A 53,905-nucleotide genomic window follows, 5' to 3' on the forward strand; every position below is an offset into this window, starting at 1 on the left:
GCCCCTGCGCCGCGGTCGACGCCGATGACGGCGGCGAACCCGCCGGCGGCCCCGGCCTGCACGCCGGAGGTCGCGTCCTCCACGACCACGGCCTCCCGGTGGGGCACGCCCAGGCGGTCGGCCGCCGCCCAGAAGGTGTTCGGGGCGGGCTTGCCCGGCAGGCCCTCTTCCCGGGCCACGCGGCCGTCCACGACCACTGGGAAGAAGTGCTCGAGCCCGGCGGTGCGCAGGACCGCCGGGGCGTTGGCCGAGGACGAGACGACGGCCATCGGCACCTCGGCCGCCCGCAGCGCCTCCAGCAGGGCCAGCGACCCGGGGTAGGCCTCGACGCCCTCGTCCAGGGCGGCCAGGAACTCCGTGTTCTTGCGCTCGCCGAGGGCCACGACGGTCTCCTCGTCGACCTCGATGCCGCGGGAGGCCAGCAGGTCGCGCACGCCGTCCAGGCGCGGCTTGCCGTCCACGTGGTCGTAGTAGTCGGCCTCGGTGTAGGGGGCCACGGCCTCGTCGGTGCGTTCGGCGTGCTCGGTGAGGTGGTCGGTGAACAGTCGGTGCCAGGCGCGGCGGTGCACCTCGGCGGTGGGGGTCAGCACTCCGTCCAGGTCGAACAGGACGGCGCCGACGGCATCCTGGGAGGCCAGCGTGAAGGACATGTCCCAGAGCCTAGGGCGGCGGAACGGGGGCCTCGGAACGAGGACGGTGTGGGTCTGGGCACAGGACCGGGGCCGGGGCGGCGGTCCCTGCCGGCCGGGCGGCTACCCTCCGGCCATGCCACGCATCCGGCTCGACCTGGCCTACGACGGTCGCGACTTCCACGGGTGGGCGCGCCAACCCGGCCTCCGCTCCGTGCAGGAGGAGCTCGAGACCGCCCTGTGCACGGTGCTGCGCGTGCCGGAGCTGCCGCTCACGGTGGCCGGCCGCACCGACGCCGGGGTGCACGCCACCGGGTCGGTGTGCCACGGGGACGTCGAGGACGCCGTGTGGGCCCGTGTGCCGGGGCGCTCGGATCGGCCGCCCGAGGAGGCGCTGGTCACCCGCCTGGCCGGGGTGCTGCCCGCTGACCTGGTGGTCCACCGGGCCCGCGTGGTCGGGGCCGACTTCGACGCCCGCTTCGCCGCCCTGCGCCGCCACTACCGGTACCTGCTGTGGGACCGCGTGGAGGACGTCGACCCCCGGCTGCGGGGGATGGTGGTGCGCCACCGCCGGCCGCTGGACGTCGGGGCGATGGACGAGGCCGCCGGCCGTCTGGAGGGTCTGCAGGACTTCGCGGCCTTCTGCAAGCAGCGCGAGGGCGCCACCACCGTCCGCACGCTGGAGCGCTTCTCCTGGTCCCGTCGCGTGGACGGCGTCGTCGAGGGCGTCGTGGTCGCCGACGCCTTCTGCCACTCGATGGTGCGCGCCCTGGTCGGTGGCGTGGTGCCGGTGGGGGAGGGGCGGCGTCCGGTGGAGTGGCCCGCGCAGGTGCTCGCCGGACGGGAGCGCATCGGGGCTGTGCAGGTCATGCCGGCCCACGGGCTCACGCTGGAGCGGGTGGACTACCCGGAGGAGTCGCAGTGGGCGGCCCGGCAGGAGGAGGCTCGCGCCACGCGGGAGCCGCTGGGGGAGTGAGCCGGTGGCCGGCGCCCGGTGGTGGCCCCGGGCCGGGTCAGTCCACCGGCAGCAGCGCCGTCCAGGCCACCACGCGCCGCGCCCCCGGGGTGCCCTGGCCGATGCGGCGGTAGCGCTGCAGCACGGCGTCGAGCTCTGCCCGCAGGGCCGTCGCCTGGTCGCGGCTCACGAGCACCGCGTCGTCCTGCAGGCCGCTCCAGCCGGAGTCGGTTCGCCCGAGGCTGGCCGTGCCACTGTCGGCGGCCTCCTGCCCGACGGCGTCCACGTGGGCGTGGGCGCGCGTGGCGAACAGGTCCACCAGGTCGTGCTCCAGCCAGGTGTCCAGGGCCTCGGCCTCCGGGCCGTCCGCGAGGTGGTGCTGCTCGCTGCCCGGGTCGCTGATCTCCCAGACCCGCCGGCGCCCCGGCCCGGGGCTGTCCTCGATGAGGCCGCCGTCCGCGAGGAGCCGCAGGTGGTAGCTGGTGACCCCGGTGCTGGTGTCCAGCGCCCGGGCGAGGTCGGCCGAGGTGGCGGCGCCGTGGGTGCGCAGGTGGGCCACGATGCGGCTGCGCAGCGGGTGGGCGAGGGCGGAGCGGTCGACGGCCATGTGTGCAGAATACCTCTGCACAATGTCTCTGCACCAACCCTGCCGGCGTCGCCGGCGCGCTCGCTCTCCGCATCATGGTGCGGAGTTCTGGGTTCTGTGCGGCATTTGGGCCGTCCGCTGCGCCCGCGTAAACTGGGTCGCCGGCTCGCAGCCGACTCCGCCGCGTCGTTCGGTCGGAGCGCTGCCCGCGGACCCGGGCGACACCGGTCCCCACCGACGTCGCCCACATGTCATACCTCCCGTGAAGAAAGTGCGATTCATGCGTACCCACACCCCGAAGCAGGCGGAGATCCTGGACGGCCGCGTCTGGCACGTCATCGACGCCACCGACGTGGTGCTCGGTCGCCTGGCGACCCACGCCGCGACGCTGCTGCGCGGCAAGCACAAGGCGAACTTCGCCCCCCACGTCGACACCGGCGACTTCGTCATCATCATCAACGCCGAGAAGGTGGCCCTGACCGGCGCCAAGCTGGCCCAGAAGCGCGCCTACCGCCACTCCGGCTTCCCGGGCGGTCTCCGCTCCGAGACCTACGCCGAGCTGCTCGAGAAGCACCCGACCCGTGCGGTCGAGAAGGCCGTGGCCGGCATGCTGCCCAAGAACCGTCTGGGCCGCGCCCAGATCAGCAAGCTGAAGGTCTACGCCGGCGCCGAGCACCCGCACGCCGCGCAGCAGCCGCAGCCGTTCGAGATCACCCAGGTGGCGCAGTAAGGCCACGGGCCCTGCGCAGAGAAGCGACCAAGGAGAACCCCGTGGCTGAGAACACGACCGAGAACACCGACTTCGAGGGTGACGAGACCCCGATGACCTCCTACACCTCCGAGTCCGCCCCCGTGGCGACCTCCGAGGAGGGCGACGAGCGTCGTCCGATGGCCTCCGGCCCCGGTGCCGGCCTGGGCCGTCGCAAGCAGGCCGTGGCCCGCGTGCGCCTCGTCCCCGGCTCCGGCCAGTGGACCGTGAACGGCTCCTCCCTGGAGGAGTACTTCCCGAACAAGCTGCACCAGCAGGAGGTCAACGACCCGCTGACCCTGCTGGAGCTCGGCGGCCAGTTCGACGTGATGGTGCGCGTCCAGGGCGGCGGCAAGTCCGGCCAGGCCGGTGCCGTGCGCCTGGGTGTGGCCCGTGCGCTGAACGAGATCGACACCGAGCTCAACCGCGCCGCCCTGAAGAAGGCCGGCTTCCTCACGCGTGACCCGCGTGCGACCGAGCGCAAGAAGGCCGGTCTCAAGAAGGCCCGCAAGGCCTCGCAGTTCAGCAAGCGCTGATCCACGCAGCACCGGCTGCACCAGCAGGAGGGCCCTCGCCACGGCGGGGGCCCTCTCGCGTGCCCGGGAGGCGGGGCCGCCGGGGCGCGTGTGAAGGGCGCCACGCGTCGTGGAGGCCGGTCGCGGTGGCCGCGTCGGTACAGTGCCGCCCATGCCTCGACTTTTCGGAACCGATGGCGCTCGCGGGCTCGCGAACGCCGACATCACCCCCGAGCTCGCGCTCGGTCTCTCCCTGTCGGCCGCCCGGGAGGTGCTCGCCGACTCCGGCGACGAGGTGGGGCCCTCGCTGCCCACCTCGACCGCGGCCGAGGACCCGGAGCAGACCCTGCGCCCCCACGCCATCGTGGGTCGCGACCCCCGTGCCAGCGGTGAGCTCCTGAGCGCGGCCACCGTCGCCGGCCTGGCCTCCGCGGGGCTGGACGTGTACGACGCCGGCGTCCTGCCGACCCCGGCCATCGCCTTCCTCACCAAGACCACCCACGCATCGCTCGGCGCGATGCTGTCGGCCTCGCACAACCCCATGCCCGACAACGGCATCAAGTTCTTCGCCGAGGGCGGCTTCAAGCTGCCGGACGCGGTCGAGGACCGCATCGAGGCCGGCATGGGTCAGGAGTGGGACCGTCCGACCGGTGCCCACGTCGGTCGCGTGCTGCCCTACGAGCGCGGTGCGGACGCCTACGTCGAGCACCTGCTGGAGGCCCTGCCGCACCGGCTGGACGGCCTCCACGTCGTCATCGACTCCGCCAACGGCGCCGCCAGCGAGGTCGGCCCCCGTGCCTTCCGCGAGGCGGGTGCCAAGGTGACCGTCATCGGCAACGCGCCGGACGGCCTGAACATCAACGAGGGCTGCGGCTCGACCCACCTGGGCCCGCTGCAGGCCGCCGTGCCGGCCTACGGCGCGGACTTCGGCGTCGCCTTCGACGGGGACGCCGACCGCTGCCTGGCCGTCGACGCGAACGGCGAGGAGGTCACCGGCGACCAGGTGATGGCCATCCTCGCGCTGGCGCTCAAGGACCGTGGCGAGCTGGCCAACGACACCCTCGTGGCCACCGTCATGTCCAACCAGGGCCTGGTGAAGGCCATGGAGGCGGCCGGCATCAGCGTGGTCCGCTCCAAGGTGGGCGACCGCTACGTGCTGGAGGACATGCGCTCCGGCGGCCACGTCCTCGGCGGCGAGCAGTCCGGCCACGTCATCCTGCTGGAGCACGGCACCACCGGTGACGGCATCCTCACCGGTCTGATGCTGGCCGCCCGCGTGGCCGAGACCGGCCGAAGCCTCACCGAGCTGGCCACCTGCATGCAGCTGCTCCCGCAGGAGCTGGTCAACGTGCAGGGCGTCGACAAGGAGCGCCTCGAGGGTGACGAGCAGGTCGCCGCAGCCGTCGCCGAGGTCGAGGGCGAGCTCGGCAGCAGCGGCCGTGTGCTGCTCCGCAAGTCCGGTACCGAGCCGGTGGTCCGCGTGATGGTGGAGGCCCCGACCCAGGACCTCGCCGCCACCAAGGCCGAGCAGCTGGCGGACGTGGTCCGCGGAGCGCTCGCTCTCTGAAGGATCGACGAGGGCCCCGGTCCCGGCGTGCAGCCGGGGACCGGGGCCCTCGCGTCGTCCGGGACCGCGCCGAGCGCGCCGTCGGTTCAGAGACCGAGCTGGTGGACCACCCGCACGGTGCCGTTGGCGAGGTCGTAGGCCGCCCCGACGATCCCGAGGGAGCCGTCGGCCAGGCGCTCGCCGACGAGACGGGAGCGCTCGGGGATCAGGTCGACCGTCGCGGCGACGTGGCGCTCCATGACCCCGCGGGGGTCGGTGACGCCCTCGCGGTGGGCGGTGAGGACGCTCGGCGTCACCTTCTGCACCACGTCCGAGAGGTGGCCCGGGGGGAGGGCGCCGGTGGCGTGCGCCTCGAGGCCCGCGCCGACCGCGCCGCACGAGTCGTGACCGAGCACCACCAGCAGCGGGGTGCCCAGCACGTGCACTCCGAACTCGAGGGTGCCCAGGACGGCGGAGTCGAGCACCTGCCCGGCCGTGCGCGTGACGAACAGGTCGCCGATGCCGCGGTCGAAGATCATCTCGGCGGCCACCCGGGAGTCGGCGCACCCGAAGACCTGCGCGAACGGGGCCTGTCCGTCGGCCAGGGTCGCGCGGCGGGCTGCGTCCTGGTTCGGGTGCTCGGGGGCGTTGGCCACGAAGCGGCCGTTGCCCTCGAGCATCGTCGCCCAGGCCTCTGAGGGGGAGGGGGAGTTGGTGTCCATGGGGGCATCCTCCCACCACGGGCCGGGGATCGGGTCGTGTCATGCACCTATCGGGGGAGCTCGCGGACCTAGAGTGATGCACAACACGTGGACTCCCACCGTCGGCCGACCGGGTCGATCGGGGACGGGTCCCGATGCGGATCCGGTGCCGCGGAGCGGGTCACGCCGGGGTACCGCATCGAGAGGAGAAGGCATGGGACGCCGGACGAGGACGGCGCGGGCGGTGACGGGCGTCGCGCTCGCGGCCATGGTGGTCGCGGGGTGCGGAGGATCGCAGGCCCAGGACGGGCCCCCGGAGCTCACCTGGTACATCAACCCCGACGGTGGCGGCAACAACCCGAAGGGCGGCGGTCAGGCGCAGATCGCGCAGGAGTGCGCCAAGGAGTCCGGCGGGGCCTACACGATCCGCACCGAGCTGCTGCCCAACAGTGCCAGCGACCAGCGCGTGCAGCTGCTGCGCCGCGTCGCGGCGGGGGACCCCGGTGTCGACCTCATGAGCCTGGACCCCGTGTTCCTGGCGGAGTTCGCGAACGCCGGCTACCTGGCCGACGTGCCGCAGGAGCTCGAGAGGGAGTTCACCGAGGACCGGGTGCAGTCGGCGATCGACGCCTCCACCTGGCAGGGCGAGCTCGTGGCGGTGCCCTTCTGGGCCAACACGCAGGTGCTCTGGTACCGCAAGTCCGTCGCCGAGAAGGCCGGGCTGGACATGAGCAAGCCGGTCACCTGGGACCAGGTCATCGAGGCGGCCGACTCGCAGGACCGGACGGTCGGCGTGCAGGCCATGCCCTACGAGGGGTACACGGTCTGGCTCAACGCCCTGATGGCCGGTGCCGGCGGCGAGGTGCTGAAGAACCCGGGGGCCACAGCCGACGAGGTGCAGCTGGACGTCGACAGCGAGGCCGGCCGGGCTGCTGCGGGGGTCGTCAGCAGGATCGCCGAGACCGGTGTCGCCGGTCCCGCGATGGGCACCTCCGACGAGACCGTGGCACTCAACCTCTTCCAGTCGAACGCCAAGTCCGGGTTCATGGTCAACTGGCCGTACGTCTGGGCCGCCTTCCCGGCCAACGGCGTGAAGTTCATCGACGACATCGGCTGGGCCCGCTTCCCGCAGACGACCGAGGGGAAGGAGAGCGCGCCTCCCTTCGGTGGGATCGAGCTGGGCGTGAACGCCGCGAGCGAGCACCCGGAGGAGGCCTACGAGGCCATCCGGTGCATCACCAGCCACGAGAAGCAGACGATGTACATGAAGAACATCGGCAACCCGGCCTCGCGCTCCAAGGTGTTCGACGAGCCGGAGATCAGGAAGCAGTTCCCGATGGCCGGGCTGATCCGGGAGTCCCTCGAGGCCGCGGAGCCGCGCCCCCAGAGCCAGTTCTACGGGGACATCTCCACCGGCCTCCAGCGCTCGTTCAGCCCGCCCGACAAGGTGGACCAGAACACGCCCGCGCAGGCGCAGGAGTTCATCCTCGCCGTGATCAAGGGGGAGAAGCTCCTGTGAGCACCGCATCCGACGTCGTCGCACCGGACCAGGGGGTGGAGGTCGCCGAGGAGCGCCGCGCACCCCGCAAGCGGCCGCTCAGCGACCGTGCCCGCGGTGAGCGCAACCTGGGCTGGCTGCTCAGCGCCCCGGCCTTCCTCATCATGCTCGGGGTCACGCTCTTCCCGATCCTGTACGCGCTGTACAACTCGCTCTTCCGCTTCCGCCTCACCGACCCGGCGGGCAAGTCCTTCATCGGGCTGGGCAACTACACCACCGCGCTGACCGACGGGTACTGGTGGCAGGCCACCGGGGTCACCGCCCTCATCACCGTGTTCACCGTGGTGGTCGAGCTCGTGCTCGGCTTCGGCATCGCGCTGCTCATGCACCGCGTGGTGCTGCCCCGGCGCACGCTGCGCACCATCGTGCTCATCCCGTACTCGATCGTCACGGTCGTCTCGGCCTACGCGTGGCTCTATGCCTTCCGCGTGGACACCGGCTTCGTGAACCACTGGATGAACACGCTGACCCTCGGGGCGTTCGGCGAGAACTTCAACTGGTTCGGCTCCTTCTGGCCGGCGCTGTTCGTGATCTCCCTGTCGGAGATCTGGAAGACCACCCCCTTCATGTCGCTCCTGCTGCTGGCCGGACTGGCGCAGATCGACGGCGCGATGGAGGAGGCCGCCAAGGTGGACGGCGCCGGCTTCTGGCAGCGCCTGTTCAAGGTGGTGCTGCCGAACATGAAGGCGGCCGTCATGGTGGCGTTGCTCTTCCGCACGCTCGACGCCTTCCGCATCTTCGACAACCCGTTCGTGATGACAGGTGGCGCCAACGACACCTCGACCCTGTCGATGGTGGTCTACCGCCAGACGATCGAGCGCATGGACATCGGCCTGGGCTCGGCCCTGTCGGTGCTGCTCTTCCTGTACGTGGTGCTCATCGCCTTCGTCTTCGTCAAGGTCTTCGACGTCAACCTCACGGAAGGGAAGTGAGCGGCCATGGCTGACCAGGCCCCCGACACCAAGGGCAAGTGGCCCCTCTTCCTCGTCTCCCTGCTCGTGATCGCCTACACGGTGGTCCCGCTGCTGTGGATGTTCGCGCTGTCGGTCAAGAGCGACGCGGCCCAGTCCGACCCGGAGCTCAACACCCTGGGCAACTTCTGGCCCACCGGCGAGGGCTTCACCTGGGACAACTACAAGCTGATCCTCACAGGTGACGCCCAACCGCTGTTCGTGCCGGCGCTGGTCAACTCGCTGGTGGTCTGCCTGCTGGCGACGGTCATCTCGGTGGGGCTGGCCACCCTGTGTGCCTACGCCATCAGCCGGCTGGACTTCCCGGGCAAGGGCCTCATCCTCTTCACGGCGCTGACGGTCAGCTTCTTCCCGGTCGTCTCGCTGGTGACGCCGATCTTCAACCTGTGGCGCACCATCGGGCTGTTCGACACGATCCCCGGTCTGGTCATCCCGTACCTGTCGCTGACGCTGCCGCTGGCGATCTGGACGCTGACGGCCTTCTTCCAGCAGATCCCGTGGGAGATGGAGCAGGCGGCGCAGGTCGACGGCGCGACCAGCTGGCAGGCCTTCCGCAAGGTGATCGTCCCGCTGGCCCTGCCGGGGGTGTTCACCACCGGCATCATCGTGTTCTTCACCGCGTGGAACGACTTCGTCTTCGCCGTCTCGCTGACCAGCGAGCGGGCGCAGACCGTCCCCGCCGCGCTGGCCTTCTTCACCGGGGCCAGCCAGTTCGAGCAGCCGACCGGCGCCATCGCCGCGGCCTCGGTCATCGTCACCATCCCGGTGGTCCTGCTGGTGCTGGTGTTCCAGCGCCAGATCGTCGCCGGCCTCACCTCGGGAGCCGTCAAGGGCTGACGCCCGCGACGTCCCACGACTGCTTCCGAACCAAGGAGAGATCCCATGGCCCGCATCACCCTCGAGGGCATCGAGAAGACCTATCCCGACGGCTTCCACGCCGTGAAGGGCGTCGACCTGGACATCGCGGACGGAGAGTTCGTGATCCTGGTGGGCCCGTCCGGCTCGGGAAAGTCCACGCTCCTGCGCATGATCGTGGGGCTGGAGGACATCAGCGAGGGCGAGCTCACCATCGGTGACCGGGTGGTCAACGACCTGGCGCCCAAGGACCGCAATCTCGCCATGGTGTTCCAGAACTACGCGCTGTACCCGCACCTGTCGGTGTTCGAGAACATCGCGTTCCCGCTGCGCCTGGCCAAGGGCTCCATGTCCAAGGACGAGATCTCGCGCCGCGTGCACGAGGCCGCGCAGATGCTGGAGCTCGAGGAGCACCTGGAGCGCAAGCCGGGCAACCTCTCCGGTGGTCAGCGCCAGCGCGTGGCCATGGGGCGCGCGATCGTCCGCAACGCCGATGCCTTCCTGTTCGACGAGCCGCTGTCGAACCTGGACGCCAAGCTGCGTGGCCAGATGCGCACCGAGATCGCGCGCATGCAGCGCCGTCTGGGCACCACGACGGTCTACGTGACCCACGACCAGACCGAGGCGATGACGCTGGGCGACCGCGTGGCCGTGCTCAAGAAGGGCGAGCTGCAGCAGGTCGCCTCCCCGCGCGAGCTCTACGAGCAGCCGGTCAACCTCTTTGTCGCCGGTTTCATCGGCTCGCCGCCCATGAACTTCGTGCCCGCCCGCGTGGACGGCGACGTGCTCGAGCTGCCCTTCACCCGCGTGCCGATGGCGCCGGTGCTGGCCCAGCGGGTGGCTGACCGCGACATCGTCATCTGCGGCATCCGCCCGGAGCACTTCAAGGACTCCGCCGCCCCCGACGCGCCGGTGCAGGGTGCCCGCTTCACCGCGCCGGTGGAGCAGACCGAGTGGCTGGGCAACGAGCAGTACGCCTACATCCCGTTCGAGGCCGAGGAGTCCGTGATGGCGCACCTCGACGAGCTGGAGAAGGAGCTCGACGGCGAGGGCGCCCGCACCCAGCTGGTCGTGAACCTCTCGACCCAGAGTCGGGTCGTCGAGGGCGACGAGGCCGAACTGATCTTCGACCCGCGCCTCATGCACGTCTTCGACCCGGAGACGGGCCGCAACTACACGCGCGACGACCGTGCGGCCGCGCGGATCGCCACCGAGCAGGAGGAGCTCCGCAAGCGGGCCCTGGAGCGGGCGCGCTCCCGCGACTCCGCCCTCAACTGAGCGGGGCGGGGCTCAGGTCAGCTCGCCGCGCGTGGGCCCGCCCGCGCCGGCGCGCTGCACGGTCCAGGCCCCGGTGGCCAGGGCCCGTCGCAGGGCGGGCAGCACCACGTCGTCTCCCCAGGGGGCGCGCTCGGTGCCGCCCAGCACGCCGGCCTCGAGCAGGCCGGAGAGCAGCCCGGCCATGAAGGAGTCCCCGGCGCCCACGGTGTCGACGACCTCGACCGTGGGCGCGGCGAGGTCGGTGCGGTGGAGTGTTCCGTCGTCGCCGGGACGCAGTGCCGTGGCGCCTTCGCCGCCGCGGGTGACCACGAGCAGGCGTGGACCCAGACCCACCAGGAAGGCGGCCGCCTCGGCCCACGTGCGGTCGGGGTAGAACCAGGCGAGGTCCTCGTCGCTGCACTTCACGACGTCGGCCAGCGTGCAGATCTCCTCCACCCGGGCCCGGGTCCCCCGGGTGTCGGCCATGATGCCGGGCCGGGCGTTCGGGTCGTAGGAGACGGTCCAGCGGCCCCGCAGGGCGCGCAGGTGCTCGACGACGGCCGCGCCACCAGGCTCCAGGGCGGTCCCGAGGCTGCCGGTGTGCAGGTGGCCCACCGGCGTCGAGCTGCCCTCGGCACAGGCCGTGGTGTCCGCGGCGTCGTACCGCCACTCGAGGTCGAAGACGTACTCGGCCGCCCCGGTGGGGTCCAGCACGGCGGTGGCCGTGGAGGTGCGGTCGGCCGAGGTGCTGGCCGGCGTCAGGCCCACCCCGGCCCCGCGCACGGCGTCGGCCACGAGGGCCCCGCGCTCGTCGTCACCCAGGTGGGTGGCCAGCAGCACCTCGTGGTCGAGGCGGGCCAGCCCCATCGCGACGTTCGCGGGGGAGCCCCCGACGTGCTCGGTGGGGGACCCGTGGCCGTCGTCCACCAGGTCGACGAGCGCCTCGCCAACCACCAGCACCGCGGGGGTGGGGGTCACAGGACCTCGTGCACCTTCTCCAGACGGTGGTCGCCGAGCACCTCGCGGATGGTGCCGGAGGCCGAGCGCATCACCAGCGAGTGGGTGCGCGCGCCGCCGGCGTGGAAGCGGACGCCGTCCAGGAGCTCCCCGTCGGTGATGCCGGTGGCCACGAAGTAGCAGTCGCCGGTGACGAGCTCCTCGGTGGTGAGCACGCGGCTCAGGTCGTGCCCGGCCTCCTCGGCCTTGGCGCGCTCGGCGTCGTCCTGGGGCCACAGGCGGCCCTGGATGGCGCCGCCCATGCACTTCATGGCGCAGGCCGCGATGATTCCCTCGGGGGTGCCGCCGATGCCCATGAGCATGTCGATGCCGGAGGTGGGGCGGGCGGCCATGATGGCGCCGGCCACGTCGCCGTCGGAGATGAAGCGGATGCGGGCGCCGGCCTCGCGGATCTCGGAGACGAGCTGGTCGTGGCGGGGGCGGTCCAGCACCACGACGGTCAGGTCGTCGACGGCCTTGCCCAGCGCCTCGGCCACGGCGCGCACGTTGTCGCCGGTGGAGGCGGAGATGTCGATGGCGTCCTTGGCCTGCGGGCCGACGGCGATCTTCTCCATGTAGAACACGGCGCTCGGGTCGTACATCGCGCCCCGGTCGGCGACGGCCATCACCGAGACGGCGTTGGGCATGCCCTTGGCGGTCAGCGTGGTGCCGTCGATCGGGTCCACGGCCACATCCACCTCGGTGCCGTGGCCGTCGCCGACGCGCTCGCCGTTGAAGAGCATGGGGGCGTCGTCCTTCTCGCCCTCGCCGATGACGACCACACCGTTCATGGAGACGGTCGAGATCATCTCGCGCATGGCGGAGACGGCGGCGCCGTCGGCGGTGTTCTTCTCGCCGCGGCCCACCCAGCGGGCGCCGGCGATGGACGCCGCCTCCGTCACCCGGACCAGCTCCATGGCCAGGTTCCGGTCGGCGCGCAGAGGGGACGTGGACGTGGTGGTCATGAGCTCTCCTGGGACGTCGTCGCCCACGTGTCGGCGGTGACCCGGGGCTTCGGTGAGCCTAACGCCTCGGCGGTGGGAGAATGCGCCGCATGACCGACCCCGCCGTGCAGCCCGCGCCCCCTCCCCGTCGCCGTGGAATGGGGTCCTGGCGGAGCATGATCTGGTCCTCGCTCATCGTGGTGGGCATCGTCCTGGTCTGGTGGGCCATGGTCGCCATGCCGGACTCCCTGCCCGAGCGGACCGTCGACGCGCAGCAGCAGACCATGACCACGCAGCGCGAGACCGGGCGCGACATCGTCGAGGCCAAGGACCTGCCGGAGGGGTGGAACGCCACCCACGCGCAGCTGAGCGAGGACGGCCGCGACCGCGTCTGGCACGTCACCTACAGCACCCCCGAGGGCAAGCACCTGAGCCTCGACCAGCGCCTCGTCGGGGAGGAGGGGAAGCGCGCCGACATCGCCCCCTGGGTCGAGACCAAGGCCGGCACCTCCGAGAAGGACGGGACCCTCGAGGCAGCCGGCCACCGCTGGGACCTGACCCTGCGCCCGGACCCGGAGCGTCGCGGTGCGGTGCTGACCGACGCCCCGGACGACTCCGCCGTGGTCGTCAGCGGGGACGCCTCCGAGGAGGAGCTGCGCACCCTGGTCGAGTCGTTGGAGTTCGACGGGGCGCCGGCTCAGTCCTCGGCGCCGGCCTCGCCCTCGGCCTGAGCGCCGGCGGGGTCGGCCCCGCCCTGGGCGGAGGACTCCGCGGCGTCGCCCTCGCTGCCACCCTGTCGCGCCTCGACCCGGTCGGTGATCCGCTGCTGGGCGGCGTCCAGCCACGAGGCGCAGTGGTCGGCCAGCGCCTCACCGCGCTCCCACAGCTCCATGGACTCCTCCAGCGGCCGCTCGCCGCGCTCCAGGGTGGCCACGATGCCGACGAGCTCCTCGCGGGCCTGCTCGTAGCTCAGGTCCGCGACCGGGGTGCGGTCGGGGTGGTCGGCGTTCTCGGGCGTGGTGCTCTCCGGGCTGGTCTGGCTCACGGGGTGTTCCTTCCGGTCGGTCGGAGGTGGGGGCGGTCGGTCGGCAGGTGGCCGGGTAGGGGGGCGTGGACGATCGGTGGGGCCGGGCGTCGCGGGAGCAGGTGGTCATCCACCCACCACCCGGGTGGCGAAGTCCCCGTCGGCGACGGTCACCCGCAGCAGCTCGTCGGCCTCGATCTCCTCGCGCGAGGTGACGACGTGCCCCTGGGAGGTGCGGACCACCGCGTACCCGCGCTCCAGGGTGCCCAGCGGACTCAGGGCCCGCAGGTGCCCCCTGGTGGCGGTGACGCGCTGCTCCTCCGAGGCGAGGCGCCGCGCCACCGCTCGCTCGGCGGCCTCTCGTGCCCGCAGCAGCTCGGTGCGGGGCCGGGTCACCATCACCGTGGGGTCGGCCATGACCGGGCGCTCCATGACGGCGGTCAGCCCGCGGCGCTCGCCGGTCAGCCGGGTGAGCAGCGCGCGGCGCAGCCGGTCCCGGCCCTGGGTGACGCCGTTGCGCTCGGCCGCCCCGTCGGGGACCACGAGCTTGGCCGCGTCGGTGGGGGTGGAGGCCCGGACGTCCGCCACCAGGTCCAGCAGCGGGTTGTCGACGTCGTGCCCGATGGCGCTGACGGTCGGGACCGGGCAGGCGGCCACCGCCCGCACCATCGCCTCGTTGCTGAAGGGGAGCAGGTCCTCGAAGCTGCCGCCGCCGCGGGCGACGACGATCACGTCGACCCCGGGGGTGCGCTGCAGCTCCTCGAGCGCCGCGATGACCGCGGTGACGGCCTGGGGTCCCTGCACCGGCACGTTCTGGATGACGAACTCGGTACCCGGCCAGCGGCGACGTGCGTTCTCCACCACGTCCTTCTCCGCGGCCGAGTTGCGACCGCACACGAGCCCCACGCGGCGGGGCAGGAAGGGCAGCGGACGCTTGCGGCCGGCGTCGAAGACCCCCTCGGCGCCCAGCTGCTGCTTGAGCCGTTCCACGCGCGCGAGCAGTTCCCCGACGCCGACGTGGCGGATGGCGCGGCAGAAGAGGCTCAGCGACCCGTTCTTGGGGTAGAAGCGGGGCTTGGCCTGCAGGACCACGCGGGCGCCCTGCTCCAGCGGCGGCCGGACGGCATCGACCACGCCCGTCGGTGCCATGACCCGCATGGAGAGGTCGGCGTCGGTGTCCCGCAGCGTCATCCACACCCACTTGGCACCCTGACGGCGGGAGAGCTCGACCAGCTGCCCCTCCACCCACAGCGGGGACATGCGGTCGACGTAGTCGTCGATCTTCCGCGAGAGGGTGCGCAGCGGCCACGGCTGCTCCGCGGTGGTCTGCGCTGCCTTCTCGGGCAGGGAGGGGATCTCGGTCATGGCGGAGACTCTAGATCCGTCCGGACACGGAGCGGCGCCCCGGGCACACGACCTGTGGACGGGTGCCCGGGGCGCCGGTCGGGGCGATCAGCCGCAGTGGAAGGACGGGATGTCGGCGGTGTACGTCTTCCAGTTGTCGATGATGCTGGCGTGCATCCCGACGCAGCGGCCCCCCATCCCGGTGACGTTCACGCCACCGGCGTAGGTGCTGAAGATGCCGGTGTCCTTGGCACCGGTGTGGTAGTCCCCGGCCGGGTGGACCGAGGCCTCCATGTAGTGGGAACCGGCGGTGTTGTCGTGGACGACCAGGCAGTTGGTGCCGCCGTTGGCCGACGAGTAGTACAGGTTCCAGCGGGCCGTGGGGTGGCTGCCGACGCTGCCCCCGTCGATCCAGGAACCGGAGCACCCGGAGCTCACGTACCCGCCCTGGATGTCCTTGGAGTCGGCCTGGGCGCCGGTCGGAGCAGCGGCCCCGAGACCCAGCGAGCACGCCGCAGCGAGGACACCGGTCATGATCTTGCGCTGACGAAACATGGATTTCCCTCCCATTTCACGGGCCGGGCGTCCGGCCCATCCGTTGTGGGGTCGACTTCCCCTGTCGACCTCCGCCAAGGACGTTAGGAAGGGGCGTGGAGCCATGGGTCCACCCGTGGGTGGATATTCTATCCGGTGGGAGTAGTTCCGCAGGGGGATGGGAGGGGTCTCCTCGCGCGCTCGGGAGGCATGTCCCGTGGCAGGGAAGGGGCACCTTCGCGGCGCCTAGAATGGAGGGGTGGATACACAGACGACCCCTGAGACCAAGCGCGTCCTGCTGGCCGCTCCCCGCGGCTACTGCGCCGGCGTCGACCGGGCCGTGGTGACGGTCGAGAAGGCTCTCGAGCTGTACGGCGCCCCGGTGTACGTCCGCAAGGAGATCGTGCACAACAAGCACGTGGTGGAGACCCTCCGCCGCCGGGGGGCGGTCTTCGTCGAGGAGACCGACGAGGTGCCCGAGGGCGCCACCGTCATCTTCTCCGCGCACGGTGTGGCCCCGATCGTGCACGAGGAGGCGCAGGCGCGGAGCCTGAGGTCGATCGACGCGACCTGCCCGCTGGTCACCAAGGTGCACCGTGAGGCCGTCCGCTTCGCCGACGACGACTACGACATCCTCCTCATCGGCCACGAGGGGCACGAGGAGGTGGTCGGCACCTCCGGTGAGGCGCCCGAGCACGTGATCCTCGTGGACGGCCCCGAGGGGGTGGCGGACGTCGAGGTGCGCGACCCGGAGAAGGTCGTGTGGCTCTCGCAGACCACCCTGAGCGTGGACGAGACGATGGAGACCGTCCGCCTACTGCGCGAGAAGTTCCCCGCGCTGCAGGACCCGCCGAGCGACGACATCTGCTATGCGACCCAGAACCGCCAGTCCGCCGTCAAGCAGATGGCCCCGGACCTGGACCTGATGCTGGTGGTCGGCTCGCGCAACTCCTCGAACTCCCGCCGCCTGGTGGAGGTCGCTCTGGAGCACGGAGCGCGCGACGGCCACCTCGTGGACTACGCCGCCGAGGTCGAGGACGCCTGGTTCGAGGGCGTCGAGACCATCGGCGTCTCCTCGGGTGCCTCGGTGCCGGAGATCCTGGTGCGTGACCTGCTGGACGACCTGGCCACCCGTGGTTACCGGGACGTGGACGTGTTCACCGCGGCCGAGGAGAAGATGCTCTTCCAGCTGCCCGGTGAGCTGCGCCGTGACCTGCGTGCCTCCGGGCTGGACGACAAGTCCACGGAGATCCGGCACGACGCGGGCGCGCTGCCCTGATCGGTCCCCGGGTCATCCCCTTGAGGTCAGCTCCCGCGCGGTGAGGGGCCTCGGGGACGCAGTGACGCCCTCGGTCTCGGGCAGGTCCTCCTGCGTGACGCCCAGCTCGTGGAACCGCCGGGCGCTCACCAGCACCCGCGACTCGAGGCTGCCCACCATCGCGTTGTAGGAGTCGACCGTGCGCGACAGCTGACGACCCATGCCGCGCAGGTGATCGGCCGAGGTCGCGATGCGCCCGTGCAGCTCGCGCCCCAGCGTCAGCACCTCCTCGGCGTTCCGCTCCACCTGCTCGTGCTGCCACACCAGTGCCACCGTGCGCAGCAGTGCCATCGTGGTGCTGGGGGAGGCCAGCAGCACGTTGCGGCGCAGGGCGTCGTCGAAGAGCGCAGGGTCCTTCTGCAGAGCGGCGGCCAGCGTGGCGTCGGTGGGCACGAAGCAGACGACGAACTGGGGGGAGCGGGAGAAGGCCGACCAGTACGCCTTGCCGGCGAGGGTCTCCACGTGCTTGCGCAGGGCCTTGCCGTGTCGGATGAGCAGCTGGGCGCGGTCGGCGTCGTCGGCGTCCTGCGCGGCCAGGAAGGCCGACATCGGTGCCTTGGCGTCCAGCACCACGACACGCTCCCCGGGCAGCCGGACGACCATGTCCGGGCGGACCGGGGCGTCGTGGGCGCTGACCGCCTGCACCTGCTCGTCGAAGTCAACGCGGTTGACCATGCCCGCGTGCTCCACCAGCCGTCGTAGCTGGCTCTCGCCCCAGGCCCCGCGGACCCCGCTGGAGGCGAGCGAGCCCGCGAGCGTCGAGGTCGACTCGTCCAGCCGCTGGGTGGAGGCGATCACCTGCAGCAGACGCTCCCCGACCTCGCCGAACTGCTCGACGCGGTCGCGCTCCAGGGCCGTCACCTGCTGCTCCACCCGTTTGAGCGAGGCCTGCAGCGGCGCCAGGGTGCGGGCCTCCTCGGTCTCCAGCGTCGAACGGCGGCGGGACTCGGTGTGCTCGTGCTCCAGGGCGCCGCGCAGGTGCTCGACCTCGCCCTCGGCGCGCTCGGCCCGCTCCTGCCACGACCGGCTGCGCTCGCGGGCGGTGGCCAGATCGGCTCCCACCCGGGAGCGCGCGAGCAGCCAGCCCAGTGCCACGCCCACCACGAGCGCCAGGAACGCGAGGGTGAGCACCAGCGGCAGGGCGAGACCGGGATCGGCGGCGTTGTCCATGGCGCGCACCCTGCCACCGCCCACCGACAGCCTCGCCCCGAGGTGGTCACGGACGTCACGTCGAAAACGGTTCGAGGCACCACCCGGGGGCCGTGACAATGGGAACCATGCCCAAGCCCCACGACCGCCACCTGGAGAACCCGACCGGTCGTGAGTACGTGCAGCTGGTGGTCGTCCTGGGGGGCCTGATCGCCATCGGGCCGCTCACGATCGACATGTACCTGCCGGCCTTCCCCGCCATCGGCAAGGACCTGCTCGCCACCGAGGCGCAGGTGCAGCTGACCCTCACCGGCATGCTGCTCGGCCTCTCTCTCGGGCAGCTGGTGAGCGGTCCCGCCGCCGACTCCCTCGGGCGCCGGCGCCTGCGCATCGCCGGGCTGGTGCTGCACGCGGTCGCCTCGGTGCTCTGCGCCCTCGCGCCCTCGGTGGGGCTGCTGGCGGCCGCGCGCGTGGTGCAGGGTGTCGCCGGCTCGGCCATCACGGTCACCTCGATGGCCACGGTGCGCGACCTCTTCCGGGGCAGTGCCGCGGCGCGCCTCATGTCGCACCTCATGCTCGTGATGGGCGTGGCCCCGATCCTCGCCCCCACCATCGGCGGTGCGGTGCTGCAGGTGACCACCTGGCGCGGCGTCTTCGTCGTGCTCGGGGCCTTCGCGCTGCTGCAGATGCTGCTGGTCTGGCGCTTCCTGCCAGAGACCCTGCCACGCCACCGGCGGCGCTCGATGGCGCCGCGGGCCACGCTGGCCACCTACCGCTCGCTGCTCGGTGACCGCATGTTCCTCGCCCTGGTGGCCACGGTCGGGCTGATGTTCGCCACCATGTTCAGCTACGTCTCCGGCGCCAGCTTCGTGCTGCAGGAGCACTACGGCTTCTCCGCCCAGCAGTTCGGCATCGCCTTCGGAGTGAACGCGGTCGGGCTCATCATCCTGACGCAGCTCAACCCGGTGCTCATGCGCACCTTCTCGCCCTACCAGCTGCTGCGCGCCGGCGTGGTCATGGCGGTCACCGCGGCGGTGGCCATGCTGGTGCTGGCGCTCACCTGGGGACACCTGCTCGGGGTGCTGGTGCCGTTGGCCGTCATCGTGGCCAGCTGCGGCCTGTGCTTCCCGAACGCGCCGGCGCTCGCGCTGAGCCGCCACGGGGAGGCCGCCGGCTCGGCCGCCGCGCTCATGGGCTGCATCCAGTTCGGCGCCGGTGGCCTCATCTCGCCGCTGACGGGTCTCCTGCCCGGCGACGGGGCCCTGCCCATGGCCACGGTCATGGCCGGCACCACGGTGACGGCGCTGGTGCTGGTGCTCTGGCTCGGCCCGCACGCGCGGGCGGGCGCCCTGGACGACTGACGGCACGTAGACTGCGCGCCCGTGGCACTCACCATCGGAATCGTCGGTCTCCCCAACGTCGGCAAGTCGACCATGTTCAACGCGCTGACCAAGAACAACGTGCTCGCCGCGAACTACCCGTTCGCGACGATCGAGCCGAACGTGGGCGTGGTCCCGCTGCCGGACGAGCGCCTGGGACGGCTGGCCGAGATCTTCGGCTCCGAGCGCATCCTGCCGGCCACCGTGAGCTTCGTGGACATCGCCGGCATCGTGCGCGGTGCCTCCGAGGGGGAGGGGCTGGGCAACAAGTTCCTGGCCAACATCCGTGAGGCCGACGCGATCTGCCAGGTGGTCCGCGCCTTCGAGGACGACGACGTGCACCACGTGGACGGTCGCGTCGACCCGAGCGGCGATCTGGAGACCATCAACACCGAGCTGGTGCTGGCCGACCTGCAGACCCTCGAGAACGCGATCCCGCGCCTCGAGAAGGAGGTCAAGGGCAAGAAGACCGACAAGGAGGTCCTCGACACCGCCCTGGCCGCGCAGAAGGTGCTGGAGGGTGGGGACACCCTGTTCGCCAAGGGTGAGTCCGCCGGCATCGACATGGACGTGGCCGCCCAGCTGGGCCTGCTGACCACCAAGCCGTTCATCTACGTGTTCAACGTGGACGAGAGCCAGGTGACCGACGAGGACTTCCGCAGCCGCATGGCCGAGCTGGTGAAGCCGGCCGACGCGATCTTCCTCAACGCCCAGCTGGAGTCCGAGCTGGCCGAGCTGGACGAGGAGGAGGCCGCCGAGCTGCTGGAGAGCGTCGGCATCGACGAGCCCGGGCTGCACCAGCTGGCGCGCAAGGGCTTCAACACCCTGGGCCTGCAGACCTACCTGACCGCCGGGCCGAAGGAGGCCCGCGCGTGGACGATCCACCAGGGCTGGACCGCCCCGCAGGCCGCCGGTGTGATCCACACGGACTTCGAGAAGGGCTTCATCAAGGCCGAGGTCGTGTCCTTCGAGGACCTGGACTCGCTGGGTTCGATGAACGCGGCCAAGGAGGCCGGCAAGGTCCGCATGGAGGGCAAGGACTACGTCATGAAGGACGGCGACGTGGTCGAGTTCCGTTTCAACGTCTGACGCGGGAGCTGGGCCGCTTCGAGGAACTGCACCCCGACGCGTACCGCGACATCTTCCTCAACTTCACGGCCGTCGCGGTCGTGGTGATGGTGGTGCTGGCCGTCCTGGAGCGTCGCAGGAGGGTGATTAGGTCAGAGGGGGTCTGACGCCCCTCGGGGCCCAGGTGGATGAGCCGGTCCCCGCATCACACGAGGAACCACCGCCAGTAGAGGACCTTGCCGAGGCGGATGACCAAGATGACCGTCAGCCAGGTACTCGGACGCACTCGCCGCAGCGGCGTGACGAGCCACACGCCCAGGACGGTGAGCGCCAGTACCCCCACGGCCGCGGCGAGGGTCCGGGCGAGTGCGAGGTCGTTGCCCACGGCCATGAACACCAGGACGAGCACCGCCACTCCCAGCAGCACCTGCACCAGGTGGAAGAGCGGCGTGGACCAGGGCACCGGCGCCCTCCCGGCCACGGACTCGGGGTCCCGCGCCGCGCCAGGGCCCGCATCCCCCTGTGCACCAGGCTCACCACGAGCGCAACCAGGAGATCACCGTGACCAGGAAGAACAGGGCCACGCCCACCCTGTGGGCGAGGAAGCCCACCGTGCTCTCCTTGATGTTGTCCCCGGTGTAGGTCTGCAGCGCCTCGCCGTCGGGCACCAGCAAGGTGTTCAAGCCGTTGCCGGAGCGCATGATGTGGACGTCACCGTCCACCTTCTCCACCGTGCCGGGGCCCACCACCATGCGGTAGCCGTCGGTCTCCGGGTCGTCCTTCAACGGCAGGATCCGCTCATGTAACGTAGGAACTTGGCGGCGTCGCGGCCTCTGATCCTCCGATCGGGTGCTTGTTTGCGACCGCACGGTGCCACGACGGCCCTGAGGGGGTGCCCGGCGGTACCGCGCCCTTCACCGCGGGGGCCGGGACCGTCGTGGCACGATCGGCCCAGCGAGAGGGAGCGGCCACGCGATGTCGGGTGGGACGGACGAGGGAGAGGCGTTTCTCTTCATTCCTGCGTTGGTGGTGTTGCTCCGCGTCGCCGAGCAGGACAAGGGCACGGCGCTCACGGAGCAGGAGGTGCTCGCGATCCGGGACGAGGCGACCTGCGTCCCGGTGACGGCGTCCATGGCTGCACGCATGGCGGAGGGGCGCGGGTTCGACGACCTGGACCCGGAGGCGTGCTGGGAGCAGTGGCAGGTCCTGCGGCTCCAGTTCGACGCGGAGTGACCTCCGCAGCCAGTTCGTGACCGTACCGTGGCAGGCATCCGACGCCTGGTGCCGGGCCGTGAGTCTCCGCACTCCATGACCAGGGTGGCGTGGTTCGCTCCCGCCGACCGAGTCGGGCCCCGGGGGTGCGAGGGCTACGGTGACCGCATGGGGGAGCACGAGGACCGAGCCACCATCGAGTACCTGGACGGGTGGAGCCGTCGGTTCGCCGAGAGCCTGGCGAGTCGTCTGGCCGGGGCCGAGGCGGAGCTCGCCGGGCAGTCGCTGTACGTGCTGGCGTTGACCACGGCGGACATGAACCTGGGGCCCATGCCGGTGCTCTGCACCGAGGAGCACCTGGCGACCCTGGAGTTCGACAGGAACGACACGGAGCGCTGCCGCCACCATCGTTGGTGGCCTGACGAGTGGGGGTGGGAGCTGGAGCACCCCGAGGAGCTGGGCAACGACCCGGCCTTCGAGCGCGCGACCTGGTGCGGGCGGCGATGGGACGAGATCCACGCCGATCACGGTCAGGACGGGGTGGACTCCTACATGGACCACTGGGAGGACCTCTCCGCGCGTGCACTCGGTTCGCCCGAGGTCCGTGACCGGCTGCACGCACTGGGTGCCGATCCGGTCCTGTACGCCACCCAGACCGGCGGCACGGGAGCGCTGGCCCGGTTCAACCCTCGGCGAGCTGCAGCGTGGCCGGGACGACGAGCTGTTCCGGGACGCCTGGGCGTACTACGCCGAGCAGGACTGACGGAGCGGCCCACACGTCCGGTGATCACCGGTGGGAGCGGCCTCGGACGGCGGCGTGTGGGCTGCCACGATGGGCCCATGGAGATATCACCGTGCGCAGTGAGGTGATCGGCTGCCGTCAGCCCGAGTTGTCCACCCTGTGGGCGTCGGTCAGCTCCGAGGGCACCGACCGGACTGTTGTCCGCCAGCGGGTCACCGAGGTGATGCGACAGCTCGTCGACACCCTGGAGGAGCTCGAGGCCGAGGTGACCCGGGAGGCCGTGCGCCGAGCCCGTGAGCGCGCCCAGGTGATGGCCGAGGCCTCGGGCTTCACGACCGTCGTGCCGTTGGAGGTGGCCGACACGGGACTGCTGGGCGACGGCGACCGCCGGCCGCCCCAGCCGCCGGCTTTCGGAGGAGCCCGCGTGCAGGCAGTCGCGGGTGCCGGTGCCGGCGAGGGTTACGACATCACCCCGCGCGAGGTGGAGGCACGGATCACCGTGGAGGCCCGCTTCCGCGCCGAGTGACGGCAGGCGACGGGGCAGTCGTCTCCCCTCGCGTGCTTCCGACGCCGCTGGCGCCTCCCCGAGGGGCCTAGCGCTTCAGCACCGTCGCGAGGAAGTGCGCCATGGAGGGCCCGTAGCGGACCCACGGCCTGGCCGCCCCTTCGGCGTAGTGCGGCCCGAACCACATCCCCGTGGCTGCGTCGTAGGCGTAGGGGAAGTTCTCGTCCCAACAACCGACGACGATGGCCTCTGGCCAGGTTTCGCGGAGGACGGCGTTCTGTTCGTGCTGGGCGACCATCTCGTCGAGCGTGAACAGGGCCACATCCACCAGGATGTGGGGATCGACCGGGGAGGCGGGGTGGCGGTAACCGTTGGTGTGCCGCAGGACGGTGCGGAGATCGTCGGGGAACGTGCAGCCGAGTCGATCCTCCGCGGCCTCGATGGCCTCGACGGTGGCCCCGGGGTGGAAGGCTGTCGGGTCCAGCAGTTCCAGGGGGTCAGAGGGGACGGGAGCCTCTGGTGGATTGTCCTGGACGGCCTCGTCGCCCTCGAGGAAGGCGTCGGCCTCCGCCACGACCATGGCGAGCAGGTCGGCGAAGGTGCCGTGGCACTCGTCCACCACATCGCCCGAGCCGATGTCCACGTTGAGGTAGACCGGCCCGTCCTCGCCCTGGTGGAGGATCCAGCGCCAGGCGTCCATGCCGGCCACGGCGATGCCGTACTCCTCGACGGTCTCGTAGTCCAAGTCCTCCTCCACGGCGTCGGCGTCGTGGATGCGGAACTGGTGGACTTCGCTGCCGTCGGGGCGGAGGAGGTCGGCGTTGTAGCCACCGAAGCGGCGGAGCACGTCGGCGTAGTCGGGCGGCAGCGGGTGGCCGAACAGCTCCGCGACGCGCGAGAGACCGGCATCGTCACAGCCGGTGACGGGCTCCTCGGGGTCGAGGTACGTGGCGGGGTCGGGCGAGTTCGTGGTCATGGTCGCAGCCTATGGGCGGGACCAGCCGACGATCCTCATGAATCCGACCTGCCCGAGAAACCGCTCCAGCGGGTGGCGCCGTCCGGGCTGGCGCCCTCGGCGGGTGCAGCCGCCGGCGAGCGTGTCGAGCTCGCGCCGCACGCGGAAGGCGTGGTGCAGGGACACCGCCCAGGCCAGCAGGATGCAGAGCGCCGCGGCGAGGAGGGCCCGTTCGGCCGTGGCCGAGGCGGAGCCCCCAGGAGGGGGTGTGGAGGTCGACGACGACGTGCTGCACCGTCGACGGCCACGTGTCGGGCGTCAGGACGCTGGGCAGAGGGGAGGGCAGCACGGCCGGCGCGTCCGTGCCGGGCACGGACGCGGGGCGGGGGATTCACTGCTGAGGGGGACATGTTCGGCAGCGTGCCAGTGACGTGACACCACTCTGACCGAACGAGGAGGAATGCGGAGCCCCTTCAGGGCATACGGAGGCCTACTCCAGACGCAGGCGCGTTTCGTGAGCTTTCTCCATGGTCCTCACCAGAAGGAACCGGCCGTTCGGGGATCGGGGCGGCCGGCCTCAGAACGACTGGGCGAGCGGGCATCAGAACGACCGGGCGAGCTCCCGGACCTGTGAGAGCGCGTCGGCCATGATCTCCTCGGCCCGGTCCGGGTCGTGGTCCATGCCCCCGGCCGCGACCTGGCTGACCTCGCAGCCGATGAAGGAGAAGACGGCCTTGATGTAGGTGGCCGCCGGGTCCTGGAGGCCGAAGTCGCTGCCGCTGGCCTGGAGGTGGACCAGCTTCTTGCCGGGCACCAGGCCCTCGGGTGCCCCGGTCTCGGTGTAGCGGAAGGTCTTGCCCGCGACGATCACCGTGTCGATCCACGCCTTCAGGCGGGTGGGCACCGACAGGTTCCACAGCGGGTTGGCCAGCACCACCAGGTCCGCGTCGAGGAAGTCCTGGGTGTAGGAGTCGAGGAGGGTGAGCTTCGCCTGCTGCGTGGCGGGCAGGTCCTCGAACGCCGTGCCTGCACCCAGGGACCGCCAGGCGGTGAGCAGGTCCACGTCGATCTCGGGGACCACGTCCAGGTACGGGCGCACCTCGTGGACCACGGCATCGTCGTGCGACGCGGTGAGGGCCTCCACGAAGGCGTCGGCCATCTGCATCGAGCGGGAGTGGCGGGAGTCGAGGGGGTGCGCACGGACGACGAGGACCTTCACGGGGGCTCCTGGGCGAGGCTTTTCGGGAGTCGACGAAGACGACTCGACAGTAGGGCCCCCGGGGCCCGGTGTCGATACCGCTGGGCGAACCCGCGCCACTGGCCCCCGCCAGCACGCTCCGCGACGGCAGATGTGTGCCTGCGTTCCAGAACCTGCGCATTCACCGTGCAGGTTCCGGAACGCAGGCACACATCTGCGCCGACGTACGGACGACATGGCCTCCTGGGCGCTCCCGATCCACGAACGGCCGACCTCTGGTGGGGTGTCGGGCCGTTCGCGTGCGACCGGTGGTCGCACGCGAACGCCCGGCGTGCCCCGGGCCTGAACCCCGTCGGGCCCGGGGCACGCCGGTGGTTCGGGCCTCCCTATGGTGGGAGGACCGGAACCGACACAGGGGGACTTCCATGATCGACTTCACCGACAAGGTCGCACTCGTCACGGGTGCCTCGTCCGGCATCGGGCGAGCCATCGCGCTGACCCTCGCCAAGGGTGGCGCCACGGTCGTCAACGCCGACCTCACCGAGCAGCCGCGGGAGGGCGGCAACACGACCGTCGAGCAGATCACCTCCGAGGGCGGCGCGGCCTCCTACGTGGAGCTCGACGTCACGGATCCCACGGCCGTCGAGGCTGCCGTGCAGGAGACCGTCACCCGCCACGGCTCTCTGGACATCCTCGTGAACAACGCGGGCGTGCTGACCAGCGGCTCGATCCTGGACACGGACGACGACACCTGGCGCAAGCAGTTCGCGGTCAACGTGGACGGCACCTTCTTCTGCACCCGGGCGGCGATCAAGCAGATGCTGGCGCAGGGGCGGGGCGGCAAGGTCGTCAACATCAGCTCGATCAGCGGGTTCCGGGGCAACCCCGAGTTCGCGGCGTACTGCGCGTCCAAGGGCGCCATCCTCAACCTGACCCGGCAGGTCGCCATCGACTACGCGCCGCACGGCATCAACGTGAACTCGGTGGCTCCGGGCTTCGTCACCACGGAGATGACGGCCCTGTACGACCAGCCCACCAAGGACGCCCTCACCGGCCAGACCCCGCGTGACACGTGGGCCACCCCGCAGAACATCGCGGACGCGGTGGCCTTCCTCGCCTCCTCCATGGCCGACCACGTGGTGGGAGAGAACCTGCTCGTCGACGGTGGCTGGACCGTCGGCACCCCCGTGCGCGCCTGAACCGGACACGCTGAAGGTGGGGCTGACGCGGCGTCGACGCCGCGTCAGCCCCACCTTCAGCGTGTTGGGCCGGGGCCGGGGCGGATGCTGGCGCGGCTCGTCGGCCGAACCACCCCGCCCCGGTCCGCTCAGACGGTCTCGTCCAGATCCTCGAGCACGTGGTCGGAGGTGTCCGGGAAGAGCGCCTTGTAGGCGACGCCGGCCAGCACGGCACCCACGATCGGGGCCACGATGAACGCCCACACCTGGGAGAGCGCATCGCCGCCGGCGAACCACGCGACGCCCAGCGACCGGGCCGGGTTCACCGAGGTGTTCGAGATCGGGATCGACACCAGGTGGATCAGGGTGAGCGACAGACCGATGGCCAGCGGGGCGAAGCCGATCGGGGCCCGCTCGTCGGTGGCGCCCAGGATGACCAGCAGGAAGATCGCGGTGAGCACGACCTCAGCCAGGAGCACCGCCATCAGCGAGTAGCCGTCGGGGGAGAGGGCGCCGTAGCCGTTGGTGGCGAAGCCGGACTCCGAGGCCGAGAACCCCTTCTTGCCCGACGCGATGGCGTACAGCACGCCACCGGCCGCCGACGCGCCGACGACCTGGGCCACGATGTAGGGCACCACCGCCGCCCACTCGAGGCGGCCCGCCACGGCGGCACCGATGGAGACGGCCGGGTTGAAGTGCCCGCCGGAGACGTGCCCGACGGCGTAGGCCATGCACAGCACGGTCAGACCGAAGGCGAGGGCGACACCGAGGAAGCCGATACCCATGTTCACGTTGGGGTTGTCGGACAGGACGCTGGCGGCGAAGATCGCGCTGCCGCAACCGCCGAAGACGAGGACGAACGCACCGAGGAACTCAGCAGCCAGTCGGCTGCTCATGCGGGGATGCACAGGGACACCTTTCGTGGATGACCGGCCATCGCCGCTGCGGCTAGGCCAAACGGCGAGTGTACCCGGCCCGGGCGCGCCGGGCCATTCTTCGAGGGATCTGCTGCGGGGTGGCAGGACGGGCGTGCTGTCCGTCGCATAGTGCAGCAGACGACCTGACGCACGGGCATGGGACACAGGGGACTCGCGGTCACCAGGAGGCTCACGGTGGCACTCGCGGTGACGGACACCGGGCTGGCGGCGACTGCCACGGTGGCTGTCCCGCAGGGCGCCGTCCGGGCGGCCGAGGACCTGCCCCCGGCCAGCACCTCGGCGGGCGCGGCACCCGCCGGGGCGGAGCCCGCGCAGGACACGGCTGCGGTGCACGAGGGCACCACCTTCCTGGTGAACTCGGCACCGGGAAAGCGCGCGCAGTACGCCGTGGCCCAGCGCATCCGGGCCGCCGGTGGCAGGGTCGTGACCTCGTGGCCGGCCATCGGCGTGACGGTGGGCAAGGCCCCGGACGCTCGGGTGGAGGCGGTCGTGCGGGCTGTGCGACGCGCGCCGGAGGTCGAGTCCGCCGGCCGGTCCGGTCACCTGCAGCCCGACGAGCCGCGGGTGCCTGTGCGGAAGGTGGCTCCCTCGGCCCGGCGGCAGGTGCCGGGGCCGGTCGCGGACCGCTCCCGCTCGGTGGCCGCCAACCGCCTCGCGACCGGCAAGGGCGTCCGCGTCGGCATCGCGGACGCCGGCGTGATGCCCGAGCACGAGGAGTTTGCCGGCCGCTTCGATCACACCCGGTCGGGCTCGTGCACCAACGGCGGCGTCTTCCGACAGGGGCTGGGTCGATGGCGTCCGCCGGCCACCAACGGCGGGGACCCCCACGGCACCGCGGCCGCCAGCGTGGCGCTCGCCGGTGACAACGGGGTCGGGCTGCGCGGCATCGCGCCCGGGCGACGAACTCGACCTCACCCGTCTGCTGGCCCGGCTGGCCGTCCAGGGTGTCGACGACCTCCAGCCCGAGCCACTCCACCCCGCCCACGTCCACCGACGGTGGCCGGGTCCGTGGGTGCCGGGTGCGCCAGAGGTGGTCGGCGTCCTCCAGCACGAAGGCGGAGTAGCGCGAGCGCATGAGCGCCTCGGCGGTGGAAGGCAGCTCCTCGGCCCTCAGGCAGGGGCTGCAGCAGGCGCGCAGGTCGGGGGATCCGCACGGACAGGGGTGGTGGCCATGGCGGCATCGTCGCACCGGGTGGCGTCCCGTCCCCCGGGCGTCAGACGTGCTCGGGAGCCGCGTCCAGGGCCTCGACGAGCGCCTCGCCCACGCCCTTGGCGCTGGTCGGGTTCTGGCCGGTGATCAGCGGCCCGTCCACGACCACCTTCTTGGCCATCGGCACCGGTGCCTTCGAGTAGTTGCCGGCGCGCTGGGAGAGCTCGTCCTGCAGGTTGAACGGCACGGCGTCGCCACGGAAGGCGGCCTTCTCCTCGGCCCAGCTGAACCCGGTGACGCTGCGCCCGGAGAGCAGCGGCGAGCCGTCGGCCCCGGTGGCGTCCAGCAGCCCCACCGGGCCGTGGCAGACGGCGGAGACGGCCTTGCCCTGCCCGGCGAAGTCCGAGACCAGGCGCGTGACGGTGGGGTCCCGGAAGTCGAACATCGTGCCGTGGCCGCCGGCCAGGAAGATCGCGTCGTAGTCGTCGGCCGTCACCTCGGAGGCGGCCCGGGTGGCGTCCAGCTGCCGCATGTACCCGGGGTCGGCGTAGCGCTTCTCCGTGCCGCCCATCCGGAGCACCGGGGGCAGCAGGCTCACCGGGTCGAGCGGGACCTGCCCGCCGCGGACGCTCACCACGTCCATCTGGTGGCCGGCCTCGGCCAGGGCGTCGTGCACGTGGGTCAGCTCGCCGAGCCACAGGCCCGTCCGGTAGCCGACCTTCTCGTAGCGGGCGGCGCTGGTGACCAGCGCGAGGACGCGGGCGTTCTGCATGGTGCGGACCTCCTGCGATCGGGGTGGGCCCGCCGGGTGGGCGCGGCCCGTGCTGTCCTCCATCGTCGCAGCGGCTCCCCGGGGGCGCGACCGCACCGCCGGGATCAGGCGGTGGGTCGGATCGCCGTCACCACGGCGTAGCCGGCGGTGGAGTGCACCCGGCCGTCGGTGTCCGCGTGCTCGGTGAGGTGCTGCTGCAGGGCCTCCAGGAGGGCCTCCCGGCGCTCGCCGCCGGCATCCAGCATCCAGGCGTGGGTGGGGCTCCCGTTGAGGTAGAGGTCCATGCCCTCCTGGACGCTCGTGAAGTTCCACGGCAGGTCTCGGTGCTCCACGTGCACCTCGTCGAACCACGGGGCAAGGCGCTCGCGGACCACCTCGCCGCGCCCACAGGCCATGTGGGGCGGCTCCTGGCTCGCGCCCGCGGAGACCGCCGCGGTCATGCGGTCCCCGAGGCGTCGCGCGACGAGCTCGGCGAGGGGGGGGCGAGAGGCGGTGGGCGGTGGGGGCGTAGTCCGAGGCCGACCAGACGTCCTCGGGGCGGGGCGGTGTGGACATGACCGCACCCTACATGCGAACGGTTCTCATGCAGGGTGCGGTCATGTCCGAGGCGGTCGGGTCACAGGCCGGGAGGCAGCTCCCCGGAGTGGACCACCTTGCCGGCCTTGTCGCTCCAGGTGAACTGGGAGACCGCCCGCCCGGACGCCTCCGCGTTCGCCTCGCCCTCCTTCGGGTAGCGGTAGGTCACCTCGAGGGTGTCGTCGTCCACGCGGCGGACGTCGGGGAAGAAGCCCGGCGCCTTGGCGAGCGTGGTGCCCAGGTACTCACCCTCGTGGAAGAGCATGATCTGGAAGGGCGAGGATGCCGTTCCCCGGATGCCGAGGGTGATCCAGGACAGCCCGGCGCACGGGTGGTATGTGGAGCCGTCGGCCTGGGACCAGACGATGTCCGGGTCGTCCGGGAAGGCCGGCGGCACCTTGTCCACGTTCTGCAGGAAGGCGTCCTGCTCGCTGAGCTGAGCGCACTCCTCGCCGTCGTCGCCGCCGGAGGAGCTGGGGCGGGCCTCCTCGGAGCTGCTCGTGCTCGGCTCGGGGGCGGGCTGCTCTGCCGACGGTGCCGGCTCCTCCGGCTCGGTGGGCTGCTCGGCCTCGTCGCCCTCCTCCGCAGGTGCCTCGTCACCGGACTCCTCCGGCGGCGCGTCCACGGGCTCCTCGGTCGTCCCGTCCGGGGTGATCGGCGCGGTGGCCTCCTGGCCGGGGCCCTCGCCGGCCCCGTCGCTGCCGGTCTCCTCCGTCGTGTCGCCGCCCGCGGCGTCCTCCGCCGGTGTGTCGGCTGCCGGGGTGTCGGCCGCCTCGCTGGCCGGGGCCTCGGCGCTCGGTCCGGCGTCGCCCCCGCCACCTTGGTCCGAGCCTCCGTCGTCCCCGCCGCAGCCGGTCAGCACCAGAGTGGCTGCGAGGCCGGCCCCGGCGATGCGCGCGGTCCAGTCCGTCGTGAGTCGTCGTGTCGTCATCTCGTCCCCCTCGGGTCGATCCTCACCGCACCCCCTGTGCGGCGGGGCCGCTCTCGTGTGGGCGGCCCTCCTCCGACCGTAGGACGCCGCCGGGGGCCGTGGAAGCCCCCGGCGGTAACAACTCCCTCTCAAAGCGATTCGGCGTCGGCCCGTCCTCAGCCCTCCAGGGCCTCGGGGGTCTCCGGCAGCACCTGCCCGCCGTCCACGACGATGCCCTGGCCGGTCACGTAGCGTGCCCCGTCGGAGGCCAGGAAGGCGGCGGTCTCGCCGATGTCCTCCGGCTCGCCGAGGAAGCCCAGCGGCACCGTGCGGGCCATCTGGTCCATGTACTCCTGGCCCATCTCCTCCAGGCCGGGGGTGACGATGTTGCCGGGCAGCACGGCGTTGACGGTGATGCGGTCGCTCGCCAGCTCGATCGCGGCCGACCGGACGAAACCCATCTGTGCCGCCTTGGTGGCGCCGTAGAGCGACCAGCCCGGGAAGCCGGTCAGGTTCCCCGTGATCGAGCTCGTGAGCACCACGCGCCCCCGGCCCGACTCCCGCAGCGCGGGCACCGCGGCCTGCACGACCTGCAGCGTGCCGCGCACGTTGATGTCGAAGATGGTGTCGAAGTCCTGGGCGCCCGCCTCCTCGATGCGCGCCTGCGGGTAGACGCCCGCGTTCGAGACCAGCGTGTCCAGGCCGCTGAGCAGCTCGGCGGCACGGGCGACGACCTCGCGGCAGGAGTCGGCGTCCCGCACGTCCAGGACGAGCGCGCGCATCCCCTCGCCGCGCGCCGTCTCGCACTCCTCCTCGGTGACCCCGGTGACGACGACCTGGGCCCCGTGGCTCTCCAGCGTGCGGGCGATGCCCGCCCCGATGCCCAGCGTCCCGCCGGTGACCAGTGCCTTGCGATCCTGCAGAAGCGCCTCCACGGCAGCCCCTTCCCCTCGGTGATGGTGTCCTTCGACCATAGCCCTCGTGTGGCGGGGCAGGAGGCCGCCCCGACGGGCGCCGGAAGGGCGCGCCCCGAGCTGTGCCCCGGTCCTTGATGTCCCGTTGAGCGGAAGACATCGTCACGTTCCGTGAAGACCCTCCCCCCGGCCCTGACCCCGTTCGTGCGCTCGGATGCCGTCGGGGCGCTGCTGGCCGAGACGCTCGGGCGTCCGGGGGAGGAGAGCTCGCTGGCGGAGCTCGGTCGCCGGACGGGTCTGGCCCCCAGCGTGGTCCACCGGGAGGTCGTGCGGCTGCTGGAGGGGGGCGTCCTCGTCGACCGGCAAGAGGGGCGCAACCGCATGGTGCGGGCCGACCCCGAGCACCCGCTGTTCGCCCCGATGCAGGAGATCATCGCCGCCACCTACGGGCCGGTTCCCGTGCTGCGGGGGCTCCTCGAGGGGATCGAGGGGGTCCGGTCGGCCCACGTGTTCGGCTCCTGGGCCGCGCGCCGCTCGGGGGAGACCGGCCCCTTCCCCAACGACCTCGACCTGCTGGTGGTCGGGGCGGCGCGGCGGCGGGACCTGGCACGGGCCGCCGACGCTGCGGGGCAGGCGCTCGGGCTGGAGGTCAACGTCACCCGACTGACCCCGGAGGAGTGGGAGGCCGACGAGCCCTCGCCCTTCGTCCGCACCGTGCGATCGCGCCCGCTCGTGACACTGCTGCCGGTGGACGACCGTGACTGAGCTGCCCGGCGAACTCGCGCAGCAGTGACTCGGCGTCGCGCGGTGACGTGTTCATCGTCCCCGTCACCTTCTTGGTGCTCCCACTCCGTGGGGGTTGGTCGCTGGGCCGGGTATGACTGATTGCCCCTGATGTGGTCATGATCCGGGGGGTGTCGCGGGGTCTGGTGGCCCGGTGATGACTGCTGATAAGGGCCCGGCCCCGACCTGAACCTCGGAGGTCTCAACGCGGACGTGGGTGCCAGCACGCCGCGACGTGACCCATGTGGCGACCACGGTTCTGAGCACCTCACAGGAGGACCGCCAGTGATCACCACCGACCAGATCGCCGTGGCCCGCGAGGTCGGCGCCCACGTGGCCTACCTGCCCGGGCTGGCGATGCGCCGGATCGCTGACCTGCACCCCGGCAACGCCGAGACCGACGCCCGCGGCGCGTACGTGATCGCCGAAGCCGCCCGCACCACGCCCCACGCACCGCGGACACCGGTGAGGAGGCCCTGGCCGACCCCGTCAGCCGCGCCCACTACGACCGCAACCGAGCCCAAGGCAAGAAGCACAACGCCGCCCTGACCTGCCTGGCCCGACGCCGCTGCGACGTCCTACACACCATGCTCAAGAACGGCACCACCTGCCAAACACCCACCGCCGCCGCTTGACCAATGCCACAGGGACACCCCCGGGGCCAGCAAAGGCAACCGCGTGTTCTCGGTGGCCAAGAGGCGGCACGTGGCGCGGGCAGTGTGGCGAGATCAGCAGACGTCGAAGCTCATGCCGGTGATGAAGATCTGCTGGGCGGTCGTGCCGGTGCTGGACGAGAAGTCGAGGCTGAAGGAGGACAGCGGGTCGGCCATGGTCACCGTCGAGCGGTTGGCCAAGGTGTCGGAGTTGACCGGGCTGGTGCCGGTGGTGCGCAGCGGAGCGGCGGTGGTGCCGTCACCGACCACGGCTCGTCCGTTGGTTGCCGTGGTCGGGGCCGGGCTGAGGACGATCGAGTCCCGGTACCGCGTGCCGTCGTTGTCGATGTCGGCCACCGTGAACTGCAGGTTGGAGACCTCCTGGCTGAAGGAGAAGGTCAGCACCTGACCGCCCGTGCCCTGTTGCTGCAGCTGCAGACCGTCGTGGCGCAGGTCCCCAAGGCCGTTGTAGCCCTTGTTGACATTGCCCGCGGCGGTGAGGTTGTTGGCCAGGAGGGTCTTGCCGCCGTAGGCCCGGGTGGACAGCGACACGGTGACGGTCGAGCCGTCGGAGCCCGTGAAGGTGTAGGCCATCGGGACCGGGTTGTACGAGCTGGGCTGGGTGAACGCACCGGTGTAGGACACGCAGGAGGGACTGGCGGCCACGGCGGGAGCGGCAGCAGTCAGGCTGATGGCAGGTGCGGTCCACAGGGCACCCTTGGCGACGGTGCGGCGGCTGAGGGCGGTGTTCTGGTGCGAGGTGTTCATGGAGGGAGGCCTTTCGGTCTGCGACACGCTGGCGGCGTCAAATGGTCAGTGGGCAGGGGAACTCCCCTGCCCACTGATCATAGCAGGGGAGCTCCTCTGCCCACTGACCATAGGGTGGACCAACTGCGGGCCCACCCGCCCGGGCTGGGCGCTCTGTGAAGAGCAACTTGCAGAGCGTCTTTCCCGCGAACCCGTGGCCGAAGTCACCTCGTCTGCCCGCGGAGCCCGGCATCACCCGGGATCGATGAAGTAGCTCTCGTCCATGCCGGGGTGCGGCTGCACCGGCACCACCTGCAGGCGCACCCGCTCCTCGGCCCAGCGGCGCTCCTCGACGGACTCGCGCGCCTCGTTCAGCAGCTCGCACTGCTCGGCGGTCAGGTAGAACTCCACCTTCTCGCAGGCGTGGTTCAACCGGGCCAGCTTTTCGTAGTCCTCCTCGTCGCGGACCGCCTCGAGGAACTGGTCCACCCGGGTCTGCACGGTCTGCCTGCGGACCCGTCGCATCAGCGTGGGCAGCAGGTCGATGGTGCCGTCCTCGCTGACGATGATGACCATCGACCCCTTGCCCTCACCGGCCAGGTAGCGGATGGCCGAGTTGTAGCGCGCCCCGCGGCTGGCGTCCCCGGTGCCCGTGGCGGCGCCGTCGAGGATGACGCCGACGGCGTGGCAGGCGCCGTAGGGGTCCACCAGCACCGCGCCGTCGATCTTGGTGAGGTTCTTGAACGCGCGCCCGCCCAGCACGGTGGGGGTGATCGTGAACGACTGCGGCAGCAGGCGCTTGCCCTCGTTCGCGGCGTCCGGGTGCACTACCAGCATCGTGCCGTGCTGCTGGCCGGCGCAGACCTGGGCCATGTCCCACAGGACGTCGGCATCGGCGTCCTGGCCGAAGACGCGGCGCACCGTGTCCGAGAAGGTGTCGGGGTTCATCGCCTCGGTGGGCACCGAGGGTTGGCCGTGGTCCATGCGCAGCAGGGCGGTGGACCCGTGCCACAGCTCCCACGCGCCGTTTCCGACGACGTCGATGACGAAGCAGTCCTCGGCGTCCAGGTCCCCGCGGGTCAGGGAGCCGAGGCCGAATGCCGTGCGTCCGTCGGTCAGCAGCCGGAGCCCGCGACCGGACATCTCCAGCATCTTGCGGAAGTGGCTGGGCGCGGTGAGCGCCGTCTCCTGGTCGAACAGGATGTCCTGCGTCACGCCCGGGTGCTCCGGGGCCGCCAGGATGAGCGAACCGAGGCTGGCGCGGCCCTCGTAGGTCTCCGCGGAGACCGCGTCGAGAGCGTCGCGCAGGCCGTGCGGGTACTCCTGCCCGGTGCGGGAGACGACGCTGTTGACGAAGCTGTCGGCGGCCGAGCGCAGGATCGCCCCGGCATCGACCCCCATGAGGGTGGCCGGCACGACGCGGTCGAGCTCCCGGGAAGCGGCGCGCAGCACGTCGGTGATGATCGCCTCGGGGAAGGACTCGTCGATGACCAGTCCGCTGGCCTGGTGGCGGTGCAGGCGCGGCAGTGCCTCCAGGGAGCTCTCGCGGAAGGCGAGCACCGGGAAGACGCGGTAGCTGCCCACCACCACGCTCAGGCCCACCCGCAGGGTCCGGTCGGCGAAGCGGGCACCGTTGGTCAGGGCGTCCGTGACGACCTGTCGGCGGCAGCCCTCCAGGCGAGCCGCGTCGTAGTGCTCCGAGGCCGTGAACTCGTCCTGCTCCATCGGCTCGGGCAGGGCGTCGAACTGCCGCTGGGCGGAGCCGAGCAGGGTCTCCAGGCCGGTGACGTCGAAGGCCCGGCGCGAGGGCTCGATGAGAACCGGCAGCGACTCGTCGGCCTCCGGGAGGCCCACGAGGAAGCCCCGTGCGTCGAGGTCGACCCCTGCCCGGTCGAGTGCCTCGTCGGCGAGCTGCTCCATCGACCACCGGAGGTCGGCCTGTCCGTCCCACATCACGCGCGCAGTCACGGTGCCGATCTTCGCAGCACCCGGCCCCGGTTGCTGGATTCGACGCGTGTGAGGTGGCCCCTGTTAACCTCCCGGCGAGCCCGACCGGCTCCCGGGCGAGGGTGGTCGTACCCGGCGACGCGACAAGACGACCACGCGAGGAGTTCGTCATGGCGTGGATCGTGCTGATCATCTCGGGCCTGTTCGAGGCCGTGTGGGCCACCGCCCTGGGACGCATCACCGGACCGCAGAGTTACGGGGCGATCGCCGCCTTCGTGGGTGGGTCGATGGTGTCGATGTGGGGTCTTTGGTGGGCACTGAAGACGCTGCCGACCGGTACCGGCTACTCGATCTGGGTGGCCGTCGGGGCCGCGACGACCGTGCTGTACGCCGTCAGCACCGGTGAGGAGCCGTTCAGCCTGGCCAAGGCCCTGCTGCTGGTGGGTCTGGTGGGCTGCGTCATCGGCCTCAAGCTCGTCGACGGCTGACGCGCCGGGAGCCGCCCGGCCGTCGTCCACGGTGCCGGCTCACCCGGCGGTGGAGACCAGCGCCGACAGCGTGGCACCCAGCTCGTAGGCCGCCTCCTGCTCCGGCGTGCCGACGTCACCGAGCACCTCCAGCACGGGGGCCGCCCGGCGCCAGGGCAGGGCCCCGGCGATCGACTCCACCGCGCGCACCGCACCGCCGGTGTCGTAGCGGCCGTGGACGTACAGACCCCACGGGATCGCGCCGGAGGGGGCGGTGCCTCCACCCGCCCCGCCGTCGTCGTCCAGCCCGCCGCCGACGTGCAGGAAGGTGCTGTCGAAGAAGTGCTTGAGGGCCCCGGACATGTACCCGAAGTTGGCCGGGGTGCCGAGCACGACGCCCCGGGCGTCCAGCACGTCCTCGGCCGTGGCCTCCAGGGCAGGGCACACCACCACCTCCACCCCCTCGATGGCGTCGTCACCGGCCCCCTCGACCACGGAGCGGGTGAGCGCCTCCACATGGCGGGAGGGGGAGTGGTGGACGATCAGCAGGCGTGCCATGCCGCCCATGATGGCAACCGCCGCCCGGGGCGGTCAGTCCCAGTCGACCTCTGCGGCCACTGCTCGCCACTTCTCGGCGAGGGTGTCGACGTTCTCGTGCGCGTTGAGCCCCGACGGCTGCGGCACCACCCACAGCGGAGCTCCGGCGACGGTGTCCTCCCGGCGGCCCAGGACGGCCTTCCGGTCCTCCCAGGCGTCACGGAAGGCGGTGACGCCCGCGACCGCCACCACGGGCAGTCGGCCGGAGGCCTCGGCCAGCTGCGGCACGAGCTCGGTCAGGCGCTGCCGTCCGGCACGCAGCTCCTCGCGCGTCAGCTCGTCGGCGCGGACGGTCGCGCGGGCGACGAGGTTGGTGATGCCCAGTCCGCGCTCGCGCAGGTGCGCGGCGTCCTCGTCCGTCAGGCCGTGGGCGACGTCCAGCTGGTGGCCGGTCAGCCCGGCGCGGTGCAGCGACGGCCAGAAGCGGTTGCCAGGCCGGGCGAAGGGCGCGTTGACCGCGGCGGTCCACAGCCCCGGGTTGATGCCGACGACCAGCAGGCGCACGCGGTCGTGCAGCAGGTCGTCGACGGTTTCCCCGGCGAACTGCGCGAGCTCGTCCCGGCGCGGCCGGCGGCCACCCAGCGGGGAGGGCCGGCGAGGATGGATCGGTCCGGTCCGTCCCGTCACTCGTCGGTGCCGGCGCGGCGCGAGCCGGTGGCCCCGTTGTCGGACCCGCCGAAGGAGACCCCGGCCTCCTGCAGGTCGGCCCGACGCTCGTGGGCCGGCGGCAGGTGGCTGCCGTGGGAGGTCGACCGGAAGGGCAGCAGGTGCATGACCAGCACGACCACTGCACCCCAGACGAGGCCCAGCAGCATCGCGCAGACGGTGTCGACCAGCCAGGCGGCCACGCCGCCCACGCCGGGCAGGTGGTGGGCGGGCTCGGCCAGGTGGTGCACCAGGGCGTAGGGGGCGTGCCACCCGAGGTCGTCCAGCCCCTTGAGGATGATGTGGCCACCGACCCACAGCATCGCGAGCATGCCGATGAACCCGATGGCCGCGAGCACCGTCGGCATGGCCTTGACCATGCCGCGGCCGAGGCGGGACATGAACGAGCCCTCGTCGTTCTCCCGGGCCAGGTGCAGGCCCGCGTCGTCCATCTTCACGATGAGCGCGACGGCGCCGTAGACCACCACGGTCATGAGCAGCGCGACCACGACGAGGATCAGCGCCCGGTTGAGGATCGGCTGGTCGGTGACCTCGTTGAGTGCGATCACCAGGATCTCGCAGGAGAGCACGAAGTCCGTGGTGACGGCGCTCTTGACGACCGACTCCTCGTCCTCCTCGCTGCGCTCGGACTCGGCCTTGCCCTCCTCGCCGTGGCCGGAGAGCTTCTCCCACACCTTCTCGGCTCCCTCGTAGCAGAGATAGGTGCCGCCGAGCATGAGCAGGACCATGAGGGCCTGCGGGAGGACGACGCTCAGCAGCAGCGCCACCGGCACGATGATCGCCTTGTTGCGCAGCGAGCCCTTGGCGATGCGCCAGATCATCGGCAGCTCGCGGTTGGGCTCGGCCCCGTGCAGGTACTGCGGGGTGACCGCTGCGTCGTCCACGACCACGCCGGCGGTCTTGACGCTGGCGCGCCCGGCGCCGGCGGCAATGTCGTCGGTGCTGGCCGCCGCGAGGCGCGCCATGGCGGCGATGTCGTCGAGCAGGGCAGCGAGTCCGCCGGCCATGGGTCCTCCGAGGAGTGGGGTGCGAGGGCTGCGCCAGCCTACCGGCGGACGACTACCGTGTCGCCGTGCGCGAACCGACGAACACCGCCGTCCCCGACGTTCGCGACGCCGGTGTGCTCGCCGGGTGCATGGGGCTCGGCGGCCCCTGGGACGACTCGCCCGTCACCGACGAGCAGGTCGAGCAGGCCGCGTCGATGGTGGAGGCTGCGCTCGCCGCCGGGGTCACCTGGTTCGACCACGCCGACATCTACACCCGCGGCAAGGCCGAGGCGGTCTTCGGGCAGGTGCTGGCCGCCCGCCCCGACCTGCGGACCCGGCTCGCGGTGCAGACCAAGTGCGGCATCCTGCTGCCCGGTGACGGCCCGCTGGGCTCGGGGGCCGCGCACGGTCGATACGACAGCTCGCCCGACCACGTGCGGCGCTCGGTGGACGCGAGCCTCGAGCGGCTGGGGGCCGACCGGCTGGACTGCCTGCTGGTGCACCGGCCGGACCCCTTCACCCACCCGGCCGAGCTCGCGGCCGTGCTCGACGACCTGGTGCGCCAGGGACTCGTGGCGCAGGTGGGGGTCTCCAACCACGATCCGGCCCAGGTGGCTGCCCTGCAGGCGCACCTCGAGGCACCGCTGGTGGTCGACCAGCTGCAGCTGAGCCTGGCCCACCCGGCCTGGCTGGAGGCCGAGGTGCTCGTGAACACCGCCGAGGGCGCCACCGTCGGTGCCCGCGTCGGAGCCCTCCACGAGCTCGACGCCGCCGGTGTGCGGGTGCAGGCGTGGGGTGCGCTGGCCGGCGGTCGGTACTCCGGCCGGGCGCGGAGTGACGCGACGCCGGCCGAGCAGGAGCAGGACGCCGCGACCTCGGCACTGGTGGCCCGGCTCGCGGCCGAGCACGGCACCACGCCGGAGTCCGTGGTGCTGGCCTGGGTGCAGGCACACCCGGTGGGCATCGCGCCGGTGGTCGGCACCACGAGCCCGCGACGGTGGGAGGCCTGCACGGACGCCGTCGCCGGCCGGGTGCGACTGACCCGTGCCGAGTGGTACGCACTGTGGGTCAGTGCGCGCGGGCACGACCTCCCCTGACGACCGGGCGACCTGCGCCGGACCGGAGCGGGTTCCGGGTGCTGCCGAGGGAGGGGACCCCCTCGCGTGAACTGCTCCCCGGGTGTGCCTAGGGTGTGGCGCGTACCCCACGGGGGCCCGGGCACGGGCTGAGATAGGGCTGACGCCGCCCTGACCGTCCGAACCTGACCGGTTAGCACCGGCGGAGGAAGCGAGGACGACGATGTCGTGCACCTGTGACCACCAGCAGACCCACACGATGACCGGGGAGAACCACCCGCAGCACCGACTGGTCACCCGGAGCGACGGTGAGGTGAGCGTCCCGATGACGGCGATCACCCAGCACGAGTCGCCGGACGGGACCCCGAACGAGGACTTCGTGGTCTACCGGACGATGGGCCCGGGCTCCGACCCGCAGGTGGGTCTGGCCCCGGCCCGCCAGGAGTGGATCGAGGCCCGCGGCGACACCGAGGAGCACGCCGGTCGCGGGCGCAACCTGGCCGACGACGGCCGTGCCGCCGAGCGTCGGGGCGAGGCGTCCGAGGCCTGGCGGGGCCGGGTCCAGCCGCCGCGCCGCGCGGTGGCCGGCCGCACCGTGACCCAGATGCACTACGCCCGTCGCGGCGAGATCACCCCGGAGATGCGCTTCGTGGCGCTGCGCGAGGGCTGCGACGTCGAGCTGGTGCGCTCCGAGGTGGCCGCCGGCCGCGCCATCATCCCGGCGAACGTGAACCACCCGGAGTCGGAGCCGATGATCATCGGCCGGGCCTTCCTCACCAAGGTGAACGCCAACATCGGCAACTCCGCGGTGACCTCCTCCATCGCCGAGGAGGTGGAGAAGATGTCCTGGGCCACCCGCTGGGGCGCGGACACCGTCATGGACCTGTCCACCGGTGACGACATCCACACCACCCGCGAGTGGATCCTGCGCAACTCCCCGGTGCCGATCGGCACCGTGCCGATCTACCAGGCGCTGGAGAAGGTCGCCGGCGTGGCCGAGGACCTCACCTGGGAGGTCTTCCGCGACACCGTCATCGAGCAGGCCGAGCAGGGCGTGGACTACATGACGATCCACGCGGGCGTGAGGCGCGAGTTCGTGCCGCTGACCGCCGGGCGCGTCACCGGCATCGTCTCGCGCGGCGGCTCGATCATGGCCGGCTGGTGCATGGCCCACCGGCAGGAGTCCTTCCTCTACGAGCACTACGACGAGCTGTGCGAGATCTTCGCCGCCCACGACGTCGCCTTCTCCCTGGGTGACGGGCTGCGCCCCGGCTCGCTCGCGGACGCCAACGACGCCGCCCAGCTGGCCGAGCTGCGCACCCTGGGCGAGCTGACGCAGCGCGCCTGGGAGCACGACGTGCAGGTGATGGTGGAGGGCCCCGGCCACGTGCCGCTGCACCTCGTGAAGGAGAACGTGGACCTGGAGCAGGAGTGGTGCCACGGCGCGCCCTTCTACACGCTCGGCCCGCTGGCCACCGACATCGCGCCCGGCTACGACCACATCACCAGCGCCATCGGGGCCGCGCCCATCGCGCAGCACGGCACGGCGATGCTCTGCTACGTGACGCCCAAGGAGCACCTGGGCCTGCCCAACCGCGACGACGTGAAGACCGGCGTCATCACCTACAAGATCGCCGCGCACGCCGCCGACGTGGCCAAGGGGCACCCGCACGCCCGGGACTGGGACGACGCGATGAGCAGGGCGCGCTTCGAGTTCCGCTGGCACGACCAGTTCGCGCTGTCGCTGGACCCGGTGACCGCGCAGGAGTTCCACGACGAGACGCTGCCGGCCGAGCCCGCGAAGAACGCTCAGTTCTGCTCGATGTGCGGGCCGAAGTTCTGCTCCATGCGCATCAGCCGCGACATCAACGAGGAGTTCGGCGACCAGATGGCCGCGGGCCCGGTGCCGGTGGAGATCGGGACCGCCCCGCCCGCCCCGCAGGCCGCGGAGTCGGCCCCTGCCGAGCCGGCCGAGCCGACCCCGGCCGGGCGGTGACGGCCCGGGGCGCCCGGGGCGCCGATCTCCCCGGGTGGCGGATGGGACACTGGGCCGCATGACCACCACCTCCCAGCCCGCCAAGCACCTCAGCCTGCTGCGGACCTTCGCCCTGGCCACCGCGCTCCTCACCGTGGGCCAGGCCGTGCTCGGTCTGCTTCTGCTGTTCACCGACATCGACCTCTACGACGTGCACGGATGGATCGGCTACGCCGCCTTCGTGACCGCCGTCGCCGCCGCCATCGGTGCCTTCCTGTGGAAGAAGGTGAGCGGGAACACCGGCCTGTTCATGCACGCCCTGGGTCTGGCCGTGCTCGCACTGCTGCAGATCGGCCTGGCCGAGATGGGCCTCAAGTGGGTGCACGTGGTGCTCGGCGTGCTGATCCTCGGGGCGGCCCTCGCGCTCGCCTCGCTGGCCCAGCGCAAGCCCGGCGCACCGCTGGAGCAGCGCACCGACGTGCGCGCCTGAGCACGACCACCTGCACGAAGGCGGCGGGCCACACCCTTCAAGGGTGTGGCCCGCCGCCTTCGTCGCCGTGCGGCGCGTGTCCGCACGGTGGATGAGGCATCGGTCAGGCGGTGAAGCCGTCCACGATCTCGTTGAAGGTCTTCGACGGGCGCATCACGGCCGTCGTCTTCGCGTCGTCCGGGTGGTAGTAGCCACCGAGGTCCGCCGCGGAGCCCTGCGCGGCGAGCAGCTCACCGGCGATGGCCTCCTCCTGGGCGCCCAGCTGCTCGGCCAGCGGGGCGAACTTCTTGGCCAGATCGGCGTCGTCCGACTGGGCCGCCAGCTCCTTGGCCCAGTACAGGGCCAGGTAGAAGTGGCCGCCGCGGTTGTCGATCTCGCCGACCTTGCGGCTGGGCGAGCGGCCCTCGTTGAGCAGCGTCTCGGTGGCGCGGCCGAGCGCGTCGGCCAGCACCTGCGCCTTGCGGTTGTCCTCGTGCGAGGCCACGTGGTCCAGGCTCTCGGCCAGGGCCAGGAACTCGCCCAGGGAGTCCCATCGCAGGTGGTTCTCGGAGGTCAGCTGGTCGACGTGCTTCGGGGCCGAGCCGCCGGCGCCCGTCTCGAACAGGCCACCGCCGTTCATCAGCGGCACCACCGACAGCATCTTGGCGCTGGTGCCCAGCTCCAGGATCGGGAAGAGGTCGGTGTTGTAGTCGCGCAGCACGTTGCCGGTGACGCTGATGGTGTCCTCGCCCTTGCGGATGCGGTCCAGCGAGAACTGGGTCGCGTCCTCCGGGGACATGATGCGGATGTCCAGCCCCTCGGTGTCGTGGTCCTTGAGGTACTTCTCCACCTTGGCGATGAGCTGGGAGTCGTGGGCCCGCTCGGCGTCCAGCCAGAAGACGGCCGGGGTCTGCGAGGCGCGGGCCCGGGTGACGGCGAGCTTCACCCAGTCGCGGATCGGCTCGTCCTTGGTCTGGCAGGCGCGCCAGATGTCACCGGCCGAGACCTTGTGCTGCATCAGCACCTCACCGGAGGAGTCGACGACCTGCACGGTGCCGGCGGCGGGCACCTCGAAGGTCTTGTCGTGGGAGCCGTACTCCTCGGCCTTCTTGGCCATCAGGCCGACGTTCGGCACCGAGCCCATCGTGGTGGGGTCGAAGGCCCCGTTCTCCTGGCAGTCCTCGATGACGGTCTGGTAGACGCCGGCGTAGGAGGAGTCCGGGATGACGGCCAGCGTGTCCTGCTGGGCGTCGTCCTTGTTCCACATCTGGCCGCTGGTGCGGATCATCGCCGGCATGGAGGCGTCGATGATGACGTCGCTGGGCACGTGCAGGTTGGTGATGCCCTTGCGGGAGTCCACCATCGCCAGGTCGGGGCCCTCGTCCAGGCCCTTCTCGATCGCCTCGCGGATGGGGTCGGCCTGCTCGGCGGGCATCTTCTCGAGCCCGGACAGGATGGCGGCGAGGCCGTCGTTGGGGGACAGGCCGGCGGCGCGCAGGGCCTCGCCGTGCTCGGCGAACACCTCGGGCAGGAAGGCCCGTACGGCGTGGCCGAAGATGATCGGGTCGGAGACCTTCATCATCGTGGCCTTCAGGTGCACCGAGAAGAGCAGGTCCTCGTCCTTGGCGATCTGCACCTGCTCGGCGAGGAAGCTGTTGAGGCGGGCGACGTCCATGAAGGTGGCGTCCACGACCTCGCCGTCGAGCACCTTCACGCCCTCCTTGAGGACGGTGGTCTCACCGGAGTCGGTGACCAGCTGGATGGTCAGGGAGTCGTCGCCGTCGATGACCACGGACTTCTCGTGGCTGGCGAAGTCGTCTTCGCCCATGGTGGCCACGCGGGTGCGGGAGTCGGCCGACCACTCACCCATGGAGTGCGGGTGCTTGCGGGCGAAGTTCTTGACGGCCTGCGGGGCGCGGCGGTCGGAGTTGCCCTCGCGCAGCACCGGGTTGACGGCCGAGCCCTTGACCGCGTCGTACTTGGCGCGGACGGCGCGCTCCTCGTCGGTCTGCGGGTCCTCGGGGTAGTCCGGGATCGCGTAGCCCTGGCCCTGCAGCTCGGCGACGGCCTCCTTGAGCTGCGGGACCGAGGCGGAGATGTTCGGGAGCTTGATGATGTTGGCCTGCGGCGTCGTCGCCAGCTCGCCCAGGTTGCCCAGGGCGTCCTCGACGCGCTGGTCCTCGGTCAGCTGCTCGGGGAACTGGGCCAGGATGCGGGCGGCCAGCGAGATGTCACGGGTCTCCACGTCGATGCCGGCGGCTCCGGCGAACGCCTCGACGATCGGCTTGAACGAGTACGTCGCCAGGAGCGGCGCCTCATCGGTCCGGGTCCAGCTGATGGTGGCCATCTGGGGTGTTCTCCCTCATCTCGGGTGGGCCCGCGGCGTCGCCACGGGGCCGGTCGTCGGCTCCGCGGTGGTGCGGTGCGGGCTGCGTACTGGTGGTCCAGCCTAGTTGGCCGCGCGGGAGCCCGGCACCTCGCGCCCCCGTGGAGCGCGGTGCGGTGCCGCGTTCCGCGGGGAGTGCGAGGCCCTGCGCGCCGGCGTCGCCCGCAGGGGGTCGGGCCGGCGTCGCCCCACGAGAACCGCACCGGTGCTGAACTCGACAGTCCAGTTCAGCACCGGTGCGGTTCTCGGCCGGAGGCGCTTGACCGATGCAGCACCGGTGCGGTTTTCGACTGTCCAGTTCAGCACCGGTGCGGTTCTCGGCCGGAGGCGCTTGACCGATGCAGCACCGGTGCGGTTTTCGACTGTCCAGTTCAGCACCGGTGCGGTTGTCAGTTCTTGGGGACGCTCGACTTCGGCACCGGTGCTGAACGGGGAGCGGTGCGGCGCGCCAGGTGCCCGGGCATGATGGGGCGGCGGGCAACCGGTCCGCCCTCCGCCACCGCGGAGTCCCCGACCCCTGGAGCCTGCCCATGCGCATCGCCGTCGTCATCGGATCCACCCGCCCCGGACGGAAGGGAGAGGCCGTCGGCCGCTGGGTGAAGGAGCAGGCCACCGCCCGGGTGGAGGCAGGTGAGGCCGCCGAGGGCGTGACCTACGAGCTGGTGGACCTCGCCGACTTCGACCTGCCGCTGCTGTGCGAGCCCACCGTGCCCGGTGCCGCGAACGGCGAGTACGAGAACGAGCGGACCACGGCCTGGTCGGAGTGCATCGCCGCGTTCGACGGCTACGTCTTCGTCACCGCCGAGTACAACCACTCCATCCCGGCGGCGTTCAAGAACGCGTTCGACGTGCTGTTCGTCGAGTGGCGCCACAAGGCCGTCGGCTTCGTCGGCTACGGCGCAGAGAACGGCGTGCGCGCGGTGGAGCACTGGCGCGCCGTCGTGGCCAACGCCTCGATGCTGCAGGCGCGCAACCAGGCGGGACTGGACGTGTCCTCGAGCGTGGCCGAGGACGGCACTGTCACCGCGCCGGACCAGGCCGCCACCAAGTTGCGCGTCCTGTTCGGCGAGCTGGAGGAGCTCACCGCGCTGGCTGCCTCGCGCCGCGCCTGACAGAGCACCTGCCGGACGCGCACGACGCGTGGGTGGGGCGATCTGTCACGATCGCCCCACCCACGCGTCATGAGGGCGGGCGCTGGCCAGGCGGGCCAGCACGATGCCGGGCCATGTGGTCGGGCCAGCCCGGTCAGCCGGCTCAGTCCGCCTGCAGCACCTCGCGGTGCTCGCGGGCGCCGAGGAACTCCGGCCGCGGGGCCGGGGCGGCGTAGGGCTCACCGCAGGCGTTGTCCGCCGCCGTGAACACGATGAACACGTTGGACCGCGGCGCCGGCGTGACGTTGCCGTTGGACGCGTGCATGCAGTTCGAGTCGAACCAAGTCGCGCCCCCGGCCCGGCCGGTGAGCACGTCGATGCCGAACTCGTCGTACATGCGCGTCAGCACGTCCGGGTCCGGCGTGCCGGCGCCCTGGGCCACCAGCGAGGACTTGTAGTTGTCCCGCGGCGTCTCCCCGACGCAGGAGACGTAGCGAAGGTGCGAACCCGGCATGATCATCAGCGGCCCGTTGTACGAGTGGTTGTCCGTCAGGGCGATGGAGACGCTGATCGCGCGCGGCGAGGGCATGCCGTCCTCCGCGTGCCAGGTCTCGAAGTCCGAGTGCCAGGAGAACGGCGCCCCGCCGAAACCGGGCTTGAAGTTCACCCGGCTCTGGTGGATGGTCACCGGCCCGCCCAGCACCTGCTGGGCGCGGCGCACCAGCCGCGGGTCGTGCGCCACGGAGCGGAACAGCTCGTTGGTGCGGTGCACCTCGAAGACCGAGCGCAGCTGCCCCGAGGCCGCCTCGGTGATGGTGCGCTCGTCGGCCAGCACCTCCGGGTTGCGGGAGAGCTCGTCCAGCTCGGTGCGCATCCGCTCGATCTCCGCAGGCGTGAACAGGTCCGGCACCTGGGTGTAGCCCCGCTGCTCGACCTGCTCCAGCTCGTCCACCTCGAAGGGGCCGTCCTGGGGTCCGCCGGCGACGACCGGGTCGCGGCGCTCCAGCACGGCGGGGCGGTCGGCCAGGCGGGTGGGGTAGTGGTCGGTGCGGCTGTCGGCGGCGGTGCGGGTCGTGTGGTTCGGGGTGGTCGTCATGGTGTGCCTCCTCGCATCACGCGGTCGGGTGGTCAGTGGTGTTCTTCCTCTCGGCGGGAACGACCGATCGGGCACCACGGCACCTGCCGCGGTGCCCGATCGGTCGGGCTCGGGGACGTGCCCCGGGGTCCGTCCAGTCAGCCCTTCGGGGTGTCCAGACGGTTGCCCTCGGCGTCGAGCAGCGGGTAGACGCCGTGCTCGTCGTGCACCTCGCGGCCGGTCACCGGCGGGTTGAAGGTGCAGACGCAGTGGATGTCCTCCTCGGCGATCACGGTGTGCTTGTCGTGGTCGTTGAGCAGGTACATCGTGTTCGGGCGCAGCTCGAACTCCTCGCCGTTCTCACGGTTCACCAGGGTCCCCTTGCCCTGGTACACGTACACGGCCTCGATGTGGTTGGCATACCACATCTCGGTGGTCGTGCCGGCCTTGAGGATCGTCTGGTGGAACGAGAAGCCCACGCCCTCGTCGGCCAGGAAGAACCGACGGGAGCGCCAGTTGCCGTGCTCGACGTCGTTCTCGGTGCCGTTGAGGTCCTCGAGGTGGATGACCTTCATGCTCTCTCCTTCTGCGTGTGAACTGGTTCGGGTGGTTCTCAGGCGCCGACGGTGGCGACGGCCTCGGCCAGGACGGCCACGGCGCGGTCGATCTCGTCGTCGGTGACGGTCAGCGGCGGCAGCAGCTTGACGACCTCGCTGTCGGGGCCGGAGGTCTCGACCATCAGGCCCTTCTCGAAGGCCGCGGCGGCGATCTTCTCGGCGGCCTCGGTGTCCGCGAAGGCGATGCCGCACATCAGGCCGCGGCCCCGGACCTCGGCCTCGCCGCTGGCCTTCTCGACGATGTCGGCCAGGCCGGCGTGCAGGCGCTCGGCGCGGGCCCGCACCTCGGCGCCGAAGGCGTCGTCGGCCCAGTAGTTCTCGATCGCCGCGGCGGCGGTGACGAAGGCCGGGGTGAAGCCGCGGAAGGTGCCGTTGTGCTCACCGGGGGTCCAGTCGTCCAGCTCGGGGCGGACCAAGGTGATCGACAGCGGCAGGCCCAGGCCGGAGAGCGACTTGCTCAGGCAGACCACGTCCGGCGTGATGCCGGCCGGCTCGAACGAGAAGAAGGTGCCGGTGCGGCCGCAGCCGGCCTGCACGTCGTCGACGATGAGCTTCACGTCGTGCTTGGCGCACACCTCGGCGAGTTTCTTCACCCAGTCCATCGAGGCGGCGTTGAGGCCACCCTCGCCCTGCACGAGCTCGACGATCGCGCCGGCGGGCAGGTCGCCGCCGGCCTTCTCCCACTGGGCGTCCAGCGCGTCGAGGTCCACCAGGTCGGCCTCCGGGGCGTGGCCGTCGTAGGCCACCTGGGTGACGTCGGTCAGCGGCACGCCGGCGCCGGCGCGCTTCATCTTGTTGGCGGTCACCGAGAGGGCGCCCAGGGTCATGCCGTGGAAGCCGTTGGTGAACGCGACGACCTCGCTGCGGCCGGTGGCCTTGCGGACGGCCTTCAGCGCGGCCTCGACGGTGTTGGTGCCCGTCGGCCCGGGGAACAGGACCTTGTGGTCCATGCCGCGGGGCTCCAGGACGTTCGTGGTCAGGGCCTCCAGGAAGCGGCGCTTCGCGGGGGTGTGCATGTCCATCGAGTGGATGACGACGTCCTGCGCCAGGTGCTCCATGAGGGCACCCTTGATGGCCGGGTTGTTGTGCCCGTAGTTCAGGGCGCCGGCACCGGCGAAGAAGTCCAGGTAGGTCTCACCGGTCTCGGTGTGCTGCTCGGCGCCGCGGGCGGTGGTGAACACCACCGGCCACTGGCGGCAGTAGGAGCGCACGGAGGACTCACGGGCCTCGAAGATGCTCGTGTCTCCGGGCGCATAGGTGGCGGTCGGGGTCTGGGTCATGGCTCTACCTCCAGGGTGGGGGTTCGGTCAGGCGTCCAGGGGCTCGATGCGGTGCAGCAGCTCCGCGTCGTGCACGTCGTCGGCGGGGAAGTGCTCGGGGGTGATGAACTCGGTGATCGTCTCGGTGGCGCCGTTGCGGCGGGCGAACCCGGCGAACAGCGCGTTCGAGGCGTCGTTGTCGGTGGTCACGGTGCTCTCCAGCGCGGTGGCGCCGGTGGCCTCGACGCCGGCCTGCAGCATCCGGCCGGCCAGCCCGAGTCCGCGGGCGGCCTCGTCGACGGCGATCTGCCAGACGAAGAGGGTGCCCGGGTCGGCGGGGCGCAGGTAGGACATGCAGAAGCCGACGACCTCGCCGTCGAGCTCCGCCACCGTCGAGTGCTGGCCGAAGTCGCGCGCCATGATCAGGTAGGCGTACGAGGTGTTGAGGTCCAGCACCCGGCTGTCCCGGGCGATGCGCCACATGGCGGCACCGTCGTCGAGGGTGGCCCGGCGCAGGACGACGCGGTCGGTGTCGGGGCGCTCCGCCGCGGCGGTCACGCGCCGACTCCCTGCTCGATGAGCACCTCGGCCACCTGCACGGCGTTCAGCGCGGCGCCCTTGCGCAGGTTGTCGCCGGCGACGAAGAGCGCCAGACCCTTGCCCCCGGGGACGGACTGGTCGGTGCGCACGCGGCCGACGAGGACGTCGTCGGAGCCGGCGGACTCCAGCGGGGCCGGGATCTCGGTCACGGTCACACCGGGTGCGTCCGCGAGCAGCTCCAGGGCGCGCTCGGGCGTCAGCTCCCGGCCGAAGCGGGCGTGGACGGCCAGCGCGTGGCCGGTGAACACCGGGATGCGCACGCAGGTGCCGGAGACGGCGAGTTCCTCGATGCCGAGGATCTTGCGCGACTCGTGGCGCAGCTTCTGCTCCTCGGAGGTCTCGCCGGAGCCGTCGTCCACCAGGTCGCCGGCCATCGCGATGGCGTTGAAGGCGATCGGGCGCGGGTAGGTGCTGGACTCCGGCAGGGCCTCGTCCAACGCGGAGCCGTCGTGCACGAGCTGCTCCATGGCGCCCTCGCCCGCGGCGACCGCGGCGCGCGACTGCTGGGCCAGCTCGTCGACGCCGGCGAGGCCGGAGCCTGAGACCGCCTGGTAGGTGGCGACCTGCAGGGCCTCCAGGCCGGCCTCGTCGTGCAGCACCTTGAGCACCGGCATCGCGGCCATGGTGGTGCAGTTCGGGTTGGCGATGATGCCCTTGGGGCGCTCGGTGGCGGCCTGCGGGTTCACCTCGCTGACCACCAGCGGCACCTCGGGGTCGCGGCGGTAGGCCGATGAGTTGTCGACCACGACGGCGCCGGCCTCGGCGAAGCGCGGTGCGTGCTCGCGGGAGGTGCCGCCACCGGCGGAGAACAGGGCGATGTCGATGCCGCGGAGGTCCTCGGTGGAGGTCGCGGCGACGTCCTCGACGGTGACGGTGCGCTGCTGACCGGTGCCGTCGGTCCACTCCACCTGCTTGCCGGCCGAGCGGGCCGAGGCGAACAGGCGCAGCTCGCCGACGGGCAGCTTGCGCTCGGTGAGCAGTCGCAGCATGACGGTGCCGACCTGGCCGGTCGCGCCGACGACGGCGATGGTGGGGGCGGGCAGGGCCGCGGGGTGCGTGGCGTGGGGCTCGCTCATGCCGATCACCGACCCGTCCCGGCGTGGACGACGGCCTCGGTGTCGCTGTCGAGGCCGAACGCGGTGTGGATGGCCCGCGCGGCATCGTCGACCTGGTCGTCCGAGACCACGACGGAGATGCGGGCCTCGGAGGTCGTGAACATCATGACCGTGATGCCGGCGTCCGCCAGCGCCTTCATGAGCTGGGCCGGCACCTCCGCGTTGGAGCGGACGCCGTGGCCGCTGACGGAGACCTTGCCGACGCCCTCGTCCACCGAGACCTCGGTGAACTCGAGCTCGGACTGCTGCTTCTCCAGCGCCGCCTTGGCCAGCTGGGCGTCCTCCACCGGCAGGGCGAAGGAGAAGTCCACCAGGCCGTTGTCGCGGGCGGTGTGGGTCTGGCCGAGCACGTCGATGACGGACACGACCTCGGAGAGCGCGGCGAAGATCGACGCCGCGCGCCCGGCCTTGTCCGGGATGTTGACGACGGTGAGCATCGCCTGGTCGTGGGTGTGGGCGACGCCCTGGATCAGGGGCTCTTCCATCGGGTCCTCCTGCGTCTCGGTGTGGTCGGTGGGGGCCTGGTCCCGGGTCTCGCTCACCCAGGTGCCGGGGTCGTGCGTGAAGCTCGAGCGCACGTGCAGCGGCACGTCGTGGCGGCGGGCGAACTCCACCGCGCGCAGGTGCAGGATCTTGGCGCCGTGGGCGGCCAGCTCGATGGCGTCCTCGTAGGACATCCAGCTGATCTTCCGCGCGCTCGGGATGATGCGGGGGTCGGCGCTGAACATGCCGTCGACGTCCGAGTAGATCTCGCACACGTCGGCCTCGAGGGCCGCGGCCACCGCGACGGCGGTGGTGTCGGAGCCGCCGCGGCCGAGGGTGGTGGTGTGCTCGTCCTCGGTCCAGCCCTGGAAGCCGGCGACGATTGCGACGTGGCCGTCGTCCAGGGCGGTGCGCAGGCGGCTGGCGTCGATCTCGGTGATGCGGGCCGAGCCGAAGGCGTCGGTGGTGCGCAGCCCGGCCTGCCGGCCGGTGAAGCTCAGCGCGGCCGTGTCGAGCTCGTGCAGGGCCATGGCCAGCAGCGCGATGGAGATCTGCTCGCCGGAGGTCAGGAGCTGGTCGAGCTCCCGCTCGGACGGGGAGTCGGTGATCTCGCGGCTGAGGTCGAGGAGGTCGTCGGTGGTGTCGCCCATGGCGGAGACCACCACCACGACGTCGTGCCCGGCGGCACGGGTGTCGGCGATGCGTCGCGCCACGCGGCCGATGGACTCGGCATCGGCCACGGACGATCCGCCGTACTTCTGGACGACGAGGGACATGCACTCTCCCGGGGGTGGGGGACTGGGGCTTGAAGCCCGTCGACCATAACGTCCGGTCATGCACATGTCACATCCCGGTGTCAGGATCTATGCGTTCCCCGTCTCACACCCCGGCTGCGAGGTGCCCGCCGCCGACCCCCGGAACGGCGTGGAGCGGTGCGGATAGGCTGGGTGGACACCAGGTAGGGAGGCACCATGAGCCAGCAGGATCGAGCGAACACCACCCCCGGCGAGGTCGTCGTGGTGGGGGTCGACGGCACCGAGCGCGACCGGGCGGTCGTCGAGTGGGCGGCCAGGTCCGCCCTGCGTCGCGGAGTGGGCCTGCACGCGGTGCACGCCCAGGAGTCGATGGCCACCGCCTACGCGCCGGTCGGCTTCGGCATGGACGCGCCGCTGCTCACCCAGCGCGGCGACGAGGTGGACGAGGGGCACGAGGTGCTCGAGCACGTCCGGGCGATCCTCGCCGACCTCGGGTTGGAGCCGGAGCTCACCTTCGACGCCCCGTGGAACACCGGCAGCCAGTCGCTGCTGGAGGTCGAGGACGAGGCCGTCCTCATCGTCGTCGGCACGGCTCGCAAGCACGGGCTCACCCGCTTCCTGTTGGGCTCCACCAGCCTGACCGTCGCGATGCACGCGACCTGCCCGGTCATCGTGGTCGGTCCCGAGGGCGTGCCGGAGCAGCGCAACCTCCTGGCGGTCGGTGTCGACGGCAGCCGCGACAGCACCAAGGCGCTCCGTTTCGCGATGGAGACCGCCTCCCACTGGGGCCAGCGGGTCCGGGCCGTGACCACCTGGAACATGGCCGTGGTCAACGGCTACGTGGTCACCGAGCCGGACTCCGAGGAATGGCGCGGCATCGTCGCCGACCTCGAGAAGTCGGTGCAGAAGCAGGTGGACGAGGTCCTCGAGAGCGATCCGTCGCTGTCCGAGGTGCAGGTCGAGGTGCAGGCCCTCCACGGCCGCCCGGTGAACGCGCTGGTGGGTCTGTCAGAGGAGGCCGACCTCGTGGTCGTCGGCTCTCGCGGGCGTGGTGGCGTGGCCGGCGCGCTGCTCGGCTCGGTGAGCCAGGGTGTCCTGGCCGAGGCCCACTGCCCGGTCGCGATCATCACGCACTGACCCGCCCGGCACCGCGACGGCGGGGCGTCGACCCGACGGGGTCGGCGCCCCGCCGCGCTGTCAGCGGCGCGCCGCGCGGTGCTCCACCGTTTCGGCGAACCAGTGGGCCAGCGGCGTCCACGCGTCCCGGAGCTCGTCCTCGGCCGCGGCCACCCGGCGGGCGGCCTCGACGACGTCGATCCCGTCCTCGCGCGCCTGCTCGGCGCTCGGCTTGTCGACGGTCCAGGCGTTGAAGATCACCGGGCCGGCCTCCGGGTGGCCCTGCAGACCGATGCCGTGCGTGCCGTAGCGGGCCGCGCCCATGCTCCCGTCCGGTGAGGTGGCCAGCACGGTCGCGTTCTCCGGCAGGTCCACCACGACGTCGTTGTTCCACATGACGATGCGCTGGCCGTCGTGACCGCCGGTGGCCGCGTCCTGCCTGCCGGCGGGGGTGAGCGCCATCGTGGCCAGTCCGGTGGCGTGGCCCTCCGGGTTGGGGGCCACGCGTCCGCCGTGGGCGACCGCCATGAGCTGGTGGCCGAGGCAGGTGCCCAGCTGCGGCACCCCGGACGCCTCGGCGCGGCGCAGCAGCTCCTTCGTGGGCGTCAGCCAGGCGAAGCGCTCGTCGTCGTGGGCGCCCATCTCGCCGCCGAGCACGAGCAGCCCGTCCGCGGCCTCCAGCCGGGCCGCGGCGTCCTGCGGCCACCCCTCCCAGGCGCGGACCACGTCGAGCTCCAGGCCACGCGCGGCCCAGAGCTCCCCGAGCAGGCCGACCGGGCAGTTCTCCTCGTGCTGGATGACCAGGATGCGGGGCGTCGTCATGCCCCGGACCCTAGCCCCGGGCAGCAGGTCAGACGAACGAGCCGACGGCGAAGGTCAGCCCCATCGCGATCGCCCCGCCGAGGACGTTGCGCGCCACCGCCCGGCCCTTGCGGGCGTCGCTCAGGTGGGCGCTCAGCGCACCGGTGCCAGCCAGGGCCAGCAGCACCGAGACCACCGTCACCGCGAGGCGCGATCCCGCCGGGGTGAGCACCATCGCCAGCAGCGGCAGCAGGGCCCCCAGGGCGAAGGCCACGAGCGAGGCGAACGCGGCCTCCCAGGGGTTCGTCTCGTCACCGGGGGCGAAGCCGAACTCCATCTCCGAGTGCGCGGCGAGGTCGTCGTGCTCGGTGAGCTCCCGCGCCACCTGCTCGGCCACCTCCGGGGAGACCCCGCGGTCGCGGTACATCGCCGTGAGCTCCGCGAGCTCGAACTCGGGCATCTCGTCGAGGTGCCGTCGCTCGTCGGCCAGGAGCTGCCTCTCGGCGTCCCGCTGGGTGGAGACCGAGACGTACTCGCCCGCGGCCATGCTCAGGGAGCCGGCCACCAGCCCGGCCACACCGGTCAGCAGCAGGACGCGGGAGTCGCTCGTGGCACCGGCCACGCCGACGACGATGCCGGCCGTGGAGACGATGCCGTCGTTGGCGCCGAGCACACCGGCCCGCAGCCAGTTCAGGCGGTCACCGGCCTGGTGGACCTCGCCGTTGGGGTGGACGATGGGGGAGCGCATGCGCACATACTGCCAGCCCCACCGTCCAGTGGGTTTCAGCCCCGAGGGCGGATCTCCCCGGCGTGGATGCGCTCGACGTGGTGGCAGGCCACCGTGTGCGAGGAGGTGACGCCGGGCAGGTCGACCGTCCGCAGCTCCGGGCGCTCGGTGCTGCAGCGGTCCTCCTGCACGAAGGGGCAGCGCGTCCGGAAGCGGCACCCGCTCGGCGGGTCGGCCGGGGAGGGCAGGTCGCCCGCCAGCAGGATCTGCTCCCGCTCGTCCTCCACCACCGGGTCGGGGACGGGCACGGCCGACATGAGGGCCCGCGTGTAGGGGTGCAGCGGGGCGTCGTACAGCTTCTCTGCATCGGCCTCCTCGACGAGTCCG

General features: G+C 71.8%; 57 protein-coding genes, 4 pseudogenes and 1 riboswitch (2 of these 62 running past the window's edge). Of the genes and pseudogenes, 27 read left to right on the plus strand and 34 right to left on the minus strand.

Annotated features, from left to right (window positions below; translation table 11 throughout):
* A protein-coding gene (locus tag ACY8FT_RS00790) for a beta-phosphoglucomutase family hydrolase (protein ID WP_462417049.1) crosses the window boundary here: on the minus strand, positions 1-650 show its 5' portion. It extends 64 nt beyond the left edge of the window; only the first 650 of its 714 coding nucleotides appear in the window; the start codon lies at positions 648-650; the stop codon falls past the left edge of the window.
* 115 nt (positions 651-765) lie between these two features.
* Here ACY8FT_RS00790 and truA point away from each other — a divergent pair, with 115 nt between their 5' ends.
* Positions 766-1,605 carry a tRNA pseudouridine(38-40) synthase TruA gene (gene truA, locus ACY8FT_RS00795; protein ID WP_462417050.1) on the plus strand — a complete coding sequence of 280 codons (840 nt, stop codon included), beginning with the start codon at positions 766-768 and terminating at the stop codon, positions 1,603-1,605.
* Positions 1,606-1,642: 37 nt separating this feature from the next.
* Here truA and ACY8FT_RS00800 read toward each other — a convergent pair whose 3' ends face one another.
* Positions 1,643-2,191 carry an ArsR/SmtB family transcription factor gene (locus ACY8FT_RS00800; protein ID WP_462417051.1) on the minus strand — a complete coding sequence of 183 codons (549 nt, stop codon included), beginning with the start codon at positions 2,189-2,191 and terminating at the stop codon, positions 1,643-1,645.
* A gap of 259 nt (positions 2,192-2,450) precedes the next feature.
* On the opposite strand from ACY8FT_RS00800, the gene rplM reads away from it, so the two are divergent.
* The 3 genes from rplM to glmM all read left to right on the plus strand — a co-directional run bounded on the left by rplM (position 2,451) and on the right by glmM (position 5,000).
* The gene (gene rplM, locus ACY8FT_RS00805) at positions 2,451-2,900 is read left to right on the plus strand and encodes a 50S ribosomal protein L13 (protein WP_462417052.1); all 450 of its coding nucleotides are present in this window, start codon (positions 2,451-2,453) and stop codon (positions 2,898-2,900) included.
* A 41-nt stretch (positions 2,901-2,941) separates the two neighbouring features.
* Positions 2,942-3,454 (plus strand): 30S ribosomal protein S9, encoded by a 513-nt coding sequence (rpsI, locus tag ACY8FT_RS00810; protein ID WP_462417053.1) that lies wholly within the window; start codon positions 2,942-2,944, stop codon positions 3,452-3,454.
* 151 nt (positions 3,455-3,605) lie between these two features.
* Positions 3,606-5,000 carry a phosphoglucosamine mutase gene (gene glmM, locus ACY8FT_RS00815; RefSeq protein ID WP_462417054.1) on the plus strand — a complete coding sequence of 465 codons (1,395 nt, stop codon included), beginning with the start codon at positions 3,606-3,608 and terminating at the stop codon, positions 4,998-5,000.
* 86 nt (positions 5,001-5,086) lie between these two features.
* Here glmM and ACY8FT_RS00820 read toward each other — a convergent pair whose 3' ends face one another.
* A complete protein-coding gene (locus ACY8FT_RS00820) occupies positions 5,087-5,701 on the minus strand; it encodes a carbonic anhydrase (RefSeq protein ID WP_462417055.1) in 615 nt (204 codons plus the stop codon).
* A 193-nt stretch (positions 5,702-5,894) separates the two neighbouring features.
* Here ACY8FT_RS00820 and ACY8FT_RS00825 point away from each other — a divergent pair, with 193 nt between their 5' ends.
* From ACY8FT_RS00825 to ACY8FT_RS00840, 4 genes are read left to right on the plus strand one after another with little or no spacing between them, the layout of a single operon-like run.
* Positions 5,895-7,199, plus strand: a complete 1,305-nt coding sequence (locus ACY8FT_RS00825; protein WP_462417056.1) for an extracellular solute-binding protein — start codon at positions 5,895-5,897, stop codon at positions 7,197-7,199.
* A complete protein-coding gene (locus ACY8FT_RS00830) occupies positions 7,196-8,170 on the plus strand; it encodes a carbohydrate ABC transporter permease (RefSeq protein WP_462417057.1) in 975 nt (324 codons plus the stop codon). The genes ACY8FT_RS00825 and ACY8FT_RS00830 overlap by 4 nt, the downstream gene beginning before the upstream one ends.
* 6 nt (positions 8,171-8,176) lie before the next feature.
* The gene (locus tag ACY8FT_RS00835; RefSeq protein ID WP_462417058.1) at positions 8,177-9,046 is read left to right on the plus strand and encodes a carbohydrate ABC transporter permease; all 870 of its coding nucleotides are present in this window, start codon (positions 8,177-8,179) and stop codon (positions 9,044-9,046) included.
* A gap of 45 nt (positions 9,047-9,091) precedes the next feature.
* Positions 9,092-10,342, plus strand: a complete 1,251-nt coding sequence (locus ACY8FT_RS00840) for an ABC transporter ATP-binding protein (RefSeq protein ID WP_462417059.1) — start codon at positions 9,092-9,094, stop codon at positions 10,340-10,342.
* A 12-nt stretch (positions 10,343-10,354) separates the two neighbouring features.
* Here ACY8FT_RS00840 and ACY8FT_RS00845 read toward each other — a convergent pair whose 3' ends face one another.
* Complete coding sequence (locus ACY8FT_RS00845; RefSeq protein ID WP_462417060.1) at positions 10,355-11,299, minus strand: carbohydrate kinase family protein; 945 nt, start codon at positions 11,297-11,299, stop codon at positions 10,355-10,357.
* Positions 11,296-12,282, minus strand: coding sequence for a class II fructose-bisphosphatase (glpX, locus tag ACY8FT_RS00850; protein WP_462417061.1), 987 nt, complete (start codon positions 12,280-12,282; stop codon positions 11,296-11,298). The genes ACY8FT_RS00845 and glpX overlap by 4 nt, the downstream gene beginning before the upstream one ends.
* Before the next feature lie 89 nt (positions 12,283-12,371).
* Here glpX and ACY8FT_RS00855 point away from each other — a divergent pair, with 89 nt between their 5' ends.
* Positions 12,372-12,992, plus strand: coding sequence for a DUF4245 domain-containing protein (locus tag ACY8FT_RS00855; protein ID WP_462417062.1), 621 nt, complete (start codon positions 12,372-12,374; stop codon positions 12,990-12,992).
* Here ACY8FT_RS00855 and ACY8FT_RS00860 read toward each other — a convergent pair.
* The 3 genes from ACY8FT_RS00860 to ACY8FT_RS00870 all read right to left on the minus strand — a co-directional run bounded on the left by ACY8FT_RS00860 (position 12,959) and on the right by ACY8FT_RS00870 (position 15,184).
* Positions 12,959-13,306, minus strand: coding sequence for an exodeoxyribonuclease VII small subunit (locus tag ACY8FT_RS00860; RefSeq protein ID WP_462417063.1), 348 nt, complete (start codon positions 13,304-13,306; stop codon positions 12,959-12,961). The two genes, ACY8FT_RS00855 and ACY8FT_RS00860, sit on opposite strands and share 34 nt — an antisense overlap.
* A gap of 105 nt (positions 13,307-13,411) precedes the next feature.
* Positions 13,412-14,650: an exodeoxyribonuclease VII large subunit gene (gene xseA, locus ACY8FT_RS00865; RefSeq protein WP_462417064.1), complete on the minus strand. Its 1,239-nt coding sequence runs from the start codon at positions 14,648-14,650 to the stop codon at positions 13,412-13,414.
* 87 nt (positions 14,651-14,737) lie between these two features.
* Positions 14,738-15,184 (minus strand): hypothetical protein, encoded by a 447-nt coding sequence (locus ACY8FT_RS00870; RefSeq protein WP_462417065.1) that lies wholly within the window; start codon positions 15,182-15,184, stop codon positions 14,738-14,740.
* A gap of 238 nt (positions 15,185-15,422) precedes the next feature.
* Between ACY8FT_RS00870 and ACY8FT_RS00875 the strand changes: the two genes are divergently transcribed.
* Positions 15,423-16,442: a 4-hydroxy-3-methylbut-2-enyl diphosphate reductase gene (locus ACY8FT_RS00875; RefSeq protein WP_462417066.1), complete on the plus strand. Its 1,020-nt coding sequence runs from the start codon at positions 15,423-15,425 to the stop codon at positions 16,440-16,442.
* Positions 16,443-16,454: 12 nt separating this feature from the next.
* Here ACY8FT_RS00875 and ACY8FT_RS00880 read toward each other — a convergent pair whose 3' ends face one another.
* Entirely contained in the window at positions 16,455-17,651 is a 1,197-nt protein-coding gene (locus ACY8FT_RS00880) for a DNA recombination protein RmuC (protein WP_462417067.1), read from the minus strand.
* Positions 17,652-17,758: 107 nt separating this feature from the next.
* Between ACY8FT_RS00880 and ACY8FT_RS00885 the strand changes: the two genes are divergently transcribed.
* The 3 genes from ACY8FT_RS00885 to ACY8FT_RS00895 are packed head-to-tail and all read left to right on the plus strand — an operon-like array spanning position 17,759 to position 20,244.
* Positions 17,759-18,991 carry a multidrug effflux MFS transporter gene (locus tag ACY8FT_RS00885; protein WP_462417068.1) on the plus strand — a complete coding sequence of 411 codons (1,233 nt, stop codon included), beginning with the start codon at positions 17,759-17,761 and terminating at the stop codon, positions 18,989-18,991.
* Between the two features lie 21 nt (positions 18,992-19,012).
* Positions 19,013-20,098 carry a redox-regulated ATPase YchF gene (ychF, locus tag ACY8FT_RS00890; RefSeq protein WP_462417069.1) on the plus strand — a complete coding sequence of 362 codons (1,086 nt, stop codon included), beginning with the start codon at positions 19,013-19,015 and terminating at the stop codon, positions 20,096-20,098.
* Positions 20,099-20,106: 8 nt separating this feature from the next.
* Positions 20,107-20,244 (plus strand): DUF6608 family protein, encoded by a 138-nt coding sequence (locus tag ACY8FT_RS00895; RefSeq protein WP_462418372.1) that lies wholly within the window; start codon positions 20,107-20,109, stop codon positions 20,242-20,244.
* Positions 20,245-20,282: 38 nt separating this feature from the next.
* Here ACY8FT_RS00895 and ACY8FT_RS00900 read toward each other — a convergent pair whose 3' ends face one another.
* A complete protein-coding gene (locus tag ACY8FT_RS00900) occupies positions 20,283-20,540 on the minus strand; it encodes a hypothetical protein (protein WP_462417070.1) in 258 nt (85 codons plus the stop codon).
* A gap of 70 nt (positions 20,541-20,610) precedes the next feature.
* On the minus strand, positions 20,611-20,862 hold the full coding sequence (locus ACY8FT_RS00905; RefSeq protein ID WP_462417071.1) for a hypothetical protein: 252 nt from the start codon (positions 20,860-20,862) through the stop codon (positions 20,611-20,613).
* Positions 20,863-21,100: 238 nt separating this feature from the next.
* Here ACY8FT_RS00905 and ACY8FT_RS00910 point away from each other — a divergent pair, with 238 nt between their 5' ends.
* From ACY8FT_RS00910 to ACY8FT_RS00920, 3 genes are all read left to right on the plus strand, one after another.
* On the plus strand, positions 21,101-21,310 hold the full coding sequence (locus tag ACY8FT_RS00910; RefSeq protein WP_462417072.1) for a hypothetical protein: 210 nt from the start codon (positions 21,101-21,103) through the stop codon (positions 21,308-21,310).
* Between the two features lie 147 nt (positions 21,311-21,457).
* Positions 21,458-22,159, plus strand: coding sequence for a DUF4303 domain-containing protein (locus ACY8FT_RS00915; protein ID WP_462417073.1), 702 nt, complete (start codon positions 21,458-21,460; stop codon positions 22,157-22,159).
* Complete coding sequence (locus tag ACY8FT_RS00920) at positions 22,144-22,557, plus strand: SIMPL domain-containing protein (RefSeq protein ID WP_462417074.1); 414 nt, start codon at positions 22,144-22,146, stop codon at positions 22,555-22,557. The genes ACY8FT_RS00915 and ACY8FT_RS00920 overlap by 16 nt, the downstream gene beginning before the upstream one ends.
* A 67-nt stretch (positions 22,558-22,624) precedes the next feature.
* Here the strand turns inward: ACY8FT_RS00920 and ACY8FT_RS00925 are convergent, their stop codons facing one another.
* Both ACY8FT_RS00925 and ACY8FT_RS00930 read right to left on the minus strand, forming a co-directional pair.
* Positions 22,625-23,512: an SMI1/KNR4 family protein gene (locus ACY8FT_RS00925; protein ID WP_462417075.1), complete on the minus strand. Its 888-nt coding sequence runs from the start codon at positions 23,510-23,512 to the stop codon at positions 22,625-22,627.
* Between the two features lie 580 nt (positions 23,513-24,092).
* On the minus strand, positions 24,093-24,710 hold the full coding sequence (locus ACY8FT_RS00930; RefSeq protein ID WP_462417076.1) for an FMN-dependent NADH-azoreductase: 618 nt from the start codon (positions 24,708-24,710) through the stop codon (positions 24,093-24,095).
* Positions 24,711-25,114: 404 nt separating this feature from the next.
* On the opposite strand from ACY8FT_RS00930, the gene ACY8FT_RS00935 reads away from it, so the two are divergent.
* On the plus strand, positions 25,115-25,888 hold the full coding sequence (locus ACY8FT_RS00935) for an SDR family NAD(P)-dependent oxidoreductase (protein ID WP_462417077.1): 774 nt from the start codon (positions 25,115-25,117) through the stop codon (positions 25,886-25,888).
* Positions 25,889-26,016: 128 nt separating this feature from the next.
* Here the strand turns inward: ACY8FT_RS00935 and aqpZ are convergent, their stop codons facing one another.
* Positions 26,017-26,763, minus strand: a complete 747-nt coding sequence (aqpZ, locus tag ACY8FT_RS00940) for an aquaporin Z (RefSeq protein WP_462417078.1) — start codon at positions 26,761-26,763, stop codon at positions 26,017-26,019.
* Between the two features lie 741 nt (positions 26,764-27,504).
* Between aqpZ and ACY8FT_RS00945 the strand changes: the two are divergent.
* A pseudogene (locus tag ACY8FT_RS00945) lies at positions 27,505-27,642 on the plus strand (hypothetical protein); the annotation flags it as partial.
* 97 nt (positions 27,643-27,739) lie between these two features.
* Here the strand turns inward: ACY8FT_RS00945 and ACY8FT_RS00950 are convergent.
* From ACY8FT_RS00950 to fabG, 5 genes and pseudogenes are all read right to left on the minus strand, one after another.
* Positions 27,740-27,880, minus strand: a pseudogene (locus ACY8FT_RS00950) (YchJ family metal-binding protein); the annotation flags it as partial.
* A 139-nt stretch (positions 27,881-28,019) separates the two neighbouring features.
* Positions 28,020-28,727: a type 1 glutamine amidotransferase domain-containing protein gene (locus ACY8FT_RS00955; RefSeq protein ID WP_462417079.1), complete on the minus strand. Its 708-nt coding sequence runs from the start codon at positions 28,725-28,727 to the stop codon at positions 28,020-28,022.
* A gap of 104 nt (positions 28,728-28,831) precedes the next feature.
* A complete protein-coding gene (locus ACY8FT_RS00960; RefSeq protein WP_462417080.1) occupies positions 28,832-29,167 on the minus strand; it encodes a hypothetical protein in 336 nt (111 codons plus the stop codon).
* Positions 29,168-29,343: 176 nt separating this feature from the next.
* The gene (locus tag ACY8FT_RS00965; protein WP_462417081.1) at positions 29,344-30,234 is read right to left on the minus strand and encodes an LppP/LprE family lipoprotein; all 891 of its coding nucleotides are present in this window, start codon (positions 30,232-30,234) and stop codon (positions 29,344-29,346) included.
* Positions 30,235-30,389: 155 nt separating this feature from the next.
* Entirely contained in the window at positions 30,390-31,148 is a 759-nt protein-coding gene (gene fabG / locus ACY8FT_RS00970) for a 3-oxoacyl-ACP reductase FabG (protein WP_462417082.1), read from the minus strand.
* Positions 31,149-31,298: 150 nt separating this feature from the next.
* Between fabG and ACY8FT_RS00975 the strand changes: the two genes are divergently transcribed.
* From ACY8FT_RS00975 to ACY8FT_RS00985, 3 genes and pseudogenes are all read left to right on the plus strand, one after another.
* Positions 31,299-31,892, plus strand: coding sequence for a hypothetical protein (locus tag ACY8FT_RS00975; RefSeq protein ID WP_462417083.1), 594 nt, complete (start codon positions 31,299-31,301; stop codon positions 31,890-31,892).
* Between the two features lie 321 nt (positions 31,893-32,213).
* A pseudogene (locus tag ACY8FT_RS00980) lies at positions 32,214-32,372 on the plus strand (IS110 family transposase); the annotation flags it as partial.
* Positions 32,373-32,383: 11 nt separating this feature from the next.
* A pseudogene (locus ACY8FT_RS00985) lies at positions 32,384-32,545 on the plus strand (IS110 family transposase); the annotation flags it as partial.
* Positions 32,546-32,638: 93 nt separating this feature from the next.
* Here the strand turns inward: ACY8FT_RS00985 and ACY8FT_RS00990 are convergent.
* Together ACY8FT_RS00990 and ACY8FT_RS00995 are read right to left on the minus strand one after the other, a co-directional pair.
* Positions 32,639-33,331 (minus strand): hypothetical protein, encoded by a 693-nt coding sequence (locus ACY8FT_RS00990; protein ID WP_462417084.1) that lies wholly within the window; start codon positions 33,329-33,331, stop codon positions 32,639-32,641.
* Positions 33,332-33,562: 231 nt separating this feature from the next.
* Positions 33,563-35,278, minus strand: coding sequence for a hypothetical protein (locus ACY8FT_RS00995; protein ID WP_462417085.1), 1,716 nt, complete (start codon positions 35,276-35,278; stop codon positions 33,563-33,565).
* Between the two features lie 73 nt (positions 35,279-35,351).
* Positions 35,352-35,415, plus strand: a riboswitch (guanidine-III (ykkC-III) riboswitch).
* 12 nt (positions 35,416-35,427) lie between these two features.
* On the opposite strand from ACY8FT_RS00995, the gene ACY8FT_RS01000 reads away from it, so the two are divergent.
* Positions 35,428-35,745, plus strand: a complete 318-nt coding sequence (locus tag ACY8FT_RS01000; RefSeq protein WP_462417086.1) for a DMT family transporter — start codon at positions 35,428-35,430, stop codon at positions 35,743-35,745.
* Positions 35,746-35,784: 39 nt separating this feature from the next.
* On the opposite strand, the gene ACY8FT_RS01005 is transcribed toward ACY8FT_RS01000, so the two are convergent.
* The 3 genes from ACY8FT_RS01005 to ACY8FT_RS01015 are packed head-to-tail and all read right to left on the minus strand — an operon-like array spanning position 35,785 to position 37,994.
* Positions 35,785-36,282 carry a flavodoxin family protein gene (locus ACY8FT_RS01005; protein WP_462417087.1) on the minus strand — a complete coding sequence of 166 codons (498 nt, stop codon included), beginning with the start codon at positions 36,280-36,282 and terminating at the stop codon, positions 35,785-35,787.
* A 33-nt stretch (positions 36,283-36,315) separates the two neighbouring features.
* A complete protein-coding gene (locus ACY8FT_RS01010) occupies positions 36,316-36,948 on the minus strand; it encodes a mismatch-specific DNA-glycosylase (protein ID WP_462417088.1) in 633 nt (210 codons plus the stop codon).
* Entirely contained in the window at positions 36,945-37,994 is a 1,050-nt protein-coding gene (locus ACY8FT_RS01015) for a DUF808 domain-containing protein (protein WP_462417089.1), read from the minus strand. The genes ACY8FT_RS01010 and ACY8FT_RS01015 overlap by 4 nt, the downstream gene beginning before the upstream one ends.
* 65 nt (positions 37,995-38,059) lie before the next feature.
* Between ACY8FT_RS01015 and ACY8FT_RS01020 the strand changes: the two genes are divergently transcribed.
* The 3 genes from ACY8FT_RS01020 to ACY8FT_RS01030 all read left to right on the plus strand — a co-directional run bounded on the left by ACY8FT_RS01020 (position 38,060) and on the right by ACY8FT_RS01030 (position 41,514).
* A complete protein-coding gene (locus ACY8FT_RS01020) occupies positions 38,060-39,070 on the plus strand; it encodes an aldo/keto reductase (RefSeq protein ID WP_462417090.1) in 1,011 nt (336 codons plus the stop codon).
* Between the two features lie 238 nt (positions 39,071-39,308).
* Positions 39,309-41,045 (plus strand): phosphomethylpyrimidine synthase ThiC, encoded by a 1,737-nt coding sequence (thiC, locus tag ACY8FT_RS01025; protein WP_462418373.1) that lies wholly within the window; start codon positions 39,309-39,311, stop codon positions 41,043-41,045.
* Between the two features lie 58 nt (positions 41,046-41,103).
* On the plus strand, positions 41,104-41,514 hold the full coding sequence (locus ACY8FT_RS01030) for a hypothetical protein (RefSeq protein WP_462417091.1): 411 nt from the start codon (positions 41,104-41,106) through the stop codon (positions 41,512-41,514).
* Positions 41,515-41,617: 103 nt separating this feature from the next.
* Here ACY8FT_RS01030 and ACY8FT_RS01035 read toward each other — a convergent pair whose 3' ends face one another.
* Positions 41,618-43,840 carry an NADP-dependent isocitrate dehydrogenase gene (locus ACY8FT_RS01035; protein ID WP_462417092.1) on the minus strand — a complete coding sequence of 741 codons (2,223 nt, stop codon included), beginning with the start codon at positions 43,838-43,840 and terminating at the stop codon, positions 41,618-41,620.
* A 569-nt stretch (positions 43,841-44,409) separates the two neighbouring features.
* Here ACY8FT_RS01035 and ACY8FT_RS01040 point away from each other — a divergent pair.
* The gene (locus tag ACY8FT_RS01040) at positions 44,410-44,991 is read left to right on the plus strand and encodes an NADPH-dependent FMN reductase (RefSeq protein WP_462417093.1); all 582 of its coding nucleotides are present in this window, start codon (positions 44,410-44,412) and stop codon (positions 44,989-44,991) included.
* Positions 44,992-45,133: 142 nt separating this feature from the next.
* Here the strand turns inward: ACY8FT_RS01040 and thpD are convergent, their stop codons facing one another.
* The 6 genes from thpD to ACY8FT_RS01070 all read right to left on the minus strand — a co-directional run bounded on the left by thpD (position 45,134) and on the right by ACY8FT_RS01070 (position 50,895).
* On the minus strand, positions 45,134-46,066 hold the full coding sequence (gene thpD / locus ACY8FT_RS01045; RefSeq protein WP_462417094.1) for an ectoine hydroxylase: 933 nt from the start codon (positions 46,064-46,066) through the stop codon (positions 45,134-45,136).
* Positions 46,067-46,203: 137 nt separating this feature from the next.
* Positions 46,204-46,620: an ectoine synthase gene (locus ACY8FT_RS01050; RefSeq protein WP_462417095.1), complete on the minus strand. Its 417-nt coding sequence runs from the start codon at positions 46,618-46,620 to the stop codon at positions 46,204-46,206.
* A gap of 38 nt (positions 46,621-46,658) precedes the next feature.
* Positions 46,659-47,942, minus strand: a complete 1,284-nt coding sequence (ectB, locus tag ACY8FT_RS01055) for a diaminobutyrate--2-oxoglutarate transaminase (protein ID WP_462417096.1) — start codon at positions 47,940-47,942, stop codon at positions 46,659-46,661.
* A gap of 27 nt (positions 47,943-47,969) precedes the next feature.
* Positions 47,970-48,479, minus strand: a complete 510-nt coding sequence (gene ectA / locus ACY8FT_RS01060; RefSeq protein ID WP_462417097.1) for a diaminobutyrate acetyltransferase — start codon at positions 48,477-48,479, stop codon at positions 47,970-47,972.
* Entirely contained in the window at positions 48,476-49,597 is a 1,122-nt protein-coding gene (locus ACY8FT_RS01065; protein WP_462417098.1) for an aspartate-semialdehyde dehydrogenase, read from the minus strand. Before ACY8FT_RS01065 ends, ectA begins: the two co-directional genes overlap by 4 nt.
* Positions 49,598-49,602: 5 nt before the next feature.
* A complete protein-coding gene (locus ACY8FT_RS01070; RefSeq protein WP_462417099.1) occupies positions 49,603-50,895 on the minus strand; it encodes an aspartate kinase in 1,293 nt (430 codons plus the stop codon).
* Between the two features lie 195 nt (positions 50,896-51,090).
* On the opposite strand from ACY8FT_RS01070, the gene ACY8FT_RS01075 reads away from it, so the two are divergent.
* On the plus strand, positions 51,091-52,011 hold the full coding sequence (locus ACY8FT_RS01075; protein WP_462417100.1) for a universal stress protein: 921 nt from the start codon (positions 51,091-51,093) through the stop codon (positions 52,009-52,011).
* A gap of 60 nt (positions 52,012-52,071) precedes the next feature.
* On the opposite strand, the gene ACY8FT_RS01080 is transcribed toward ACY8FT_RS01075, so the two are convergent.
* The 3 genes in view from ACY8FT_RS01080 to ACY8FT_RS01090 are tightly spaced (at most 35 nt apart) and all read right to left on the minus strand, a layout consistent with a single transcriptional unit that may run on beyond the window.
* Positions 52,072-52,812, minus strand: coding sequence for a type 1 glutamine amidotransferase (locus tag ACY8FT_RS01080; RefSeq protein ID WP_462417101.1), 741 nt, complete (start codon positions 52,810-52,812; stop codon positions 52,072-52,074).
* Between the two features lie 28 nt (positions 52,813-52,840).
* Positions 52,841-53,539, minus strand: a complete 699-nt coding sequence (locus ACY8FT_RS01085; RefSeq protein ID WP_462417102.1) for a VIT1/CCC1 transporter family protein — start codon at positions 53,537-53,539, stop codon at positions 52,841-52,843.
* A 35-nt stretch (positions 53,540-53,574) separates the two neighbouring features.
* On the minus strand, positions 53,575-53,905 hold the 3' end of the coding sequence (locus tag ACY8FT_RS01090; RefSeq protein WP_462417103.1) for an ABC transporter ATP-binding protein. 800 nt of this gene lie beyond the right edge of the window; the window shows 331 of its 1,131 coding nt (coding positions 801-1,131); its start codon lies off the right edge, out of view — the gene reads right to left on this strand; it ends in the stop codon at positions 53,575-53,577.

This window comes from Kytococcus sp. Marseille-QA3725 (genome assembly GCF_054950055.1).

Coding starts and splice junctions, on each gene's coding strand:
- ACY8FT_RS00870 (WP_462417065.1), bottom strand. CDS start 15,184: ATGTTTCGTCAGCGCAAGATCATGACCGGTGTCCTCGCTGCGGCGTGC.
- ACY8FT_RS00835 (WP_462417058.1), top strand. CDS start 8,177: ATGGCTGACCAGGCCCCCGACACCAAGGGCAAGTGGCCCCTCTTCCTC.
- ACY8FT_RS01035 (WP_462417092.1), bottom strand. CDS start 43,840: ATGGCCACCATCAGCTGGACCCGGACCGATGAGGCGCCGCTCCTGGCG.
- ACY8FT_RS01015 (WP_462417089.1), bottom strand. CDS start 37,994: ATGGCCGGCGGACTCGCTGCCCTGCTCGACGACATCGCCGCCATGGCG.
- thiC (WP_462418373.1), top strand. CDS start 39,309: ATGACCGGGGAGAACCACCCGCAGCACCGACTGGTCACCCGGAGCGAC.
- aqpZ (WP_462417078.1), bottom strand. CDS start 26,763: ATGAGCAGCCGACTGGCTGCTGAGTTCCTCGGTGCGTTCGTCCTCGTC.
- ACY8FT_RS00880 (WP_462417067.1), bottom strand. CDS start 17,651: ATGGACAACGCCGCCGATCCCGGTCTCGCCCTGCCGCTGGTGCTCACC.
- ACY8FT_RS01085 (WP_462417102.1), bottom strand. CDS start 53,539: ATGCGCTCCCCCATCGTCCACCCCAACGGCGAGGTCCACCAGGCCGGT.
- ACY8FT_RS00955 (WP_462417079.1), bottom strand. CDS start 28,727: ATGCAGAACGCCCGCGTCCTCGCGCTGGTCACCAGCGCCGCCCGCTAC.
- rplM (WP_462417052.1), top strand. CDS start 2,451: ATGCGTACCCACACCCCGAAGCAGGCGGAGATCCTGGACGGCCGCGTC.
- glpX (WP_462417061.1), bottom strand. CDS start 12,282: ATGACCACCACGTCCACGTCCCCTCTGCGCGCCGACCGGAACCTGGCC.
- thpD (WP_462417094.1), bottom strand. CDS start 46,066: ATGACGACCACCCCGAACCACACGACCCGCACCGCCGCCGACAGCCGC.
- glmM (WP_462417054.1), top strand. CDS start 3,606: ATGCCTCGACTTTTCGGAACCGATGGCGCTCGCGGGCTCGCGAACGCC.
- ACY8FT_RS00960 (WP_462417080.1), bottom strand. CDS start 29,167: ATGACCGCGGCGGTCTCCGCGGGCGCGAGCCAGGAGCCGCCCCACATG.
- ACY8FT_RS00885 (WP_462417068.1), top strand. CDS start 17,759: ATGCCCAAGCCCCACGACCGCCACCTGGAGAACCCGACCGGTCGTGAG.
- ACY8FT_RS00925 (WP_462417075.1), bottom strand. CDS start 23,512: ATGACCACGAACTCGCCCGACCCCGCCACGTACCTCGACCCCGAGGAG.
- truA (WP_462417050.1), top strand. CDS start 766: ATGCCACGCATCCGGCTCGACCTGGCCTACGACGGTCGCGACTTCCAC.
- ACY8FT_RS00935 (WP_462417077.1), top strand. CDS start 25,115: ATGATCGACTTCACCGACAAGGTCGCACTCGTCACGGGTGCCTCGTCC.
- ACY8FT_RS01040 (WP_462417093.1), top strand. CDS start 44,410: ATGCGCATCGCCGTCGTCATCGGATCCACCCGCCCCGGACGGAAGGGA.
- xseA (WP_462417064.1), bottom strand. CDS start 14,650: ATGACCGAGATCCCCTCCCTGCCCGAGAAGGCAGCGCAGACCACCGCG.
- ACY8FT_RS00990 (WP_462417084.1), bottom strand. CDS start 33,331: ATGAACACCTCGCACCAGAACACCGCCCTCAGCCGCCGCACCGTCGCC.
- ACY8FT_RS00840 (WP_462417059.1), top strand. CDS start 9,092: ATGGCCCGCATCACCCTCGAGGGCATCGAGAAGACCTATCCCGACGGC.
- ACY8FT_RS00825 (WP_462417056.1), top strand. CDS start 5,895: ATGGGACGCCGGACGAGGACGGCGCGGGCGGTGACGGGCGTCGCGCTC.
- ACY8FT_RS01070 (WP_462417099.1), bottom strand. CDS start 50,895: ATGTCCCTCGTCGTCCAGAAGTACGGCGGATCGTCCGTGGCCGATGCC.
- ACY8FT_RS01080 (WP_462417101.1), bottom strand. CDS start 52,812: ATGACGACGCCCCGCATCCTGGTCATCCAGCACGAGGAGAACTGCCCG.
- ACY8FT_RS01005 (WP_462417087.1), bottom strand. CDS start 36,282: ATGGCACGCCTGCTGATCGTCCACCACTCCCCCTCCCGCCATGTGGAG.
- ACY8FT_RS01075 (WP_462417100.1), top strand. CDS start 51,091: ATGAGCCAGCAGGATCGAGCGAACACCACCCCCGGCGAGGTCGTCGTG.
- ACY8FT_RS01030 (WP_462417091.1), top strand. CDS start 41,104: ATGACCACCACCTCCCAGCCCGCCAAGCACCTCAGCCTGCTGCGGACC.
- ACY8FT_RS00800 (WP_462417051.1), bottom strand. CDS start 2,191: ATGGCCGTCGACCGCTCCGCCCTCGCCCACCCGCTGCGCAGCCGCATC.
- ACY8FT_RS01050 (WP_462417095.1), bottom strand. CDS start 46,620: ATGAAGGTCATCCACCTCGAGGACCTCAACGGCACCGAGAACGACGTC.
- ACY8FT_RS00855 (WP_462417062.1), top strand. CDS start 12,372: ATGACCGACCCCGCCGTGCAGCCCGCGCCCCCTCCCCGTCGCCGTGGA.
- ectB (WP_462417096.1), bottom strand. CDS start 47,942: ATGACCCAGACCCCGACCGCCACCTATGCGCCCGGAGACACGAGCATC.
- ACY8FT_RS01065 (WP_462417098.1), bottom strand. CDS start 49,597: ATGAGCGAGCCCCACGCCACGCACCCCGCGGCCCTGCCCGCCCCCACC.
- ACY8FT_RS00820 (WP_462417055.1), bottom strand. CDS start 5,701: ATGGACACCAACTCCCCCTCCCCCTCAGAGGCCTGGGCGACGATGCTC.
- ACY8FT_RS00965 (WP_462417081.1), bottom strand. CDS start 30,234: ATGACGACACGACGACTCACGACGGACTGGACCGCGCGCATCGCCGGG.
- ACY8FT_RS00915 (WP_462417073.1), top strand. CDS start 21,458: ATGGGGGAGCACGAGGACCGAGCCACCATCGAGTACCTGGACGGGTGG.
- ACY8FT_RS01000 (WP_462417086.1), top strand. CDS start 35,428: ATGGCGTGGATCGTGCTGATCATCTCGGGCCTGTTCGAGGCCGTGTGG.